This is a genomic window from Vibrio sp. Vb1574, from assembly GCF_033338675.1.
In genome coordinates this window covers 1-57,671 of the sequence record NZ_JAWOTC010000002.1, presented here as the reverse complement: position 1 = coordinate 57,671, position 57,671 = coordinate 1, and the positions used below count along the sequence as shown (strand labels likewise).

The following is a 57,671-nucleotide window of genomic DNA, read 5'->3' as shown; positions in this document are numbered from 1 at the left end:
AGCGGTAGAGGCGCTTGGGGTTATCGACCAGAATCTTGCTAAACAGTGTCGTATCTTGCGTCCAGTGCCACAAAGTATCTAACAACTGGCCATCATTTGGCATCTCAGCAGCAAAACATGGGTGAGGCCAATCCGAACCCCAGACACATTGCTCTTCATTCGCTTCTAACAAAGCTTGAGCAAATGGAGAAACGTCATCATAAGGCGGCGATTGAGGCGACAAACGATACGGAGCCGACAGTTTTGTCCACACTTTCCCTTCGGCCTTAAGCTTCAATAAGGTTTGAAAACCAGGATGAGAAATCAGCTTGTTTGTTGGCATATGTCCAAGATGATCAATCACTACGGGCACGGGTAAAGCCCTTAATCGGTGATATAAGTCATCAAACTGCGAAACATCAATTAAGCATTGAAGGTGCCAGTGTCGCTCTGCAAGGCGAGCCGCTAAACGCTCAACATCACGCCACTCAATACCACCTTTAAACAGCAGGTTCATCCGCACCCCACAAAATCCGGCTTCTTGTAGCTCATCCAGCGTTTGCTCGGACACATCCGCATCCACGACCGCGACGCCTTTGTAGTCGTAACCTTGCTGGCGTAAATACCGTAATGTATCAAGATGCAACTGGTTGTCATTGCCATACACACTCGGCTGAACCAGCACGCCATAACGGATGCCTAATTGCTGGTGCAAATGCAGGTACGCGCCGACGCTGGCATCGGGTGGCGTGTAGGTTCGCGTTTCACAGTACGGATAACGTGAAGAAAAAACGTGGGCATGACAATCAACCGCGCCTTCAGGAATCGCGATTGTTGGTTTATTTACAAATGGGTCCGCCGCTTCACAAAATGGAATTATGCTCATCGAAAATCATCCTGTCAGAAAGGTAGAGGTGCCATCAACGAAAGCACCTCTTGAAGACTTAACTGAAGTTCTCACTCAACCAGTTCGCGATCACGCCAGAGAACTGAATAAACTTAGGATCGTCGTCCAACATCCACTCGGTGTGACCACCTTCAGGCAGTAAGAATAGAGATTTCGGCCCAGGGTATTTCGCGTACAGCGACTTTGCTTCGGTCACTGGGTGAAGATCGTTTTCTGCACCGTGCGCAATCAAGATTGGCGCATCTGCAAATCGCTCGTCCAGTAGGGCTTCCGGTTTGAAATTGATGAGAGAATCCGCAAAATCCAGATCAGATGTCACGCCGTAGCCCGGTGCTTTGACCAGTTCAGTGAATACATATTCGCGGCTTACTGGGTCAAGCGGGTAGATTTCAAATGGATCAATCCCCTGCTTTTCTCCACCAAGAGCAAGACGTGTACGCTCTTCTAACATAAATTGACGGAACGCTTTCCAACCGTGCTCGCCACGTTGAGCAACCTGAACACGTACCGCATCATAAAAGCCGTTCATGGAGATAAGGCCATCAATCGCATCTTGACAAACTCGGTAAGCATCAAGAATTAATCCACCGGCCATGCCCCAGCCAGCCAGTACGACTTTGCGGCCTTCCTCGTTAGCGCGCTGTTTCACAACCGCAACCGCGTTCGCGATGTCACGTACTTGTTCATCTAGGATAACTCGCTCACGAATACCCTCAGATTCACCAAAGCCACGGTAGTCAAATCCGAATACTGTAAAGCCCTTCGCAGTTAAGGCTCTCGCGTAACGCTCTGGGTGAATATTTTTTTGCCCAGTAAAGCCTGAGCAGACAATAACGATCGGTAAGTCTGGGTTGTTAACGTTCTCGTCAGTAAAGAAAGCGCCATCAAGGCGTAGACCATCACTAATTACTGGGGCTTTTTGTTCAATCATAATTATCTCGTCCAAATGAATGTGTATGCTCGACAAAGAAGTCCTTGTCTTAAGTCACATCATGTTCGAATTTTGATAGCAATAATTTAACAATTGCGACATTCTTATCCAGAAATACGACATAGATGAACTGCCCACTTGGTGACCACAGAGAATGAAAACGACACACACGTATCGCATTGGTTTTTTCCTTATTCCTGATTTTTCGATGCTCTCTTTTTCGGCGGTTATCGAACCTCTTCGAATGGCCAACCGCCTCGCTGGTTGCGATTTGTATCAGTGGGATATTTATGGATTCGAAGATAAAGAAGTGTCGGCCAGTAATGGCGTTTCATTCTCGCCAACACAGTCAGTCAACAACATTGCTCATTTAGACTTGCTGCTGGTTGTGGCAGGTATTGGCGCCCATGTTGCTGCTGCGAGTGGCTCGGTGAATCAGTGGTTAAAGCAAGCGCTTCGTCAAGGCATCGCCGTGGGCTCGACTTCGACAGGCAGCGTATTGTTAGCAAAAGCTGGCCTGTTAAAAAACAAAACGTGTACCGTGCATTGGGAGTCCGCCAACAGCCTGGCAGAGGAATTTCCAAACATTAACGTGACCAGTGAGTTGTACGAATTCGACCCACGCACACCAACTTGTTCGGGCGGCTTAGCCGGTTTGGATATGATGCTTCATTTAATTACAAACCAACATGGGAGTGACTTGGCGAATCAAGTGGCAGAGCAATGCATTCACCCTGCGATTCGACCCGCGCATGATAAACAGCGGATGTCGTTAATCCGTAAGCACAACATCCGCCACCCGCGCCTGCTCGACGCTGTAGAGATCATGGAAGCCAACATGGAAGAGCCGCTAAAGTGCTATGAAATTGGCGAACAAGTAGGATTATCGGTCAGGCAGATGGAAAGGTTATTTTTGCAATACTTGCAAGACAAACCAAGCAATTACTACCTTCAATTGCGCTTAGAACGCGCTCAACATTTGTTGTTGCAAACCATGCTGTCCATCACTCAAATCAGCACGGCTTGTGGGTTCAGTTCTACATCGTATTTTGCGCGCTGCTACAAAAAACGCTATGAAAAAACGCCGCGTGAAGAGCGACGTTTAGCTTAAGATTGAGTAAGAGAAAGGAGTTCGATCTCTTCGATCTCATCGTGATGTGTCAGACGGCTTATCGGACAACGTGCCTTGGTAAAGCAATGATAGCCAAGCAAGTACCTGCTCTTTACTGGCTTTATCAAGTTGCAAACAACCCTCTTCTATCGCTGACACGCGCGAAGCGGGCAGTTCTTTCTCTGCCAAAGTACGAAACTTACCTCGCATCTCGCCTCGACTGAGCGGATTTTCAGGATTACCTCGCGCAATACAGGGAGGCGAAGTCAGTTTGTCGCCATTTTTCAACGTCACCACGACATGCGCCCAACGTTCGGCTGGAAACTTATCATTGTATGCAGGCTCTTCAATTAACTTCATCCGTTCCGTAAGTGCCAAGCGAGCAGGATCTTTCAGTCCTTTGGTGACGGCTTCTACCGTGACCGTATTATCTATAACCGCACTCGCGACTGAAAATGGCAAACTATACTGAGCCTGCTCGGTTGTCTCAGGGCGCTTGGTATGCAGGCACACCGCCTGGTGAAAGCTGTGAACTTCGATAAGTTCAATCTCATCAGCTTTTAGTTTATTTTCTTGTTGCAGCGCTCTCACCGCTTCAACCGCGGGTTGAGCCCAACGACAAACCGGATACGGTTTAAAGTATTGCTCCAGGATATACCAGCGCTGCCCTAAATCTGCCCACAAAGCGTGAGTTTGTTGGTCCAGCAGAGTCACGGCTGGCGCGCCAGTAAAGCCCTCTTCTGCCAGCTCTGCACTGGCAAAGCCCGCCATCGCTCCCCAGCCAGAGCCGTCTTTGAGCATGGTTGGATGTTCAATACAACGCATCATTTGACTGCGCGGGCCATAGAACTCGGCAATGCCGAGCGCATGCTCTGTTTGTGCATCCGTTAAGTCTTTTCTTCTTGCAGACACCGCAGCGACGCCCAACGCATTCCAAGCACCAGAAGTATGATAGTCACAAGCGGTTTGATGCAGCGCGATTCCGGCGCGAGTTGCAATTTCGTAGCCAATGATGAGGGACGTTAATAACTCTTCTCCCGTGATCGCTGACTCATGCATACTGGCGAGCAGCCCCGGCAAAACAGCGACGCCAACATGGCCTTTCGTCAGGACTTGGCCGTCGTGCGCGTCCATACTGTCAATCAACATGCCGCCATATAGAGTCGCCCCACAACCACTGGCCGTGTGATCAGAAAACAGCATCGGCGTATCACCGGCAAACTGCTTCTGCGCGAGTTTAGCTACCATATTTTGCAGTTGCGTCGCTTTACCTGCTGCGGCGACACCCAACAGATCCAAGACGCAATATTTCGCTTGTTCAATAACGTCAGCTGGAAGCTGTTCAAAGGTTAATTCGTGAATAAATCGATGAATAGATTGCATCATCTACTGCTCCAGTTTTAGCGTTTTGCCTTCGACAATAGCGTTGTGATCAATGGTGTATTGCTGTCTCGCACGGTAGGCAGCTCGAACCTGGCTTTATCAATATCGTCCAATGACAAGGTTGCAGTTATCAAGGTTTCACCGTCTTCTGCCTGCGCCAATAGCTCACCCGTTGCAGACAAAATACAGCTTCCTCCCCAAAACCACGCTTCGCCCTCTGGCCCGTAACGATTGGCCATCAAAACTGGGGTTCCGTAGAGCACCGCATAGAATTTAACGTTAACTAACCAGTTGTCTTCATTGGAAAAGTCTTTACTGACAATACTGCTGGCCGAGTTGATCGGCGCGAGCAAGATTTCAGGCTTATCGAGTAGCGCGCAATGAACCAAAGGTGGATTCCATAAATCGGCGCAAATTAAAACCGAGCCTCGCCAATTTTCGTCAAGAGAAACGCTGGTGGTAGCCTCTCCCGAATGAAACCACTTACCCTCTTCAAGCCCACCATAGGTTGGTAAATTGACTTTACGATGCACAGCAACCACCGTACCACCGAGCAACCAAGCTATCGCGTTGTAGTACTCTCCCGGAGCGGCCTGTTCAACAAAGCCGACAATCACGGACATCTGCGGTGCAAGTTGCGCAAGCTCTTTAAGCCGAGCATCATCACGCTTCATGGCAACTTCACGCACAGAGGATTGGAGCTGGTATCCGGTCAAGGAGAGTTCAGGAAACAGCAATAGCTGCGACCCTATGGCCGCAGCTTGCTTTATGTAATCCTGATGAGTATTCAGATTGGCATTCACATCGCCTAACTGGGCGTTGATTTGGGCCACACTGACTTGCAGGATAGTCATGGTATTACCCCAAGTTATGCTCAGATAGGAACTGGCTTGCGACTTCTGAGATCGAACGTCGCTCCACATCAACTTGTTGATTCAATGTCGACATCGTATCGCCATCGATCGCCGCAGAAAGCGCGTTCATTTGCTCGGCAAGGTCTGGGTTCGCATCTAGCGTTTCTTGGCGAACCACAGGAGTGATCGCGTAATCAGGGAAGAACTGTTTGTCATCCGTTAAAACGGTAAAACCAAATGCTTTGATACGACCATCTGTTGCAAATACGAGCGCAGCATCGACTTCTTGCCCTTTTAGCGCATCATAAGTTAACCCAGTATCCATGCGTTTCACTTGGTCTCGTGAAGCTTTGAATTTGTAGGTTTTCTGTAAAGGTCGGAAGCCATCTTTTCGTGCATAGAATTCCGCATTCAAAGCAATGGTCATTGGCGGGTCTTGGCGCATTTGCTCGGCAAACTCGGACAAGGTTGAGATGCCACGTTGTTTCGCATCGTCACTGCGCATAGCGAGCGCGTAGGTGTTGTTCGCTTTTGAAGGGTTAAGCCAAACTAGGCCTTTCTTCGCATCGAGTTCCTTAACGCGTTGATACACTTGCTCTGCTGGGAGCTTGTCTTTGACTTTGTTGTAAATGATCAGTGATGTGCCCGTGTATTCCCAATAAAGATCAATCTGGCCGTTTTCTTGCGCTTTACGCAAAACCGCACTGCCCATGCCCGAACGCTTATCAACGTCGTAGCCTTTTTTGGTTAAATATTGAGACGTGATCTCCGTTAAAAGCTGTTGTTCTGTAAAGTTTTTGCCACCTACGACGATTTCCGCGGATGCGTGAAAACTTGAAAGCAGTACACCAACGGCCAGCAAGCGGCGAGTAATTTGCTTTAACATGTTTGACTCCTGTCTGTGTTCAATTTTTAGGATTGTTATTGTCTAGCTCTAATAGGGTTACAGCCTTTAGGTACAGTGACATAGGAAACGGCTCCTACCACACTGTCGATAGCGATAGCCAACATCGCTGTAGGAATAGCGCCTGCCAGCATCATGATGGGTTCATCCAGATCAATACCGGTAAAAATGAGCTCCCCTAACCCACCGCCACCAATTAAGAAGGCCAGTGGCACGGTGCCCACGTTGACAGCTAACGCCGTGCGGATACCGGCAAAAATGACGAACAGCGCATTAGGAATTTCAACCTGAAATAACATTTGTAACTCGGTCATACCAATGCCTGACGCCGCTTCTTTTAAATGAGCGGGCACTTCTTTCAGCCCGATGTAGGTGTTTCTGACAATCGGCAACAACGAGGCAATCGTCAGCCCAAATACCGCAGGCATGGTGCCAATGCCAAGAAAGCTCATTGCCAGCGCAAGAATAGCTAAAGTAGGAATCGTGGTCCCCACATTCAAAACCTGCATCGCCGATTCTGCGACTTTCTGAAAACGAGGACGGCTGAGCAATACGCCGACGGGAATAGCGATTAGGATCGCCAATCCACCAGACAGCAGCACCAGTTCAATGTGCTGAACCGTCAAATAAACAATGTCTTCTTGGTAGTAGAGGAAATCATCGATCGTACCCGCGCCTTGTAAATAAATACCCAACGCAAAGACACACGCCAATAAAACGAAATAGTAGGTTTGTTTTAGCTGATTGGTCACGATGCCTCCTTAGCCTGATGCAATGGCTGTGGCTCACTAAGAGAGGTATCGCGCTGATAAGTTGCGCCTAGATAATGAGTAATGCCGCGCTGTGTGACTTCTCCCACTAAGCGGCCATTCTCGTCAACACACGGCATCCAAACAATGTCGTGCGTGAACATCTTCGACGCGACTTTACGCAGATCATCCGTGGTTCGGGCGATTGTTTTCAGGCCAACATAATGTTCACCGCAGTACCCCTTCATATTGATTGCTGTAGCTTTTGGCACATAACCGATAGGCTGGTGTTGGCCATTTACTAATATCACGGCGTCGCGATACCCATACGCGTCAATTTTGGTTAAAGCGTCGGCAAGCGTCTCGTTAGGTTTCACGTGCGCAAAGGTGGTCTGCATGACGGACTCAGCCGTCACTAAGCGTAGACGTTTAAGTGCGCGATCATCTCCGACAAAGTTTTTCACGAAATCATCTTTCGGGTGTGCGAGCAAATCGTCAGGCGTATCGTACTGAACCAGATGACCATCGCGGAAAATCGCAATTCTATCGGCCATTTTGACCGCTTCATCAATGTCATGACTGACAAACATGATGGTCTTGTTGAGCTCTTGCTGCATTTTAAGGAACTCATCCTGGATTACTTCACGGTTGATCGGGTCAATCGCACCAAAAGGTTCATCCATCAGCATGACGGGAGGATCCGCAGCTAGCGCTCGAGCAACTCCAATTCGTTGCTGCTGTCCGCCAGACAACTCATTTGGATAACGATTAAGAAAGACACTAGGATCAAGAGCAACCATCTCCAATAGCTCTTTTGCACGCGTCATGTACCTTGCCTTATCCCACCCTAATAACTTGGGAACCACCGCGATGTTTTCGCCGATCGTCATGTTGGGAAATAAGCCAATTTGCTGAATAACATAGCCGATGTTGCGGCGCAGAGTGACTGTATCCATCCCAGAAGTATCTTCACCGCCAAGATAGATCTTGCCCGATGTCGCGGGAATAATTCGGTTGACCATTTTCAGCGTGGTGGTTTTGCCACAACCGGACGGGCCAAGTAGCACACATATTTCACCACTGGGAACTTCCATCTCAATGTGATCTGCGGCAGTCACCGGGCCATTAGGCGTTTCAAAAATTTTGGTTAGCTTGTCAATTTTGATCATTTGAATGTCCCTATTATTTGTCCTTTATCGAGCAGCGGTTAGGCCCGGTGGCGTTAATCTTTTTTGTAGTCGAATCAATCCGTAATCCGCGATGATAGCCAGAAGGCTGACGGCGATGGCACCAACGATCAGTTGTCGAGGATCACTTTGCGAGATGCCACGGCTGATAAACACGCCCAGCCCACCGGCTCCGATATACGCGGCGATCGCCATAACGCCAATATTCATTACTACTGCCGTTCTCACACCCGCCATAATCACCGGAATCGCCAATGGAATTTCCACCATTTTCAAACGTTGAAAAGGCGTCATCCCGATACCGCGAGCAGCCTCTCTGAGCGATGGTTCTACGTTGTGAATTGCGGTATAAGTGTTGCGAATAATAGGCAGCTGAGAATAAAGCAGTACGGTAATCACGGCGGGCACGTAGCCAATCCCATGACCAATGGTCGATAAGAGAGGAATCATCAAACCAAACAATGCGATTGAAGGAATGGTGATAATGATGGACGCTACGTAAAGCACCACTTTCGCAGCGCGCTCATTTTGTGTGATAAGAATGCCGATAGGTACGCCAGTTAAGATGGCAAGCCCAACAGCCAGAGCAACCAAAGAGATGTGCTCCATGGTAAGCGTACCTAGCAGCGCTAAGTTATCTATGGTGAAATTTAGTAAGTCCAAGTAGGTCTCCCCCAACTGTGATTCGCAACCAAGTTAACAGGAGATTAAATTACGCTACTTTTTATTAACAGTGTTGTAAAATAGCGACACGTAAAGATAGAAATACGAAATATTAAGAAAGGAATGAACTGGCTTTCTCATCACCAAAAACACGCTTGATTGGCGATGAGTAGCACTAGTAAACAATTTGATTATATAGGAACTTAAAAGCCTGTGCTGGCATGAAGAACTGACTACAACGAGCGATTAAATTGCTCCACGGCCTCTACAACACGGCTAGCGCCATCTTGTATTTCATTCATCACATTGCCTGCTTTTTCAGAGAGCTCTAGCGTATCTAGTGCTTCTTTTTGGCATTTAGCGATCAGCTTAACTGCGTTATCTGTTCGCTGTAGGTTTTCACTGACCATTGTGACAATTTCATCGGTGGTTGCATTGGTTCTTGTAGCAAGCTGTCTGACTTCATCAGCAACAACGGCAAAGCCTCTACCATGCTCACCCGCACGAGCCGCTTCTATCGCCGCATTTAACGCCAATAAGTTAGTTTGGTCAGCGATACCACTGATGCTATTTACCAACTCGCTAATACGCGATGAGTGCGCTTTAAGCTCGTCAATCGCCGTGTTCGCTTGCTGCATTTGCTCGGAAAGTATCTGCATCTTTTCTAACGTTGAGCCTATAACCTCTTGCCCTTGCAGGGTTTGTGTTCCAGTTTCTTGGGAGATTTCGTTCGCCAATTGCGCAGCCTGGGTCATTTTCTGTTCCTGCATCACCTGCTGGGTAATATCTGTCGCGAACTTAACGACCTTGTAGAGCTCTCCTCTGTCGTTATGGATAGGGTTATATGAAGCCTCTAACCACACATCTTCACCATAACGGTTAACTCGTTTGAATCGCTCTGATGAAAATTGCCCTTTTGCTAAACGTTGCCAAAACTCACGGTAAGCTTGAGAGCTCGACTCTTCCTGATCACAAAACATGCGATGATGCTTCCCTAGAATCTGATCAAGCGTATAACCCATTGTGTTTAGGAAATTATCGTTGGCTTTTAAAACATGACCATCTAATGTGAACTCAATCACCGCCATAGAACGACTTAATGCATTTAGCATGTCCTCTTGCTCACGAGATGATTTGATCGTTCGCGTAAGTTCAGAAGCAAAAACAAAAAAGCTTTCTACTTCTCTGTGCTCATTTAAAACAGGCTGGATAATCGTTCTTAACCAGGCTTCCTCACCATTACCTTTCTGTACTTGCAATGCCCCATTCCAGAACACTTTATCTTGGACGGCTTTCTTCATTCGATGAAAGTGATCTGTATTGCGCGAATTTGACGGTACCAATTCAGTAATTGATTTCGTTAAGATCTCATCATCATTTAAGAAAAGTTCTTGCTGTAGCTTAGTATTTGCAGAAGTAATGATGCCTTTACTATCCAATGTTAAGCGGATCATCTCTTCATCTAAACTGGTTTGGATTTGCTGCAGGATTTGCAACTCCTGCTTTAATCGTTGATTTTCTTGTTGAAGCGACTTATTAAAAAACATGACTTTCTCTCATTCGACCGACCTTCGGACTAGTCAAAGGTTTATTATTTGTATACCGAATAACCTGCAAGCGGCAAAATCGTTTGGTTGCATATTCAAACGCGATTTCTATTTCTTATCAAAGGACCCCGCTGGGAATACGGCGATTTTTTCTACAGTGTAACCTAAGCGCAGTATACTGAAATTTCTTCAGCGCCCAAGCTGTTTATATATTTATCAATATTAAAGCTCTTTATCGCCAGTTTGAGGTTTGTATTTGTGGATATACTTATATGGAGAAGCGGTGTGTTCAGATCAATAAGCCTTTTCATTAAAAAAAAGGGCCTTGACTTAATTCCAATAGTTTTTGCCGTTTGAGCGATTAGCCACTCCTTATTCGCTTGCATTTCTATTAATAGCGCACGGAGGAACCAGCAACAAGCGCATCGATTTGCCCAGTATCAATACGTTGTGGTATTCGCTCATTCAGTTTGCCGTGAAGGTGATGAATCACCACCTCATCAGTCGATTCGTCACGATCAGAAATGAGGTAATGAGGTAATAACGCATGACACCAGAGATTACATTATGTGTCCAACATTGTGCCCACTCCTAAGTTTCATAACTTCCTTCCCTCGGACGCTTCTATCTCTCACCACAGCAACTATGCTTTAAACGACATGTATTCAATTGTCTAGCTTCAACATATGAAGGTTAAGTGAACATAAACAAGCGAAGGAAACAGGGCCATGGAAGTCGATAAAAATGATAAGTTAACAAAAAAATTACAGATAGTGATTCATTGGTCTGTAAGAGTATTGTCGATAGTTATGTTGTTTGTAATCGTCATGGGTGTGATAGATGTTGCATGGACGATATATCAAAAACTTATCACGCCACCTAAACTCATTCTGACGATTTCAGATATGCTAGCCACTTTTGGTGCTTTTATGGCCGTTTTAATTGCTATTGAAATTTTCATCAATATAACTATTTACCTGAGAGAAAATGTTATTCATGTAAAAATCGTCATGGCCACCGCGCTGATGGCAATCTCCCGAAAGGTCATTATTATAGACTTTGAAACCTTGTCTCCAATGTACCTGATTGGAATTGCGGCTGTAGTTCTTAGTATGAGTCTTGGTTACTGGCTGATCCATAAACTGCCCAATAAGAGCCATACTGAATAAACATCTCAGCCTCCCGGCTTTGCAGATACTCTCAAGGCATGAAAGAGCCTTGTCTTGGCACGTTGAAGCTAATAGATTCCTCCATGCTAGGCTCTATATACTACGAGACAACAAGATTATAGAGTAGTGCCTAGGCGGGGAAATTATCGATATTATTTTCTAGCAGCTAATCTTTGAGTATTGGCACAGCTCAATGGGGCAAGTGTTGCTCCAGTTCCCCATCTGATTTATACCCTCAACATCTATGCATTTTAATTTCAACTTTTCCGTGATCCTCTTAAACAAGGTCGTCACGAATAGCCTGAAGGATTACATCCGGCTAGAAGTAACAGCCAGAAAAGTGATTGTCAGGTGGTCGGTCATCTCGCCTTAAAATTAGCTCTTAACGTATACCTTCAGCTCAGTTTGCGAAACAGCCTTAAAGGTCAAAGTAACTTTCAATCCCATTCAGAGTGTTGGTCGTGGCCACAGCGGCTAATATCAACCCCATGATCCGACTTACAGCACTAGCTCCTGTATTCCCAATAATCCTGTGTATACCGCTGGCCATTAATAGCAAGATATAAACAACCAATAGTACCAGCAGCATCATAGCCACGGTCTGGACTTGCTCCCAAATATTAAACCGCACGTTCTCTGTGAGTAAAACGGCGGCTAATATTGCGCCAGGGCTAGCAATTGATGGAATGGCTAGAGGAAAAACTGCTGTATCATGATGACTATTGAGCGTTCTGATTTCTTCTGCTGGTTTACTCTCACCAAATATCATAGTCAAAGCAAACAAGAACAATACGATACCGCCCGAGATTTGAAACGCAGACAAGGGAATACGCATTGCTGTAAGTATGATTTCACCAGCAACAACAAAAAACAGTAGGATAGCAACGGAGAATAGAGTCGCAAACAGAGCGACCTTACGCTTTGCCACTTCTTCATAGCTTTTTGTGGCTGCGATAAAAACGGGCACAGTACCTATGGGATCGATGACAGCAAAGAAAAAGATAAAAGTTGCCACAAAGTCAATCATGCTACTTTCTCCAGTACCAATTTAGCTTTAAGGATAGAAGATCAGCTTGAAGTAGCAGAGAAAATGTTTGACGCTAACATAGCGAGAGCTCATTCAGAAAAACAAAAATGGTGCGTTATTTACAATACAGAACTTACTTCTATCCTATCGATAACTATTAATATCTCAAAGGTAATGACTACCATACCTAACGGTAGTCGCCATCGCTTTAGACTTCTCAGAGAACATCAAAAAAAACAAGTGAACGAGAAGAATATCGACGTCATAAGATAGTGAGGCTTTAGTGTTTATACCAGTGCTCTTTTGACTCCATTTGAGCTTTTACTTCTGCACTATATTCAGCAGTAGGTCGTGCCAATAACCTTGGAATGCCGATAGGTTCTCCGGACTCTAAACAATAGCCATACTCCCCTGCGCGCAAGCGAGCCAACGATCGTTGAATCTTAGGTAACAGCTTTTGCTCTCTATCTATGATTCTTAATGCGATTGCAGATTGCTCCTCACTGGACGCCCTATCGCTTTCGTCACTGAATTCCATTGGCGCAATCATCTCTTCTTTCGCGCGTTCAATATGCGCTAACGTCAATTCATAAAGCTCAAATAATCGGTTTTCAAAAAACGCGAGCTGAGCTTCATTCATATAATCCGCCTCGGGCGCTGCAAGAATTTCTTCTTCTGTCATGACATGCTTTTTCTCTTCGTTCATAGAACCTCCACACCGAGATAAGAGTTCGATCTCTAAATTCCGGACATCTGAACCTGTGCAACTAAACGACAAATAAAGCCGCCAATAAGGTGCAGTACTCGACACAGTAACAAACTGCTTGATGCCAGAGTTAAGATCACCGACTATATTAATTGTTACATTATAACATTACACTATAAAGAGCATGAGCATGAACACCCAGAAACTCCCTGTTACGGTTTTATCCGGCTTTCTAGGCGCAGGAAAAACAACCGTTTTAAGTCATATTCTTAACAATAGACAAGGCAGAAAAGTCGCGGTCATCGTCAACGACATGAGCGAAGTCAACATCGATGCGGCAACTGTTCAGAATGAAGTTTCTCTCAACCACAGTGAAGAAAAGTTGGTTGAAATGAGTAACGGCTGCATCTGTTGTACCCTGCGTGAAGATCTACTTGAAGAAGTCACTAAACTCGCGCAAGAAGGCAGATTCGATTACTTAGTTATCGAGTCCACTGGCATCGCCGAGCCACTTCCCGTTGCAGAGACTTTTACGTTTGCTGATGAAAACGGGCTATCACTTTCAGACGTTGCACGTTTAGACACCATGGTTACGGTGGTTGATGCGATTAACTTTCTGCGTGATTACGATGAAGCTAAGTTCTTAACAGAGACAGCCGAATCCTTAGGTGAAGACGATGAACGCAGCGTCGCCGACTTACTCGTCGATCAAGTCGAGTTCGCTGACGTGATCCTGATAAGTAAAACCGACCTCGCTGAGAAATCAGAAATCGAAAGGCTTCTTGCGATTCTTAAAACCCTAAACACATCGGCCACTATTCTTCCTATCTCGAATGGTGAAGTAGAACTTGATGCCGTACTCGACACACAAAGTTTCAGTTTTGAAAAGGCGCAACAAGCCCCAGGTTGGTTGAAAGAAATGCGAGGCGAGCACATACCTGAAACCGAAGAATACGGCATTTCCAGCTTTGCCTATCATGCGAGACGCCCTTTCCATCCAGAGAAGTTTTACGACTTCCTCCACAATGCGAAAGATTACGGCAAACTGATTCGTTCCAAAGGTTACTTTTGGCTAGCAACCAGACCAGAGTTTGTCGGTCAATGGAGCCAAGCGGGAGGCATCGCACGTTATGGTGTTGCGGGTATGTTTTGGAAAGCAATTCCGAAAGAGGAATGGCCGACGGCTCAAGATTACTTAGATGCTATAAACGACATTTGGCAAGAACCTTATGGCGATATGCGACAAGAATTGGTGTTCATTGGTCAGGGATTAGAGCAAGAGAAATTGATTGCTCGTCTAAACGAATGCTTGTTAACAGAAGATGAGATGGAGCAAGGGCTCGACTATTGGTTATCTCTGGAAGACCCTTTCCCTGAATGGGAACAGTAAACGACTGAGATTCAAAAAAGCCTCCCACCATTCGGGAGGCTTTTTCGTTACACAGAGCCAATTTTGGTATACCGAGCCAATTCAGTAAGTCCGTTCTTGGTACAAGCCGAGATTCAAACATGCACCAAGGGAATCCTCACCAGTACATTCAAACTGTCTTCTTCTGGCTCAACTTAGCTATTTTCTTTGGCCAAGGATCTTCAAATGTTGCCCCCTGTTGCCATTGCTCCAATTCCGCATCCGTTAAAAAGCAGTTTTCCAGCGCATCAATAAACACATCGACTTCGTTTTCTTGCCCAATCACCGTTAAGCGACAACGACGATCACCAAAGCGGCTTTCAACACTGTCTATCTTATCTTGCAGGATTTGACGATGTTCCTCAGTGAAGTTTTGCGATTCGTCATTGATTACCGAAGCGCGCCAAAAGCCTGTAATTTCAAGCCCCACATTGCCGCTTGCTTGGCTCCAAAGCAGTGAAACATCGTCTCGAGTTGGAAACCAAAAGAACCCCTTACTGCGGAACACACCTTTAGTTAAATACTGGTGGCAGGTACTCCACAAACGCGCAGGATGAAAAGGTCGATCATCTTTGATCACTTTGGCGACAAGGCTTTGTTCGTCTTTATCAGAGAGATTCAACGGCTCATTCACCGTCTCACGAAGTTCTGCGATTAACTGCTCAACAAGGAAGAAATTGTAGTCTTGCTCACCTTTCAACATGCGGATATCCAAGTTTCCCCATGACGTTTTGATTATCTCGGTGTAAACATTAAGCGGATGAATCCCCTGCGCGATGTTGCGAACGGTATTGTCATCCACTTTGTCCGTCTTGGTGAGCATGACACGGTTTGAGAACATAATTTGCTCTACCAACAAGTTTTCAACGCCGCGAACACCCTGCTTTACGTTCTCTTGCCACTTCGGAATTAAGGCAGAGCCTTGTCGATAGTCATCTCGCAACCAAGTCGCATCCACCAACGTAATCACGTCTTTGAGAGCGAATGGTGCGTTGTTTTTAAAATACTCAACCAAAGGCAAAGGATGACTACTGCCCGACGTTTCAATCACAATCCATTCTGGCCATTTTTCTGCGCAGAGCTTTTTAAGGGCTTTATCGAGCTGCCTTACACCACTCGGGCTGCTGATGCTGTCTCCACTGATCGTGACAAAGTTGCCCTGCTCTTCACTCACCGCATCGGTATTTAAGATAAGCACGCCATCAACGTCTAACTCACTCATGTCATTCACAATAACGGAAAGATCAATACCAGAAGAATAGGCTTGTTGAAGAATGTTGCGTAAAAAAGTGGTTTTCCCTGACCCGAGAAACCCATGCAAAATAGTGACTGGAATTGATGGCATACCTTTGACCTACAAACTCTGAATAAACACATGTTATAACATAACAATTTGATGAGTTATAGAAGGAATCCAATTGCTGTCTTAGACCCAAAGCTTAAGAATCGGTAAAGACCACAGAGACTGATTTTTCAGAACTCGCCTTCGTTTCTCAGCGCGTTTCATCACCAGCAAAGGTCTGACTATTGATAAAAATAATAAGTGGTTACAAAACGACCATTGCTTTGTTTATAAAATTGGAGAAAGATGACAATACAGCGATTTATAGGAGGTGGTGTTATGACTTTAGTTCTTACCGTTCTTATTTTCCTAAGTTGTATTGCGATGCTCGCAATTGGTGTGATGTTTTCACGTAGGCCGATCAAAGGCGGAGATTGTTGCAAAGCGTCCGATGTTGCGGATGTGGACGCACGTAAAAGAAAAAATCGCAGTCATTATTCTTCTAGGAACACATATTGAGACTCACCTATTGCTCCAACCTCATAACACAAAATAGCATAACTGAGCCCTAACAAATTGTCGGGACTCAGTTTTTCGTTTCTACTAGATAATCAAACTCTGATACTCGCGCCAAAAATGAAGGTTTCTGGATGTTAGGAAGCGACTTCGCGATAGGTAAGTCGGCTTTCATTGCATCAACCGGACGATTACGAACTAAAACTTCAAAATGTAAATGTGGTCCGGTTGAACGACCAGTATTCCCAGAGAGGGCTATTTTTTGCCCACGCTTTATAACTTGACCTTTTTTAACCAAGATTTTATTCAAGTGTAGGTAACGAGTTTTGTACACACTGTTATGTTCAATCACTAAATAATTACCGGCATAAGGGTGCTTGCGGACCGCAATTACTTTTCCATCCCCAGTAGAATAAACTGGCGCACCGATTGGTGTCGCGAAATCCGTTCCGTTATGCGGGGTGACTCTTCCCGTCACTGGGTGTTTACGCTTAGGGTTAAACCCAGAGGTGATTCGGCGGTATGCCCTATCGACAGGATAACGGTTAAACGCTCGCTCCAAACTGTTACCAGCTCTATCATAGAACCGTCCATCCTCGGCTAGAAATGCAGCGACTTCGCCCTTCGCTAAGTTAAAAGAAATAGCCTTAATCTCACTATTGCCAGTTTTGTATTCACCTAAATATTGCTGTTTCACTAATATATCGAAACGGTCACCGGCTCTAAGAGATCGCGCAAAATCAATCTTATCTTTCATCACCTGCGTAATATTTGCGACGTGGCCTGATGCCAATCCTACTCGATGTGCCGAGACTGAAAAACTCCCTTTGATTTCTCCCGAAAATAAGGTTTCACGCCATTCCCCTGAAATTTCCTGAAATTCGTAAGAGAAGGAGCCATCGTTTTCTCTAGTGTAGATAGCCTTCTCTACAAGGCTCATATGATAAATTAGTCGACTCAATTGCCCCATGTCATCCATCACTAATTCAAGCTCTTCTCCGGGCTTAATCATATCTAGCTGGAGGTGATCAAGATCAACTGAGAGAATTTGCTGCAAAATACCGTAAGGGAGACCCAATTGAGCGAAGATACCACTGAGCGTATCTCCCACTTTAACTATGTAGTGTATTTGTTTAGGTTTAGGCAACGGAGTCAAACTGCTATCTGAGGGAACCACTATCTTTGATGATGGAGGTGGTGACGAATCACTGCTTTGATTCAGTTGAGTGCTGTGACTATCTTGATTTGGCTCATCCTCTGTAGGTAGAAGCAAAGCGACCGAAAAACAAAACACAGCAACGATTAAAGCAATAAATTTAAACTGACTCATGAGAAACTAAGTATCAATAACAACGATTGTTATGTTATAACATATCTAGGATTGTTTTTACTCAGTTTAGTAAACGTTTATTCAGTTCACTGGATTGGCTAAGAGAAGACCAGTCATTCAACCCATTCTCTTTGAGAAGGCTCAATAATGAACACATTCAATTCAGCACTTATCGTTGCAGGAACACACGGAAACGAACTTTCTGGTATTTATTTACATAAACTAATCAAAGAAAAACGTTACTCTGTCAATAGATCAACCTTTTCAGCCTGCTCGATCATCGCAAACTCCGAAGCAGCAAAACACAACGTCCGATACATCAATACAGACTTAAATCGCGAGTTCTCAGCAATGAATAGCAATCATTGTCCTGATTTGCATGAAAGCAAGATTGCACATCAATTTATCGAGAAATATGCAAACCAAGAAAAACTGTTGATTGTTGACCTGCACAATACAACAAGCAATATGGGAGCGACGTTGATTCTGCTTTCTAACGATGTGTTTTATCGGAAACTGGGCGCGTACGTCAAACAACGAATGCCATCAGCACATGTCCTTTTCGAAGAGCGAAAAGAATGGCAAGAGCAACCTTACCTTTGTACTGCTGGGCAATATGGAATAATGATTGAGGTCGGGGCGCAAGCACATGGTGCGCTAGAGTACAGTACGTTGGAGTTGATGAAACAGATGCTTACCGCAGTATTGGACTATGTTGAAAAGCACAACCTCAACCAAATAGGCTTACTGAGCGATTATGAGGCGTTTTTTTACACCGAAGAAATCAGGGTTCCACTTGATCAAGAGGGTATGCGGCAAGCACTAGTACACCCTACTATTTGTGGCAGAGATTTTGAGGCGGTCAAACCAGGAGCACCTTTATTAGCGACTTTCGCTGGTTATGATATCCATTGGAATGGCAAAGGGGAAATTTACCCGCACTTTATCAATGAGAGCGCCTACAGTACCGCAAATATAGCAATGGCCCTCGCTAAAAAAAGACGTGTTTCTTCCGTGTAACTTAAAGCAAGTAATTAGGCCACGTGTAACGTGGATACCTCACCCCATGAATAAAACTGTGCCTGAACCGCATAGGCAGAAAATACGGGTACTAACCCCACCCTAATACGGCAGCATAAGTGCCCTAAGCGCAGCTTTAAAAGAAACCCCACTAGAATTTTAAGGAGGTAAGACATTATGGTTAAAAGGAGAGTTTTCTCTTTTCTATCATGATGCCTTCTCCAAACATCGAAATAATCTATCTTCAAATTGGTCATCTAGACCGGAAGAGATCAGTTCTAGGCGGCTTTCTGAACACTCGTCTAGTTCAAACTCTGTGAGTCCATCTGATGTTAGATTGTAACCAAAAATACCGCTTCCCGTGATAAAAACCGCTTTCATTCGTTCGACCTTGAGGTCGAGCAGCAATAATCTCAGCTTTTGATGATCGAACACGTTTTCAGCGGATATACGCCAACCGATACTGTAGAAACCTTCCCCCTGATTGGTTGCTTTTAGAATGCCGCTCTCAGGCATAGGCAACTCAGGAACAAGTGACTTTTTCTCTCTTTCACGATAAAGAACAGAGGGCGTTTTTTGCACGTCAATACGAGTCGCTCCCTCACATTCATGAAAAGGGATAGCGCCATGTTCAGCGAAAATCACTTTTGTTTCCCGCAGACCGAGCTTTGCTATATAAGCCGTCAGCTTTTGCTCATCTTCATCTTGATAGAGATCGCGCTTATTACCTACCACTGTATCTGCGATAGTGATTTGCTGGTTAAACGTTTCATGCTCAGTGTACTTAGGATCCGATAGTTTACGTGCATCGACTAAAGTAATGTTTTTTTGCAAAGCGAGAATTTGACGATAATACTCGGTCGATAGCACTTGCAGTACTTCTTTAGGATGACCAAGGCCTGTAGGTTCAATCAACAATCGATCTGGCCTTGCTTCAGACAATAATTGATTTAAGGCGATTTGCATCGGAAGACCTGCTGCACAGCACATACATCCCCCGGGGACCTCTCGAATAAACACTTGGTCTTGTTGTTTTTTTTGGCCTTGTAACAAGCTGCCATCAATACCAACTTCGCCAAATTCATTGACCAATACAGCCCAACGTTCATGACTCGGTTTATGGGTCAATAAGTGCATTATTGCCGATGTTTTCCCCACCCCGAGAAAGCCAGTGATGATGTTAGTCGGCACTCGCGAAATCAGTGGCTTATTAAAGTTCATTGGCAATTCTCCGGTAGCCTTGGACTAGTTCATGGTTGGCAGAAACGACGGATTCGGAAAAAGCTGAATATTCTGGCGGCACTTTAGAGATACTCTCTAAATCAAAACCGACACCAATATTGGTCATCGGTGGTACATGGAAATAAGCGGGTAAATCGAGGCCATCGACGACACAGTTATGACGAATAACACACCTCTCACCGATGACGCTATTGAACACGACGGAGTTGAAGCCAATGAAAACATCATCACAAACCTGGCAAGGACCATGAATAATCGAACGATGAGCAATGGATGAGCGCTCACCAATGGTCACCGCAGCCCCTGCCTTAGAGTGAATTACGACACCATCTTGGATATTGGTGTCACGTTTGATGACGATAGCTTCCATGTCTCCATGGTTATTAACTTCGTCAGCTCGAATAACAGCATAGGGTCCAATAAAAACGTTATCCTCAATAATGACTTTGCCACAGATAATAGCGGTTGGATCGATAAAGGCTGTTGAGGACACCTGTGGCATATGGCCCGTTGGGTTTCTTCTTAACATAATGCTTCCAGTTTGTTTATGGCTCTTTTTTTACGGTCAGCGACTTAACGATTGAAGGATAAACGCATCGCTCCAGCTGGTTTATCGATGACTTTGTTATTGTCATAAACTAGCGCGCCATTGACCCAAGTCTTTTGAATTTGAGCTGAAAATTCATGTCCAGCAAAAGGCGACCAACCACAATGATATAAACTGTTTTCGTTGCTAACTCGTGTTGGGGTATGAGCATCAACCAACACCAAATCGGCGTAGTAACCTTCACGGATAAAACCTCGGCCTTGAATGCCATAGCGAATGGCCGGGTTGTGCGCAGTTTTTTCGACTACTTGAGTCAAACTCATATGACCTAAACGGACATGCTCGAAGAGAGTAAGTAACGCATGCTGAACTAACGGCAGTCCGGCTGGAGCCTGCTCGTAAGGCACTTGTTTTTCTTGCCAAGTGTGAGGAGCGTGGTCTGTTGCAATGATATCTATTTGCCCCGTATTTAACGCTTTTAACAACGCATCGCGGTCACTAGGAAACTTGATTGAAGGATTACATTTGATCAAGTTACCAAGAGCGCCATAATCTTTGTTGCTGAACCAAAGATGGTGAACACAAGCCTCCGCGGTGATTGATTTGTCTCGAATGTCTCTCTCGTCAAAAAGTGCTAGCTCCTTCGCCGTTGTGATGTGCAGCACATGCAGTTGGCTGTGATACTTTTTGGCAAGTTCTACCGCATAAGAAGATGAAGCGTAACAGGCCTCTTCGTCACGCAAAATGGGATGGTCTTCGATAGTGAAACCTAGCTTCTTAAGCCTTTGCTTTTGCTGGTTTTGTTTAATAACAGTCCCACTTTCACAATGAGTAACAATGAGTACTGGAGAGTCACGAAAAATTGACTCTAACGCTTGCGGATCTTCGACTAACAAATTTCCTGTTGATGCCCCCATAAATACTTTCACACCACAATGTTGTTTGGGGTTAAGTTGTTTAATCTGTTCAAGATTGTCTTCGGTTGCACCGAGGTAGAAAGAATAATTCGCAAACGAGCTTTCTTTAGCGAGAGCGAACTTGCGCTCTAACGAGTCAATAGTCGTTGTAGCCGGACTAACATTGGGCATTTCCATGTAGCTTGTAATACCGCCGGCCACCGCTGCCCGCGACTCACTTGCAATTGTGCCTTTATGTGTCAGCCCAGGTTCTCGGAAATGCACTTGATCGTCAATCATGCCTGGCAGTAAGTAAGCCCCTTTAGCATCAATTACAATATCTCCGTGTTGTACGGATATATTAGTAGCAATCTTGTCAATTCTTTGATCAACAATACGTAAATCTGTTTCGGTAATGGCTCTTTCGTTGACCACCCGAGCGTTTTTAATCAATGTTGCTGACATAATTCATTCTTTTAGATAATTTGAAAAGGTGGCCAATACTCGGTCACCTTGTGAAGCTATAAGGGGAGATCGTGTGTCTGCCTCATAGGGGGCGGTTTGCGCATTCATCGCAAACACAGGAAATCTCAAATTGTGGGCTAAGAACGGTGAAGCCTTCTTGTATGGCTTTCGCACATACGCTAGAAATAACATTGGCTTCAACCGCTATTTCACTAACCTTTCCACACTGAGAGCAAATCAAAAACTGTGGAACGCCATGCTCCTGATCGCACGCGATTTGAGAACAAACGACGTATTTACTAGATGTATTGAGCTTATGGACAAAGTGCTCTGCTTCAAGGAAATCGAGTATTCGATAAACCGACATCGCTTGAATGTTTTGAGAAAAGTTGTGATTGCAGTAGTCAACTAGTTCGTAGGCAGAAAGCGGCTTCTCCGCATATAGCAGTGAAGTCAGTATCAATTTCCGTTTAGTAGTGAGTTGTTTACCTCGCAGCAGGCAGATTTTCTCTACCTGCTTCATGACGTCATCTACCGTTTTGAGCTTTCTCATATCTCTAGATGAAATCCAATGTGAGTAGTAAGCGACGTTCATTGTCTGCAACATGTGGAGAGCGATGTATAAGTCCAGTGGCTTCATTGCCTTCCCAACCACTTCCTTTGAGCAGGGCAACATCGCCAGGCTGCATTCGTCGTATGGCACTTTCAGAGTCGTATAAGCCCGATAGGTGATCAGGTTGACCAAGACTACCGGCACCGAGTTTAGTGCGATCAATGGTATCGTTGGTTAACCATTCGGTCGCTCGGCCGGTATAAGTTATGACAAGTCTGCAAGGCACACGATCAAAGTGAAATTTCGGGCACATCGGGCTGTCTAGGCGAGTTAGCCTCAAACCTGCTTCTTTAACCTCAAACAAACAGCAGAACATATCGACGATTAAAGCAACATCTTCACTCAGCGCATCAGCACACGCATAGCCCTTTAACTTGCTTCGTACCCATTGTGCAGCATCATCTGGCGTGACACTTTGTACCAGTGCCAATCTAGGCTCCTGTGCCAGCATCAGATTAATGTCCTTCGTCAACTCTTTCGAGAGCGTTCGCTGCCATATGGCAATATTGTGCTCTGGTTTGTAGATGTCGCTAAGTATGTTCGCTGATGTCGATATCGCCAACGATGATGTTGTTTGGACACGAAGCGGGTTCTCAACTACATCAATGCTCATATATCTTCCTCCCAAGCGTTAAAAAGGTCAGGTAAAGGTTTTAATAACGTTGATTTTCTAGGGCTATGAGACCTAGTAATCGTTACGATTTCGCTCTAGTTCACGGACATATTGACACAGTCCCACCCCATGTAGAGTCAAGTCAGACAACGCTTGTGAAGAAATCAACGTTTACTCTCTCTCAATAGGAGACTACTGGTTGTGAGATCAATTCTTTAAACAACAAATTGTAGAGCCCCAAACAAAGCAATGTTATAACATAACAATTAATCTTTTCAATATTTACCTTTTTTGATTAAAAATAATTAGGGGAACATCATGAGCATGCGAGCACGGAAATTATATTCCGCGATTAGAAAAGTAACGCGTAGGTGAATCGCCATAGACCCGACGAAACATCGCGATAAAGTTGCTGGGCGTCGAATAACCCAAAGCATGTGCAACCGCTCCTACAGATTCCCCTCGAGCTATCATTTCTAATGAATGTATTAGCAGTACTTGTTGCCGCCATTCATTAAAACTCATGTTTAACTCACTTCGAATCAATCGTCTTAACGTCCGAGATGAGACTGCCCCAATATTGGCCCAATGCTCCACAGAATGTTTGCTGTTTGGGTCTATTAAAATTGCTTGAGTAACTTTTTGCAGTCTCGGATCTCTGGGCAGCGGGATGTGGAGTGACTCATGAGGGCTATTGACGATTTCATCGGATATTACGGCAAGAATACGTAAAGACTGTATGGATAGATCGTCTGTTTTGCTCCATATCGATGCTCTAACCGATAGGGCTTTCAACACATCGCTCATTTGGATAACACAAGGTCTCATTGGAAACCGCTCACAACTCTCTGGAGTAAACAGTAATGAACGACCTTTCAGAGAACCACAAAAATAAACACTGTGCATCGCACCCGGGGGGATCCAACCAGCTCGGTGAGGTGGTAGTATCCACGTTCCTTCATCGGTTTTGACCTGAATTAGCCCTTCATCTATACACAGTAACTGGCCTCGATGATGACTGTGCCAATTATGTGGCCGTTGATCCAAATGGTTGAAGTCGCTCCTTTCATGCTGCCACTCCTTAACGATCAGTGCGGCGCCATTTTTCCATTCGCTGTAATCAGAGTTTGTCACTTTATTTACTCAATTCCATTTTGGCCATTATTCATTATTTTCTGTCCTCTTAACGTTACCATAGCAAGTTAGCGTTCGAGTAACATTTTAGCAACGACCATTTTATCGAAGGCAGAACCATCATGAACGAACCTATCTTTATTATCTATTACATTACGGCAGGCTTGGGCATTGGCTTTCTCGCAGGACTCGTTGGTGTGGGTGGTGGTGGAATGGCCGTCCCTATTTTTGCGTTTCTATTTTCACTACAGGGAATAGCTGATACGGAAGTAGTGCATCTTGCGTTGGGGACATCAATGGCTTCGATGATTGTTACAACATTGGGCAGCATGCGCGCTCACTACAAAAAAGAGAATGTAGACTCGACAATGGTAGTAAAAATGTTGAGCGGAGTTCTAGTCGGAACATTTTGCGCCACATTCGTAGCATCGTATCTACAAGGAGTCTATCTGGCAGGCTTTTTCAGCGTATTCATGTTGTATGTTGCTTATAAGATGTTTCTCAACACTGAAAATGAGTACAACCCTAACCCACATGGGGCTATCGGTAATATCACTGTAGGCTCGGTCATTGGCTCTGTATCAGCACTTGTCTCTATAAGCGGTGCGGGGTTGATCATCCCCTATCTTGTCCAGCAAAATTTTGAAGTAAAACGTGCTATTGGAACCTCTGCTGCGATAGGTTTCCCTATCGCGCTGTCAGGAAGCCTCGGTTACATGTTAAACGGATGGGAAAATACAGATTGGAACAACTTAGTCTTAGGATACATATACCTTCCTGCAATGCTCAGCTTCTCCATTAGTAGCTACTTAACTACTAGCCTCGGCGTGCGTTGTGCAGAGTATTTCCCAAATAAAGTTCTTAAGAAAATCGTTGGTATTTTGTGTGTTCTTCTAAGTTTCAAAATGTTGGTACAAGTACTTAGTTAGAGCAAATAACACGGTCACTAGTAGGCCTTGCACTATGGTGAAAGGATAAGCCTGCAAAAACTTACTTCTCGCTTTGCTGGTCCAAGCACACAATGTGTAAGAAAGCTCCTCATTGTTGCACTCTTATGACTTTGTTAACCTGGCCAGAATTACATCCAAAATGTGCTGATGATTGTCCTTTCTGGAAACCTCGTCACGCTCCTGGCAAAGTGCTTCCTCCCCTTCTGATGCGAGAATTTTAATGCCACGCTCAGTACATTCTGCGAACGCACTAAACTGACTCGCACTGGGGATCTCTTGAAATGTTACATTGGGAAGAGCAACAAGTGATTCGGCTGGTGTCAGTGCGGGATATAGCCGATCAGAGAGCGCCACCACGGTGATAGCATTGTTCATCAAGGCCAGAGTTTCAGGGACAAAAGTTTTCGTTAGCTCAGGGTTGATAACGACGACCGATTTCAGTTTGTTTTCAGACTGAAATCGGGGAAATTTTTGATCCGGGATGCTGGTAATATCAACGTTATTTTCACGTAACCAATGACAGTCTACATTGGTGGCGTTGTGACACGATGTTCGATATTTCTCCGGGCTTATTTGCGCTCCGGAGAGCATCAGCATAGATGTGCCGCCCAGAAAAAAGCCGACCCCCTGCACTGCATCAGTATCTACGCCTCCGGACAGTATCCCGACCGAACTTAATTCGTTCAGCCCAAGCACCAAATCACTGGTTCTGAATGTGATTTCATCGACAGCCATTTCTGCATTGATTTCGTTCGGTGCAGGAGGCTTTGGTACCACAACGACATAACCTTGTTGCGCCAGGCTCGAGGCTATCCAACCACTGTGGGAAAACGCTGACCGTGTTCCGCCCTGCGACAAAAGCACAACGGGAAATTTTCCACTTGCTAAAGGGGCATCTAACTGCGTTTCGACTGATTTAAAAATGTTCCCCCTACCAAACGTGAAATTGTTTTTTTCGTTCGTTGTGGGATACCAATAATAGACTTCTACTGGCTTATCTCTGTCTTCACTGAATCCCGTTTTGATTGTTAGCGCAGAATGGTATTTCGGCTCATTCGTACTGGCGCTGGCACTGACACTGACACACAATGTAGCGAGTAGAAACGACATTATTATTTTGGTTTTCATTTTTCCCTCAGTCGGTCAACACATTATTCTGCACGGCATCTAGAAAAATAACGCGCAGGAGATTCTCCATATATTTTGCGAAACACAGCAATTAAGCTATTCATAGTCGAGGTAACCAAAAGAAAATGATAGACCGCTCCAGCTAGAGCCTTTCTTTTCAATAATTTTCTGCGGATATCCACCATGCAGAAGTTCGTACTTTACTCATTGTAAACGACTAATCATTGCCTCTTAAGGCAACATTAGAAAACCAACCGTATTCACAATCCATAACTCCATAACTCATAGTTACACCGATGTATATCTAAGTGAGCCGAAGCTTCATTGCCCATCCAGTGCCCTTTGCATTTTTATAGCAAGGTAGCCAAGCACCATTTTATTACGGACCATTGCTGCGCGGCTAATGCTTTTGTTTTGTATCGTAACTGATTTGCTTACTGACGTTCTTTAGTTGCACTCCTACCTTATTAAATGCCTTTTGAATAGTTGTGGAAACATGCTGGCGGCCCTCTCCTTCAAAAAAGTTAGCTCGATCTTGCTTCGTTTCGAATACACAGACTATTTCTAAACTTTGTGGAAAAGAAGAGAATTTGACGGTATGAGTCACCCAAAGAAAGCCATCGTAGCCTTTTAGCGTATCTTCACAAACTTCGGTCAACACTTCTCTAATTAGATTCTCGACCTTCTTATCTGATTTGCGCATGAATTAAACTGCCTTCCTATCTAACGCCTTTAATTAGGTCTCAGTCTACATTGTCTTAAACAGTATTTGGCAGTGGTATTTAGTCAATAGCCTGTAGATGAGGTTATTCGCACGAAGATTTACCGACCTACTCGCTTCGAACTACATCTTACGCTGTTAAAAATAAGCGCTTTGCAACTCTACAAAACGCTTCTAACTTATTAGATTATTTTAAGTGTGTTTCAAGGAATGCAGAAACCTTGTCCATTGCAATGCCGACTGCTTCTGGATGGTCATACAGTTCATAGTGAGACCAATTTTCCAAATTAACCAGCTGTCGGTCTTTTGATTGAACAGAGCGGCCATAAATTTCCTGCCCATCACGATAAGCACCAAACGCCCCGACTTTTTGCCCTACCACGGCCATAACAGGCTGAGTCAATAACGTTTCGGCAAATGCAAAGGCATCCCAGCTCAGTGTTTTCTGTGCATGTGAAAACAGCATACGAGTTGCACCACCTTCGGTTTGTCCACGTGATGTTTTGTAGTATTCAGTAGCTTCGAACACGTCTCGTTCTGTTAATCCATTTTCTTTTGCAAATTCAATATTTGGAGGAAGAAGTTCATCGATTTTCAGCTCTGAGCCGCGAGCTTCGGCTGTTCTCTGTGCAGCCATAGCTTCAAGATTGGCGATAGGGTCGTACATACTAAAGCCTTCACGGAACAAGCGGCCTAAGTTAACAGGCGTAATACCTACGACAGCTTTCAAGCGCTTTTCGGTTAGGGCTGAATTGATCATGTAACCACCACCGCCGCAGATACCGAGTCCACCAATTCTATTCTCATCGACATATGGTAAAGTTACTGCATAGTCGATAACGCGACTGATATCTTCAACACGTTGACTTGGGTCTTCTACGTAGCGAGGCAATCCTCCCGATTCTCCTTGGAAGCTCGCGTCAAATGCGATCACGACGTAACCTAACTCAGCAAGGGCTTTACCATAGACAGCGCTGGATGTTTGTTCTTTACAACTACCAAAAGGATGAACACTTATCATTGTTGGGTAGCGTTTCGATTCATTGAAGCCTTCTGGGAATAAAATTAATGCAGACATATCCCAAGACATATCAGCATTTCTAAAAGTGATTTTTTGCATATTCATAATCAATACCTTAAGAGTAAAAAGCCTTGAGAGCAGAAAGGCTCGAAGCAATTGAGCCTTTCATCGGGAATATTAAAGAGTGCGTTGGAAGAAAGATGCGAGTTGGGATACTGCGTCATCGACGTATTCGGCAACATCATAAAGCGACATATGGTTTGCACCATCAATGGCATACAAGGTTTTATCTGAACTCGCAGCACGTTCTATCAGGTCATCACTCATCCATTTGCTGCCTGCGTCACTACCAACGACAGCAAGAATTGGCTGAGTTAGGAATGCTTCCGCTTTGTGGTACGAATCGTAAGTAATGATCTGATTTAAGTTACGAGTTAGAGCAAAACCCGGCGCATTTGGATGTTCACAACGTGGTGTGTGGTAATACTCCCAAGCTTCGCGTAGTTCTGCATTTGAGGCATCTTCTTCACGCATCGGAGCTAGAGGAATAGTCGCGAATTCTGTACCATTCGTGTCGGTTGTGCGAGCATTCGAACCAAATTCTAAGTAACCAACAGCGTCAGCATCGTTAACCGAATTATCCCAACCATTACGGAACATTTGGCCAATGTTTACGGCACTAACCATACCCAGTGCTTTGATTCGACGATCATTGATCGCTGCATTTGCACTATAGCCCGCACCAGCACAAATCCCCATTGCGCCAATTTTATCGTTATCGACGTACTCTAACGTTGTCAGATAGTCGACGACTGCGCTCACGTCTTCAGTACTCGTGTAAGGGTTTTCCATTTGGCGAGGCTCACCTGTACTTTCACCTTGATACGAACGGTCAAACGCAATGGCAATTATGCCGCTTTTTGCAAGTTTACTCGCATATAGGCCTGCGGTTTGCTCTTTTACGCCACCACCTGGGTGTGAAACAACAACCGCCGCATATTGTTTACTTGCATCAAAATCTGTAGGGAAGTTGATAACCGCTGAAATCTCAATACCTTGACCATTGAGATTTTTGAAAGTGACTTTAGACATAGCGACATTCTCCATTAGAGGTTAACTGTTCATCTCAGGCTGACCTAAGCTTCGATGTAATATTAGTCAACACACTGTTTCGGATAAATATCGTTTTATCTACATGACTGTTTAGTTATACTTAACAAATGAGAATAGAACCTTCTTTAATTTCATCACTGACGTGGTTTGCACATATTGCTCGCCATCGCAGTTTCACTAAAGCAGCCTTAGAAATGGGGGTAACCCGTGCTGCCTTATCACAACACCTAAAAGCGTTAGAACAACAGCTACAAGTTCGGTTAATTAATCGAACCACCAGAAGTATGTCGCTGACGGAAGAAGGCCAACGTCTGCTTGATATTTTGCAACCTTCATTGGTGAACATTGAGCAGGTCGTTAACGAATTGAACGACTCTCATCTTGAGCCTTCGGGATTAATCCGTATCAGTGTATCAAGAACCGCTGCTCGGCTGCTTATTGAGCCCTATCTAGGTGAGTTCCTCTCTCGTTATCCTAAAATACGCCTAGAGCTAATCATGGATGATGGGTTTTCTAACATCGTCGCAGAAGGCGTTGACGCTGGCATTCGCTTAGGATTAAGCTTAGATGAACATATGGTTGCGATCCCTATTACTCCGCCGTTAACAACGGCAATAGTGAGCTCTCCTGAATACTTTAGGCAAAATGGACTACCTCAAACTCCTGAGGATTTAGAAGATCACAATTGCCTTGCTTATCGTTTTACCTCTAGCGGAACAATTGATCATTGGTCGCTAACCTCTCCAGATGTTGCAAAGCGCACCCTCGTTTTCGAGCCTAAAGGTAATGCTATTTTTAATGATGACTATAGTATGTTACAAGCTGCAATACAGGGTGTGGGTTTAGTGAAGCATATTGATTTATGGGTGGAAAAGCACATAGATGAGGGAAGATTGACCCGAGTTCTGACACCTTGGTGCAAAGAGTTTCCAGGGTTTTATTTATATATGCCTTCACGAGAGCATATGCCGAAAAAAATCCGCGTCTTGATGGATTTTTTAATCGAAAAGCGCGAAGCTCTGAAACTCAAAGAGTAATTACCAAATTGCTTTAAATAAAAAAGCGAGCACGAGGCTCGCTTTTAACTTTCTGTTTTCGTTATATATTACAATAGCTCAACCGATTGTTTAGCTATCACAAATTCCTCGTTAGTAGGAATAACAAGAGCTTTGGCACCTAACAACTCAGATGCTGCAATAACACCTGCGTTACCAAATCTTGCATCTTCGTTACCTTTCTCATCTTCAACAAAACCTAACAGTTTTAGGTTTTTCAAGATTTCACGACGAATTGGTAGTGAGTTTTCACCAATACCACCAGTGAAGATGATGCCGTCTAATGAATCCAGAGCCGCGAGGTAGGATGTAATGTATTTCGCAACGCGGTAAGTGAAGATCTCAAATGCCAACTTCGCACGTGAATTCCCCGCTTCCATTGCTTCTAGTACGCCACGAGCATCACTTGTCACACCAGATACACCTAAGAAACCTGACTTCTTGTTCATCATCTCGAACACTTCGTCTTTTTCCCAGCCTTTACGGAAAAGGAACTCGATAACACTTGGGTCGAGGTCACCACAGCGAGTGCCCATCATTAGGCCAGCTAACGGCGTCAAACCCATACTTGTATCAACACATTCGCCATTTTTAACCGCACTCACTGATGCACCGTTACCTAAGTGCACAGTGATAAAGCTGCTTTCTTCAACCGGCTTATCTAGCATTTTCGCTGCTTCACGGCTTACGTAGTAGTGGCTTGTACCGTGAGCACCGTAACGACGCACTTTATGCTCTTCGTAAAGCTCGTAAGGAAGTGCGTACATAAAGGCTTTGGCTGGCATTGTTTGGTGGAAAGCAGTGTCAAATACAGCAAATTGAGGCAGTGAAGGGAACGCCGCCATTGCCGCTCTCATGCCTTCAGCGTTCGCTTTGTTATGAAGTGGTGCAAGTTCAGCAAGGCGCTCTACTTCTTGAATAACTGTTTCATCAACTTTCACAGTTCCTTTAAAGGTTTCACCGCCTGCGACAATGCGATGGCCTACAGCGACAAATTTTGAGCTCAAACCTAGAGTTTCGAGTAGTTTTACCACTCGCTCAACAGCGTACTGATGATGGTTACCGCCAGCTGGAATTGCTTCAACGGTTTTTTCTCCCTGATATTTCCAACTGATTTCAGCTTCAGGTAGGCCAAAACACTCACCAATACCTGATACCAAAGCTTCACCGGTTTCAGAATCAATAACAGCAAATTTTAATGAAGAGCTACCAGAGTTGATCACCAGTACAAACGAATTAGACATGAAATAGTTATCCTGTTGTAGAGCAGAGGTTGTAATAGCGCTTGTGCGCTGCGTACTTCTTGTTTGCCCCTCTATTATTCAATAATTTTTTAATCTTTCAACAATCTTTTAGTAAAAGCGATTTGATTGAACAAATTTTGTTGATCTGTAGCAAGTTTTGATTTTATTTGAAGACTAAAAAATATCACTTGTTAAACATAATTTATGAATAGGTCAATTTGTACAAAGTCAGATATATAAGCTACGTTGTTTATTGGGTGAACAAAAATAACAAACCAATCAATAAATCGGGGTAATAATGTGCCCACTATTGCATTTCTATTAGTGATCTTAGGTTTGATTTTGCTCTGCTGGGGATGGCAGATGACAAAAAACATCTGCTCGAAAACTGACGTAACCGGGTGGACTTTCCTATTATTGTTAATCAGCTGTTTCATTTTTGCTTATGCCGTTTTTTTGCACGCTATCATGCAAAAACCTATTACTTCTCTCTTAGAAACGGGGGTTTCTCTTATACTTTTTGGCGGCAGTATCTTTGTCGTGCTGGTGATTAAGTGGAGCAACGATTCGATATTAAAGCTTCATACTGTTGCTGAAAGAGAGAAGCGCAATGCCGTCCATGACGCTCTTACTGGGCTCCCTTATCGTAAATACTACTTTGAGTCTATCGAAGACATGACACAACCTGAAGGCCAATGACTGATTCAAATTATGAGATAACCTCAAAAACGTCGAAAGATTGATAATACGTTTCAAGGTAAGCTGGTTAATTTCTTTTCACAGCAAGCCGCACTGAAGGCTCCCGCTCTATCGTTGAGAACACGATTGCGCTAGCACATGGATTAGGGTATTCGGTCGTAGCAGAAGGCGTTCAAGACATGGACACACTGCATTTTTTGAGAAGTCGAGGCTGTGACATCATTCAGGGTTACTTGTTCTGCCCTGCCCTTAGACGAAGTAATAAGTTGGGTAAACAAACACGATGAAAAGCAAAACCGTATTAGACGCGCATAAAAAAGCCGAGCGCTTTGCTCGGCTTTCAATTCTTTTTGTAGCAACTTAAACCGTCGCTTTAATCACTCGTGATTATGCGTCTGTACGACGGCCACGACCGTGACCACGTTCACCACGATGTGCACCACGGTGATCACCACCACGGTTGCGATCGAAACGACGTTCGCCACCTTCACGATTACCATCGCGGTTGCCGTCACGGTTACCACGGAAACCACCTTCGCGACGACCGCCTTCACGACGATCACCACCACGATTGCCGCCTTCGCGGTTGCCACGGTAACCACCGCCATCACGACGACCACCATCGCGACGACCACCGTCACGGCGACCACCACGAGACTCGCGGAAATCATCGAAATCACATACTACAGCACCAACATCTTGTTGACGGATACGTAGTTTGCTTAGCTTGTTCGCCGCGTCTGAAGTCATTGCTTTAGGTAGCTGTACGAATGTGTGACCTTGAGCTAGCTTGATCGCACCGATAGAACCTTTACCTAGACCTAGTTCGTTTGCTAGAGCGCCAACGATGTCTTTAACTTGAACGCCTTGCTCACGACCAACTTGAAGCTGGTAAGTATCCCAGTCTTGGTTGTTGAAGTTACGACCGCCGTCGCGACCACCTTCACGGCGCTCTTTACGACGTTGCTTGTCACGCTCAATTGCTTCAACCATTGGGTCTTCGCCAATGTAGAACAGAGGACGTTTGCCTTGCTGACGCTTAAGAAGCATAGCAGCAAGTGTTGCTGGGTCGATGTCTAGAGAAGTTTGTAGTTTCTCTACCAGCTCAGCAAATTTGTCTAGTGCTTTGTGCTCTTTCTCTGCTTCAAGCTCAGCGCCTAGCTTAGCTAGACGAGCTTCAGCAACTTGGTCACGTAGAGGAAGTTGGATTTCTTCCATAGATGACTTAGTTACACGCTCGATAGTGCGAAGCATACGAATTTGGTTAGTGCGAACTAGAAGGATCGCTTTACCCTTACGTCCAGCACGGCCAGTACGACCGATACGGTGGATGTATGACTCAACATCAAATGGGATGTCGTAGTTAAATACGTGCGTAATACGTGGAACGTCAAGACCACGAGCTACAACATCAGTTGCAACTAGGATGTCAATAACACCTTGTTTGATGTGATCAACAGTACGTTCACGTAGAGACTGAGGAATGTCACCGTGCAGTGCAGCTGCTTTGAAGCCACGTGCAGATAGCCAGTCAGCCAGACGCTCAGTATCTTGACGAGTACGTACGAATACGATTGACGCGTCAGTTTCTTCAGTTTCAAGAAGACGAGACATCGCTTCATCTTTCTCTACACCTTTCACTACCCAGAACTGTTGTTGAACTTTGTCTACAGTGTGGTTTTTACCAGCAACGTCAACCGTTACAGGGTCACGAAGGAAGCGTTCAACGATCTTCTTCAGCATTGGAGGCATAGTTGCAGAAAACAGAACGCGTTGTGCTGACTCTGGAGCGTGCTCCATGATCGCAGTTACGTCATCTACGAAACCCATGTTTAGCATTTCGTCTGCTTCATCAAGAACGAAAGTACTAACTTCGTCTAGGTGTAGACGTTCGCGATTGATAAGATCTTGAACACGGCCTGGAGTACCGACAACTACATGAGCGCCACTTTTAAGAGCACGCATTTGGTCGACAATAGATGCGCCACCGTAAATCTCTAGAACTTTCAAACCTTTGATATTTTTACCAAGGTTTTTCATTTCCGCTGCAACCTGAATTGCCAGCTCACGAGTCGGAGCAAGTACAATCGCTTGCGGTTTGCGTTGGTTTAGATCGAGTTTGTTGAGAAGAGGCAGAGAGAACGCTGCTGTTTTACCTGTACCTGTTTGAGCTTTACCCAGCGCGTCAGCACCTTCCAATAGGTGTGGGATTGCCGCAGCCTGAATTGGAGTTGGTGACACGAAACCCATTCCGTCTAGAGCAGAAAGGATAGAATCATTCAGAGATAAATCACTGAATTGAATAACAGAATCTTGCATTGGGATCCTACTTAATTAAACAAAAAAACAGTCCCATATGCTCTTCCAATTCGATACTGATCCATCCAGATACTGATTCCATTCAGACGGGAACACAGCACAGTACACAACCGCGATAAGCCATTAGGGACGACTAAGGGAGGCGGATTATTCCTTAAAAGCATAAAAAAATCCAGAAAAAATTGAATTACATCACAATTTATTCTCAACAATGGTATTTTTAGCATATTTTTCCACCAGCCCTACCATTCCCCGTAGATTCGCGTAACTCACAGATGAGAATTTCATCAATATTTAAGCCAATTTCTCGTGGTTAAATTGGCAAAATTCACGGCGAAATTACGCTCCACAGGTAGTAATAATAGCTCGCAATGATTATAGTGTGCCCAACTCCATAGGTAATTTAAGAAAAGATGTTTCAAGATAACCCACTACTCGCTCAGCTTAAGCAGAAAATCCAAGAAAACCTGCCCAAAAAAGAAGGCTCAATAAAAGCCACAGATAAAGGCTTTGGCTTTTTGGAAGTGGACAGTAAGACGAGCTTCTTCATCCCGCCTGCGTACATGAAAAAGTGCATGCACGGTGACAAAGTCGTCGCCATTATCCGCACCGAAAATGAACGCGAAGTTGCAGAGCCACAAGAGCTGCTGGAACAAGCCGTGACTCGCTTTATTGGTCGAGTAAAAATGTTCAAAGGCAAGCTCAACGTAGCACCTGATCACCCACAGCTTAAAAAGCTATCTCTTAAAGCGAAACTAAAGAAAGGTCTAAAACCTGACGAGTTCGCCGAAGGTGATTGGGTTGTCGCACATCTTATTCGCCACCCTCTAAAAGGCGATAATTCCTTCTTCGTAGAAATTTCTGAAAAAATCACTGACGCGAATGATAAAATTGCGCCTTGGTGGGTAACGCTTGCTCAAAACGATCTACCAAACTCTGAGCCAGCAGGCATCGATAACTGGGAACTGAAAGACGACGCGGAGCTAGAACGCGTAGACATGACTCATGTTCCATTCGTCACTATCGACGGTGAATCGACTAAAGATATGGACGATGCGCTGTACGCGAAGAAAACCGTATCTGGCGATTTCGAACTCACCATCGCTATTGCGGACCCAACCGCCTACATCACACCTGAAGATGAAATGGATAAAGTAGCACGTGAGCGTGGCTATACTATTTATCTTCCAGGCCGCAACATCCCGATGTTACCTCGTGATTTAGCGGACAACCTATGCTCTCTGATTGAAGGTGAAACCCGCCCTGCTATTTGCTGTACCGTAACGGTAAGTAAAGATGGTGTGATTGGCGACGATATTAAATTCTTCGCAGCAAACATCAAATCACATGCACGCCTAGCATACGATCACGTGTCTGATTGGTTAGAAAACGGCAGCTCTGAAGCATGGACGCCATCTGAAGAGATCGCGACTATCGTTCGTGATCTTTATGAGTTCTCTCTTGCTCGCGCTGAATGGCGTGAGAAAAACGCAGTGGTCTTCCCTGATCGTCCTGACTACCGTTTTGAGCTCAGTGAAGATAACGATGTAATCGCTATCCACGCAGACATGCGCCGCAGTGCAAACCGTCTTGTTGAAGAATCCATGATTACCGCAAACATCTGTGCAGGTCGTACATTACGCGATAAATTTGAAACAGGTGTCTTCAATACGCATGCAGGTATCAAGAACGAGAAGATTGAAGAAGTGGTTCAACTTGTCAATCCAGAAGGCCAGTTGGAGTTCACAGCGGAGTCTATTGCTACGCTAGAAGGCTTTGCTGCGTTGCGCCGCTGGTTGGCAGCTCAAGAAACGTCTTATCTAGATAACCGCATTCGTAAGTTCCAAGCATACAGTGAGGTGGGTAATCAGCCTCTGCCTCATTACGCAATGGGTTTAGACATCTATGCAACTTGGACATCACCAATTCGTAAATACGGTGATATGATCAACCACCGTATGTTGAAGGCCGTCATCCTTGGTAAAGAACCCGTACAAAAACCAGATGACCAAGTAGGCGAAGAGCTAGCTCTACATCGTAAACATCATAAAATCGCTGAGCGAAATGTCTCAGATTGGCTATATGCACGCACGCTTGCTGATGAGCCGAGCAAGAAAACTTGTTTCACAGGTGAGATTTTCGATATTAATCGTGCAGGCGCACGTGTCCGACTTCTCGAAAATGGCGCAGCAGCCTTTATTCCTGGTGCACTAATTCTTGATAATAAAGAAAGAATTGAGTGCAATGGCGACAACGGTACCATCTCTATCGATAAAGAGGTCGTATACAAACTTGGGGATACATTGGAAATTGTCCTTACGGACGTAAACCAAGAAAACCGCAGTTTAGTTGCAAAGCCAACCCAGGTATTCGCTGAACAACCAGCAGCACAAACAGAACAGACTGTAAGTGAATAATACCGAATGAAGTCAAAAGGCGCTCTATTGAGCGCCTTTTTTATTTGTTATGTAAAACGATAAGAAAGAGTATGCCGAACATTGAGATCATTCGCTTTAATCACTTCACTGCGCGCAAAAGTGAGCGTTACACTGCAACACATAATGGGTTATATATTGTTGAAGAAGGTGCCCTATTAGTTCATCAACCTAATGGCGAGCAATTTGAACTTAAAGCCGGAGATTTCACACTCTATAACTCCGCAGATCTGAGCAGTGCAGAAGCCGTCTCTAGTGACGGAGGCTTTAAAGCACTGGCTTTAGTCTTCAATCCAAATATATTCTGTGACTTTAAGAAAGCGCACCCGATGCTACGTTCCAAAACGGAAGAAAGGCGCTTCTATCCTTTTTCAACGCAATCCAGTAGCGAAGTAGCACAATTGAAGGACATGTTGGTTAAGTTAGCGAGTCGCAATGCTCCAGACTACACACAAAGCCATATCGCAATGGCATTGCTGTCGTTGATGGTTGAGGTAGAGCCAAACATCCTATCTATCATAGATGACGCAAGTAGCCTGAGCGACTCTCAAAAAGCCATTAAGTACATTGAGGGTAATATTGAAAAAGACATCACGCTAGAAGGCTTAGCGGCTCATATGAGCATGTCCATCGCAACCTTAAAACGTCGCCTCGCCGCAGATGATCTTTCGTTTTCTCAGATATTAAAGGTGAAACGGATAAACTTCGCAGCAACCCAACTGCGCAAGTCAGAAAAATCAATAACAGAAATAGCGTTTGAGTCTGGTTTTAAAAGTGCAGCGCATTTCAGTACAGCATTTAAATCCGTTTACAACATGACCCCCAAAGACTTTAGAAACCAAGTCGTTAAGCCTAAAGTATAAATCATGTCGGCATTCGCATCCGTTGGGCTCACCCTATTCCCAAAAACACGCTTGAGGATCACGCTCCAATTCGTTGAGTAAGTCCTCAAGCATTCGGCTAAATGGAAGTGGCTTATAAGGCACCCACCTTAACAGCTCGTTGTGATATGTGGGAACATAGAAATACCAAAGTTGGTTGTCCTCATCAAACATGATCTTCGCGACGGGAGAAGTATACTCGCTATGCTGGGAGTCGAGGAGAAAATGCGCCCGATGAAGCTCAACGCCATTTTCTACTAGCTCATAGAGGCACTTGCCCTGTTCGACAGGCAAGTTAGCATTACGCGCAGAGCAGAGCGATTGAACTGATTTGTATAAACGACTTGTCGCCATTTGGGACACTGACATCAACGTTCTCCCGATGGATGATAGTTAGAGCTGTCGATCCTAGTATATAACCTTTACATCATCACCGATGGTAGTTATCTACCTAACTCAAGTATAAGATAGCTATATTATCATTTGCCCAGATTATCATCTCAATCCACTTGGAAACGCTAGCTCCATCACCTCTTGACTAGAAACAATTCCCCTGTTTAGCGCTAACAGTTCACAAAAGTGTAACCTGAACGCAATATCATAAACTCTGCTTTATCCCGTATATGGAGTTTAATATGTTACGTTTTACTGTGGCGACGTTATTGGCCATAGCAGTCTCCCTCCCTACCATTGCAAAAGAAATCAACATCTCGGGTTCAACTTCGGTTGCTCGTGTGATGGATGTACTTGCTGAGGAATACAACAAAACACACCCAGACGATTACGTTGCTGTTCAGGGCATTGGTTCGAGTGCTGGTATCACCATGGTCAATAAAGGAGTAGCCGAAATAGGCATGAGCTCTCGCTATCTGACTGAAAGCGAAAAAGGTGAAGATCTCAATGTATACCCTATCGCTTATGATGGCCTCGCTGTTGTTGTAAACCGTACCAACTCTGTAGAAAACCTTTCTCAGCAACAGCTGTTTGATATTTACAAAGGTAAGATTAAGAATTGGAAAGAGGTCGGGGGCGCAGATCAGCCTATCGCGGTGGTTACTAGAGAAGCGTCTTCAGGTTCACGTTACAGCTTCGAAAGCTTGCTGGGACTGACCAAAATCGTTAATGATCGCCTTGTCTCGGATATCAGCCCAAACAACTTGGTTGTAAACAGCAACAGCATGGTAAAAACCATTGTTAACCATAACACTCGCGCCATTGGTTTTATCTCTGTAGGGTCAGTAGATCGCTCGATCAAGGCGATTCAGTTAGATGGTATTGACCCAACCTCGACAAACATTAGCAATCATAAGTACAAGTTGGCGCGACCATTCCTAGTGCTATACAAAGTAGATAAGATTAGCGATGCAGGTAAAGGTTTTATCGCTTTCCTTCGTTCAGAGCAGGGACAAAAAGCGATTGCAGATTACGGTTATACGCCAGTAAAAAACTTTAATCAGTAAAAATGAAAAAGAGAGCACCCTGATGCTCTCTTTTACTATGTCGTGTTCTATCCGGTTTCGGAATTAGAAATGCAGTTGAATTACAGAGACCACAACCGCACCAGGTCGACGAATACCTTCAATTTCCACTTTAATTTCGCGCTCAATCTCCAAACCTTTTTTGATTGGCGTTACTTTTGTTAACGTGCTGACTGCACGAACATTATTGCCTGCTTTGACAGGGTAAGGGAAACGGACTTGGTTTAAACCCAAGTTAACTACCATTTTAGCTGTTGGGAACATTGGCTTGTCTGGATCGACTGAATCCGTCAGTTTAGGCAGCAATGCTAATGTTAAAAAGCCATGAGCGATAGTTGTCTTAAATGGAGATTCAGTTGAAGCACGCTCTGGATCTGTATGAATCCATTGCATGTCTTCCGTTACCGCACCAAATTGGTTAATACGTTCTTGAGACACATGAACCCAATCACCAGTGTGAATAACTTCGCCAATTTTTTCACTTAACTCGTCATAAAGCTTTTGAGCCTCAGGTGCCATTACGATCGGTGCAGGTTGAGGTGCAACTTCTTCGTTGACGGCTGGCTGCTGGTGATCACGAACTTTTGAGAAAAGAAAGCTATTTTGAGCTTTCCCCAAAAAGTCACTCCAATAATCGCGTAACGTTGGAGACATCCAATTCATAAACTCGGATTGATGAGCAGAAATCGCATCAACTTTGTCTTTAAATAGATTTGTGACCTTCATAAACACCCTTAAGAATTCTAAGCACAACTGGCTATACCAGTTAATTTTGAATTAGTTCACAAAGTCTTGCAAATACTTTCGGGCGAACACATGTACCCTAAAAGCATGTTATGTCTTATATATCAGCAAGATAACAATAAAACACCATTTTATTGACGTGCGCCAATATAAAGTAAAAACTCTATAAATTGGTACTTTTTGTCCCTTTTTCACTCCGTTTTCAAACTGTCCAACATCACATCAGTGATCATAAAACAAGCAAACAGTACTTCTATTATAATTCAGCACTTTACAAGTCGGACTATGCTCCTTATTATACCGCCCACAACGGAGAGATGGCTGAGTGGTTGAAAGCACCGGTCTTGAAAACCGGCATACGTTAATAGCGTATCTAGGGTTCAAATCCCTATCTCTCCGCCACTTATTTAGAGAGCTCGCATTTATTGCGATCTCTCGTCGTTTTAGCTCTTACAAAAACGAGATTTAGAAATCCTCGCTCGTAAGCGAATCCAGCACTTCACTATATTCCAGTTAAAAGCCCGCTAATGTTTAGCGGGCTTTTAACTTCGATTTTCTAAAGTTTAAGCAAACTTCTTAATCATTTCAGACAGGTCATTGGTGCAATTTTGCACTTTGGTGTTCATATGATTCGTTTCAGTCATCAGTTCATACGATTCACTGTACTTTAAATTAAGCGACTGGATGTTTTCATTTATTTCATCCGTTACATAAACCTGCTCTTCTATCGCGACCGCAATTTGTTGGTTTCGTTCGACGACGTCCTGAACAAGGGACTCCAGTTGTTGAATGCTATCCAAAGCAGTACCTAGCAATGTTACCGTTCCGGTCGACATTTCATTACCTTTCTCTAACGCAGAAACCGCTGATTTGCTCCCATTTTGAATCCCTTCAATGGCCGATTTAATCTCTGTTGTCGATTCCTGAGTTCTTTTAGCTAAGGTTCTCACTTCATCTGCTACAACGGCAAACCCTCTGCCTTGTTCGCTTGCCCTCGCGGCTTCAATTGCAGCGTTCAACGCTAATAAATTAGTTTGTTCGGCAATACCATTGATGACTTCAACAACGGTTCCAATTTGCTCGGTTTGTTGGTTCAAACGTATGACCACTTTAGATATTTCGCCGAGCTCACCCACCAGCTCTAGTACCGATTGGTTAACATTATCGATAACGCTACGGCTGTCTATCATCGTATTTTGCGCTTCTAACGTAGCCTCGGCGGTCGCTTGAGCATTATTTGATATCTCAGATGAAGAGGCTTGCATCTCGTTGACCGCTGTTGCGACCGAGTCAATCTCCACTTTCTGTGCGCTTAAGTTCTCCGTCACTTGCTGGCTATTTGTCGCAGCACTGTTAGCACTTGCGCGCGTTTTTTCGCAAGAGTCTTTTACAGACACGCCAACGCGCCCCAATAGCGCATTGGCAAATTGCTTACGCATCTTCATACCCAGCTCAATCTCAGCCAGATCGTTGATTCTTCCGCAATAAATATATTCCATGAGTGGATTGTTGAAGTCTTGCCTAGCCTGTTTAGCGAGCTTCTCAACTGGTCTGGTTAATACATAAATAGAGAAAACGGAAAGTAACGCAACAACGCCAAACGCTATCACTGGTGATTGATTCATTTGTAGAATGAGTAAGCCAAGAAGGTTTGAAATTAAAAGGAAGAAGGCCGATCTCATCCACAAACGTGTACGAGGAAGATACATTTTCCACGGCTTACGATTATTTCGAAGCTTCGAATACGCTTTTTCCGCTCGCTGGATGTGTATACGCTCAGGTTTAAATCTCACTGATTGGTATTCCACAACTTCACCATTAGATTTTATAGGAGAAGCAAACGCGTCAACCCAATAATAGCCGCCGTTTTTACGTCGATTTTTGACCATTCCCATCCAGTGTTTGCCAGTTTTCAGGTGAGTCCATAAATCTTTAAAAGCCTGTTTTGGCATATCAGGATGACGCACAACATTGTGGGGTTTACCGATAAGCTCCCCTTCATCAAACCCCGCTACTTCATTAAAGTTTTCACTGGCATATTTGATGTAACTGGAGGTATCGGTAATGGAAACTAGGCTGTAACTCGAAGGGTAATCGTATTCCGTTTCACTCATAAACATGTGTCCTTACATTGATTAATTAACAAACGGCAAATATGAATTTATCAGCATAACATTTACATGCATAATGATAGATTGATTCAAAAATAAAACAAAATTATTGACAAGCTTACTTGTTACTTAATGACTCTAGTCGCATTTTTATCCTCTAATACAAGGCTTCGTTGATATGCACAAGACTGAGCACTGTTCAAAATTAATACACAAAAGCGCTTCCGTACTGAGTTCGTAAATTGTTATAAGTAATCCACTAAAACGAAAACAAGGAAGACAAACACAATGACTATTCACTTTCGTCAGCTTGCAGCTAAGAGAAACACGACACACTTGTTTATTGACGATTGGAAAATTAACACTCAGCAGTCTTGGGGGATATTCAGCGCGGATGGAGATATTGGCTCTCTGCTTGGAGACCTTATTTGTGATGAAATGTCACCAAATAGTGGGGAAATTGAGCTAAATGGGCTATCCGTTGCGCAAGTGTCGTTATCAGAGCAACAGCGATTACTGGAAAGAGAATTAGAAAAAGATGATACGGATTTTCTTGATCGTATCGACCAAGGAAGCACTGTTTATTCATTAATCCTAGAACAGAGCCAAGACACTAACTTAACTGAACAGCTAGTTAATGATCTCGACCTAAGTCATCTTAGAGATAGTGGCTTCCGTGTTCTCTCTACCGGAGAAACCAGAAGAGTAATGCTCGCCCGAGCTTTAGCCACACAACCTGACTTAGTATTACTCGATAATCCATTTACTGGCTTAGATATTGCGCACCGAGCTGCTCTCGCTCGCTATTTACACTCGCTTTCTCAAAATGTGCAACTACTCATAACCTTCTCTCGCGAATCTGACATGCCTGAGTGGATCAATAGCATCGCGCTTTTCAGTGCAGGAAAGCTTGATAGTACAATGGATAAGTCCAGTTGGGATAATCATCCAATCATTGGACAAATTAAATCTCAGTCAGAACAACAGAGTGAAGAAATGATGAGCTTGATACGTCAGCATCAGCACTCGACACCATTCAACAACCCAATATTTGAACTAAAGAATGGGGCTGTTGAATACACCGATAAGAAGATTTTTACTGGCTTGAACTGGCGCATAGACAAGGGCCAACATTGGCAGGTCAAAGGTCCAAATGGTTGTGGAAAGAGTACCTTACTTGGATTGATCTTTGGCGATCATCCGCAATGCTACAGCAATGACATTGATATTTTTGGTAAAAAGCGTGGTACTGGCGAGACAATCTGGGAAATTAAGCAGCATATCGGTATGGTGTCTTCAGCGCTACACCTCCAATATCGAGTCAATTGCAGCGCATTAGAAGTCATTTTGTCAGGATTTTACGATTCGATTGGGTTGTATAACCAGCCAACTCGCAAAGAGATGGATATTGCAAACGAGTGGCTCGATATCTTACATATGAGCCAGTACAAAAAAACCTCATTTAAGCAATTAGAGTACGGCCAGCAGCGACTATTACTGATTGCAAGAGCCATCGTGAAACAACCCACATTATTGATTTTGGACGAGCCGTATCAAGGGTTAGATTTTTTGGGTAGACGGTTAGTTAAGAACACACTTGAACTCATCGCTAGAGAGAATTTAAGCCAACTATTGTATGTGTCTCACTACCAAGAAGACCGCTTAGATAGCATCAAAAATGAGTTAGAGTTTGTGTTTGATGAAAATGCTCAGTGTTATAGAGCTAACGTCTACCAATCATAATGACTTCGCTGCGCAAGCTGCTCATAAGGTAATGGTTTGGAGTACAGGTATCCCTGATGATATCTCACTCCCATCTGCTTTAAGTGTTCAGCTTGCGCTATGGTTTCCACGCCTTCAGCGATCAATTGTACTTGTAATTCTTCCGCGAAGTGAACCATCGCTTTTAAGACAGAAGCACTAAGGCTAGGAATACCAATGGTTTCGACAAAGCACTTATCGATTTTTAAGTAATCTATGCGCATGTGCTGTAGAAATGCTAACGAGGTTTGGCCAGTTCCAAAATCATCGATCAGCACATCAATACCATGCACTCGCAGCGCTGCAATGCATTTTCTCGCCTCTGAATCAATGAGCTGACGCTCCGTTATCTCTACCCCTAATGAGACTTTGTTTCGGCTCAACTGTCTGTCGAGCAATTGAATTTTTCTGATCGCGTTTGGTCCGACTAAATAACCAGGCGGCACGTTAATACCAAGGTGGACAGGCTGATCAAAGCCTAATTTACTGAAGTCCTCTGCCGCTTTATCCAGAACGAAATCAGTAAGTAAAAAAACCAATCCACTTTGCTCTGCCGCAGGGACAAACTCATCCGGAGAAATGAACCCCTTACTTTGATGCTCCCATCGCACTAGCGCTTCAAACCCGAATAACTGGCCGGTATCAACGTTAACTTGCGGTTGGTAATACAGGGTCAACTCTCCTCTTTTTATCGCTCTTTTAAGATCCAGTATCAAATTGCGATGAGGATCAATAAACTTATTCAACGCATACAAGCAAAGGTAGATCACGAAAATAATTGGAATTGAGTACAAAAAATAGGAAAGTGTTCTCTGTTTGACGAAAAGATCGCTGGCTTCGCTCAAAGCTTCATACTCAAACATTTGCGACGATTTGATACCGATAGGATTACTTCCCGCTCTTAATGCTCCTTCAGGTGAAACTTGCTCATGGATAAACAGCGCAGAACGTTTTAGGCGTAAATCGTTGTTAAACCCTATTGTCGCATTAAAGTAGTCATGATCGATAATCGTTACGGCTTGATAACCGCGCTCTCCTTCCGTTACCACTAGCAAAAACTGATCGTACAAGCTATCAACACTACCAAGCGCTAGCGTTTGTCCCTTGGGAAAGGTGATGTGCTCAGCTAACGGTTTAGAGATACTTCCCAATTTCGAAGAACAAGTAATGACTCCCTCTTTCACAATGAGCATTTCTTCAATATCTCGTTCAAACATTAAGCTTTGCTGGAGCTCTTCACATCGTTCAGGGTGTAGCAGCGCCGTGCGGTTTTCTGTCTCTATTTGGAATAAAATTTCATCTGCAATTTGCACATTTTTTTCTAATAAATGATTGAGGTTGTTTTGCACGCTTTCACGAGCTAAATACAAAACCTCTCCAATAACCAAAGGAATAGGCAGAAGAAAAATGATGGCTTTTTTAAAAATCGCCTTATTCAGCATATAAAAGTAACCTTTTATAAAACCGATTTACTGAGATGGTACCTCGATTCCGATACCCGCTAGCAACTCACGTTTTTAACATTATTTGTTTGGATTAACTCAGTATGCGAAACGCTGAGTAATACCGCAAACTAAACAATGTCTTAATCACTCCTGTTCCAATTTAGTATCAAGCGCCTCAAACCTGAGACTTTAATTCGACACCATGTTATGTCTATCGGTACTTGCGAAAGTCTTTACCTGTCTGTTTCTCATCATGTAAGAATTACCCATTAAAATTATTTTTCTTTTCTCAGTGATTAAGAATTATATTTGTCGTAACTCCTACAACACGTTACAACACTCTCATGACGACAAACAAAGCTAATGCTAACCAGGTAAACGAAAAATCACTGCAGTTGTTAATGCAAGTTGCAGTTAGTCCGTTCCCAGTTTCTGCGAAAACGCTAAGCGAGCAATTGAACGTTCCTTTAAGCAGCCTTTACCGACACTTAAAACTGCTTAAAGAGTGGAACTTGATCGAAGAAAGCGTTCACGACAAGACATTTGTCGTTGGTCCGGCGGCATTATTACTCATGCACAGCTATGAGACCGCGCAACATGGGCTCGACATGGTCGAAACCATACTGGCTAGGTTGGTACAACAAACCGGGGAAATGGCCGCTTATATGGTACCAGCGGGTTATCGTGCGCTTTGTGTCAGACAGAAAGAAAGTATGCAGGCGCTGCGTTGCAGCTTCGTCCAGGGTCAAAGTCAACCTCTGCTGCGCGGTGCCTCATCTAAAGTGATGCTCGCTTTTATGCCTCAAAGTCGATGCGAGAAAATCTTGAGATACTTTAATCAAGATCACCGACGCGACGAGTGGGAAAAAGAGCTCACAACCATCCGTAAACACGGATATGCCGTCAGTACTTCTGAGATTGACCCTGGTGTTTCAGGTATTAGCGCACCGGTAATGAAAGGAAGCAAACTGATTGGCGCAGTCTCGGTGATGGCTCCGGCCCACCGAGTCGAAAAGGATAAGCAGCGCATTATTTTACATGTACTGCAAGCGGCAAGGGCACTACCACCAGAAAGGTAATTCATCATGTTAAGCTTTTTCAAACGCTATAAACTCCATCACACAGTGAAACAGCCGCAACATTACCCTTTTTCTTTTATGACAGTGTGTGAGTATTTGCCACCCATGTCTAAGGGCGCGTTTGAATTAGCTGATCAAAGTTTGGAAAATGCTAGTGATTGGCTTTACCAACAACATGATCATGAAACCGCTGAAAACTTTGGTCACTTCAACCACGACAAGCTGGAAAATGGCGAGTTTCAGGAAGCATTAAGCCTTTCGCTTTCTCGCCACTCAATTCCTGTTTTAGTCACTAACTGTACCGAGGCAATCTTGTCCATGTTACCTGTGGTCGTGTCCTATCGAGACGAAGTGGGTGTGGTAAATATTGGACATGACATGAACTTGAAACCAACACTTGAACCACGTTTAGGCTCGGCATTTCATTTTGCTCTTTCTCGCTATCAAAACGTGCGATTATTTTTTGCTGGTGTTAGCGAACAAGATACAAAGCAAGAAACGTGGGAATACGCGGAGGATCAAGGTTGTGACTGGGTAACCGATAAAGAGTTTTCTTTTCGTCATCGCAATAATGTTAAGCAACAGATCGGCAATTACCTAGACCACTGCGACCAAATAATCATTAGTATCGACCTTGGATCTCTAAAAACCAAAAACAGCCTTGATGGCGCGTCAGAAATTGATATCCAAATGGTTCTACGCACGATTAGGCAATGTTTGGTTGCAGGTAAAGTGAGAGCAATTCAGCTCGTTGGCGATCGAGATTGTCTGGTGTATTCGAGACAAACGAAAGCCATACTAGAAGAGTTATATCAGATGGCTCCACTCATCGTTCACGCTGCCTAGCGTTATAAACGTTCAGAATCAGGATCGCGTCCTTCCTGATTCTGAACCAACATGCTTACTTATTATCCTTAACTAACAAATAGTTACACATATAAATCGACACACATCACACTTGCCTCTTGAACTAACCTGACACTTACGTTGTAATAAGGCCGCTAAACTTTGGTATGACATACGAAATAAAAAATAACCAAAGTTCAATAACTAAGCGGCTTCAGAACAAAAAAGTACCGCAGCTATTCCAATTTCAGTGAGCATTTGCTCACGCTCGCTTGATGCCATCTTGTTCCACTCATTAGGACATTTGATGATGCGTCTTTGCAGTATTTTCACTGCGGTTCTTTTTTTACCGCTAACCTCACACGCCACCACTTATGACGTAAAAGATCTATCTGAGTTAGGTCAACTTTGCTCACACAAGAGTTTTAGTATCGAAAGCGATGGCACGACTTATCGCTGTACAGGGAAACTAGTCCTACCCGCTGGTGATAAAATTGTCTCCTCATTACCGGAAAAAGAGATAACATTAAAAGCAGATTATGGAATTGTGTTAGAGGGGAATAATACAATTGGTGAACCCAATAAACGTATCTCTCTACACGCCCTCGCTACCGGATTAACGGTTAACAATGAGAAAGCATCAAACCTCGACGATTACCAAAACAAGCACACTGTTATCTATGGTGATCTTCTATCGGCTTATCCAACAAAGCTGCATAACGTACTCATCGATGGGGATATAGAGCTAACAGGTGAGGCCCTTCATATTAATGGTGAGTACAACACCATTATTGGTGACATTTTGACTCACAGCACGACCAATATATTTAATACAAACATCTGTGGTAAGGTCGAATCACAAGGCGAAACACTACACCTAAAAACAAACCATCCTTTACAAGACCATTTTGTCGTCGGTGATGTTTCTGCGCACAAATCTCTGATTATAAAAGATATGTCGATCTATGGTACGGCTGAATCTGTAGGATCGTCAGCTACATTAAGTGGCTCATTCTATAGTTCCACCGCAGCAATTAAATACTTCCAAACATTGAACTTCAACAACGCTCCAAATCAGCCTAGTCAAGTTTGTGGTGAAATCCAACAAACGCCAGGAAGTGCACAAACGAAAGCACAAGACAACAAATACACGCAATACTGTGGATTGGGCGAGGCTGATTGTCACTACTCTTCCCAAGTCTGTCCAATCACCCCTCAAGATGTTCCGAATTGCAGCATGCAGCCTCCATCGGAGAACGACTTAAACCTCAGCGTCACACCATCGGACGACATGGCACTGATGTGCGGCGACGATCTTCCGCAATTTACAGCAACAACAACCAATAATGGAGAAGTTGTAAGCGCAGAAGTCAGTGCTGTCCTATCACACCCTGACTTGTTCACTTTAGAGGTGGTTAAAGGTCAGCAGACATTAGGAGCCAACCAATTTATATCTGACGAGAATGGTGAACTTGTTGTTCGAGTGGTTCCGAATAATATTGATACGATCTCGTTAGATACCAACTACACACTAACTTTCACTATGGCGAAAGACACGAGCAAGCATCAAACTGTTCGCTTTATGTTTACGCCATTTATGTTTGAGGCCTACTCAAAGACGAAAAGCGCAACTTTAAATGAAATACGCGTTATTGCAGGTAAACCAGAAAACGTGCATACGCGATTGCTTGCTTGTGCCTCCACCGGCGAACCTGTAGTGGCAAGCAACTACAATGGTACGCCTAAGATTTTTCATCCATTGGTTCAACCATTAGGAGGAAGTGAAGGAAACTTTAGCTATTCAGCGGAATTTAAAGACGGCTTGTCTGAACATGGTCTTATCACGAACGAGTCCGGCATATTTGAAGTGACATTGTCCGATCATTTTGAATGTGAGGGATTTGAAGAATGTCCAGAAGAAGGCAAAGTGGAAGTGAAAGGGACATTTAATGTGCACTCGCGACCATGGACACTCGCTATTTGTGACAACCAACGTGCTTTGCCTTCTGGCACCTCTGAACAAGGAGAAGGGTTTCTTGCTGCCGGAGAACTTTTCTCTCTAACGGTGAAACCAATCATTTGGCAACCTGACGGCTCTGTAAGTGGGTCTGTTGAATCAGCACGCTATTGTGATGCTTCTATCACCCGTAATTTTACGCTTGATGACGCTCCAGCAGCATCGGTTGTCTTGTCGAGTGAGCAACATACGCCATCAGAGACAGCGAACCAAACCTCAAAATTGCTAAAAAGTAGTGACTCACTGGCTCAGGCGCATAATTCAGCCAAGAATGATCAATTCGTCTTTAATGGATTATATTGGGAAGAAGTCGGGAGCTTGAGAGTAAAAGCAAACCTAGAAAGTAAATATCTAGGTATAACTGTGAACGAAGGCTATCGTTACATTGGTCGTTTTTACCCAAAATATTTTCAAGTGCAAGACCAAGAATGGCACTACCCACATGGCCAAACTTTTGCTTACATGAATCAACCTTTTGAGAAAGTCACTTACGATGTTGTCGCACTCAATGCGAATAAGGAAAACGTGAAGAATTACGTCCACTTTTCGTCTAACCTTCAACAACATTTCGATTTAGGCGAGCTAAGCTCATACTCCGATCGGTTTTTGCCGCCTAAGCCTAAGAAGGTAGACTGGAAACTACTGGGTAGCGCGAGTGTTGGAACGTTTGTTATAGAGAAGCCCTCGACCAATGCGACTTGTAACAATAGCCCATGCTGGAAAAAGAACACGACAGATAAGCAATATCCTGATGGCCCATTTAATAAAGGGACTAACAGTGACAGCAGCAAAATAGGTATAGTCACGACTAAAGCCGTTGATGAGGTAAACTTCTTCGACGATAGCGAAGTACTCACAAAACAACCAGACATTCGATTCGGTCGTTTGAACTTTCAAGATGTAGGTGGCAACCAAGGCATGGTGATCAAAGTGCCACTTGCTGTAGAAACTTGGCAAAACGGTCGATTTATGACTAACTTCGATGACAGCTCAACAACGGCGAATGGTGAATATTACTTCAGCACGCCAATTTGGTCGAATGCGCCTGCAAACAACGCCATGCTTTCTGGAGTTGGGACAATGCATGTTGGCAGGATGACCGATATCGTTGCAAGCCAAATTGACTCAGCACGCGAGCAAATACAATTCCACCTGGATTTAGACGGCTCAGGTAATCGCATCCCTTGGCTGAAATACGATTGGGATAACACGACAAGTGAAGAGGAAAATCCACCTGTTACAGTTACGTTTGGTATTCACCGAGGAAACGATCGCATTATTTATCGTGGTGAGCCAAATATGCTTGGCCTAAATTAACGCGAAACGACAAAACAAAAAAAGCCCCTCAATTGAGGGGCTCTTTTCACACAGACTGTGTAATTTACTTTGCGCCACGACGCGCTTTCAGGCGCTTCACCATAGCAAGACGACGCTCTGCCGACCCTTGGTCTGTTGCCGACTGGTTCGGATTATTACGACGACCTTGACGATTCTTGAATGCTGGTTTTGAGTGCAGCTTTTCAATGTAAGATTCACGCTGTTTTGGTTCATAGCCAGCAAGCTCAATACGGCGAATTCGCTGCTGGATTAGATTTTCAACCTGAACAACCGTGAGTTCTTCATCTCGATTTACAAATGAAACGGCATGACCTTGTTTACCTGCACGGCCTGTACGACCAATTCGGTGAACGTAATCTTCCGCTAGGAAAGGCATGTCATAGTTCACAACGTGAGGTAAATCTTCAATATCTAGACCTCGAGCAGCGACATCGGTAGCCACCATGACACGTGCTTTACCGGACTTAAACTCTTCTAGCGCACGACGACGAGCGCTTTGAGCACGGTCACCATGACAAACCACCGCTTTGATACCATCAAGTTTCAGCTCTTTTACAACGTCGTTTGCGGTCTCTTTGTAGTTCACAAATACCAACACTTGTTTCCAGTTCTTACGACCAATCAGCTCCGAAAGCAGTTCCGTTTTTCGCTCTTGATCAACTGGATATAACACGTGAGCAACTGTCTGTGCTGTCGTATTCGCTCGCTCAACTTCAATACGCTTAGGCTTACGCAGGATATCTTTTGCTAACAGATTTAGTTGGCTCGAAGTCGTTGCCGAAAACATCATGATTTGTGGGTCTGTATCCACATCCAGCATGATCTTACGAACTGCATGAATAAAGCCCATATCCAAGATACGGTCTGCTTCATCAAACACTAAAAACTCTAAGTGTGCGACCGAGACATTACCTTGTTCAATGTGCTCTTCCAATCGACCAGGTGTAGCCACTAGGATATCTACACCGTTTTCTAATGCCGTTACTTGAGAAGACATTTTACGGCCACCGAAAATCGCAGCCACCGACAGGTTCGTGTACTTCGTGTAAGCTTTGATGTTGTCAGCAATTTGTTCAGCAAGCTCACGAGTTGGAGCCAAGATAAGTGCGCGAGCAGTCTTACGAGAAGCGCTACGGTTACTGTCTAGCAGCTGCTGAATCATAGGCAGAGAAAACGCAGCCGTTTTACCAGTACCTGTTTGTGCTGTAGCGAAAATATCATGGCCTTTGCGAGCCATTGGAATCGCCTTCTGTTGAATTGGCGTTAACTTTTCATAACCGCATTCTGCCAGTGCTTTAACCACTTCTGGCGCAAAACCTTGAGATGAAAATGACATTGAGCGTATTCCTTAAACAAACCACTAAAAATAGCTTTAAAAATTTAGCCGTGCACTATACCCGAATTTGAGTGATTTATCTCACTTTTCTCATTGAAATCCTACAAAAGAAAAAACGGTGAGCACAGATATATTAGTGGTTCACCGTTTTCGTTTAACCTTTGCGCGATTTAATGTTTGATGCCAGATAACTGAAGGAGAATTCGCTCAAGCTCATCCCATGGCAACAGCTGAGAATCTATCACTTCTAATCGTGATTCAAAGCCTTCTAAGCTGATTTCATTCACCGACACGACTCTGTTGGCAACATTAAACGCGTAACAACCTTGATCCGTATTGACCACTGCTTTAACACGTTCAGCCGTTAAGTCCGAAAGCATTGAGAAGAGTTTATCAAAATCAAACGTGTACTCTGCCCCAAACAACCACCCGCAACTAAAATACCCTTGCCCTTTGTTCTCTTTACGCACAAAGGCTTCACCTGGCGGCAACTGGAATTGAGGCTCTTGGTGAGCATGGTCATGATGATGTGACTCGATATGGGAAGAAGCGCTGCCGTAAACCCGTTCGATATCCAAGACTTCTATCGGTAACTCACCATCATGAATAAGCTTACTGAATACTTTTGAGGGAGATTGGTCCGTCACCCAGTCATTAAACACATCAATGTCGTGACTGGTACAAAGGTCAACCTTACTGCCTATAACCACATCTGCGCTGTCTAACTGGTCCACGAAATTTTGGTTAGAAAGATACTTTTCATCACTTAAGTTACGCGGATCAACCAGAGCGATCGTCGCTTTTAGATCAACGTAAGGTTCATACTGTTCTGAGGTAAGCGTCGCGATAACCTGTTTTGGATGACCAAGGCCTGTCGGCTCAATCAATAAACGGTCCGGTTTTTGGCGCAGTAACGCGGTAATACCGACCGACATTGGCACGCCCGCCGTACAACACATACAGCCACCCGGCACTTCTTTAATCAGCGCACCTTGGTCGGTCATCAATGCACCATCGATGCCAATCTCACCAAATTCATTGACCAAAACCGCCCAGTTTTCGTTTTCCGGTTTGTTCTTCAGTAGATTTAAAATCGTGGTCGTTTTACCGACACCCAAAAATCCGGTCAGTATGTTGGTTGGTACTCGATTTGACATGCTTATCTCCGACACGTTAGTGCATTAATGCTCCAGCAAAGTATACGGAGAATGTGACTCGCTTCAACGCTTTTTATCGCGCTCATCAAGCTCATTGCGTGATGCGTGGGTATACATTTTTTGAGAATGATCAGAGTGACTTATCAACTCTGAACGCTTCATATCAGAAAGATACATACTGGTGTAAATGACGCAGGCAAAAAACGCGATAATAGCGACTACAATGGGAAGAACTCCGAGTGTATTTTCGAATTTAAGCGCAGCGATAGCCAATGCGAAAACAACGACAGAGATAAGTGCGATAGACTTACTTTTGTTGCTTTTCATGATAACTCGCCTTTCGTAAGGGTAGCCCCTAATACCTCCTGTATTAGGGGAGTGCCAGTTTGAACAACATCCAACCTGACTATTCAATGCTACTCCTTTCGCTACTTGTGAAATTTGACAAAGCTAACATTTATTACAACATCAAACGATGAACTTATTACTAGCTTTCAGACACTTAGTGGACTGTAAAGCACTTACTAGCAAATCGACCCGCCGCTGACCAATATGTCGTTTTCATTGGCAATACAAACTTGCGCCACCAGCCTTAGCCCTTCGACTATCATCTCCAGAGACATGGAAGGCTGACTGCCATCTACTGCTTGTTCTGGCAATAATGGGATATGAACAAACCCATGACGAATAGGTTTGTCTTTTAGATAATGTTGGATCCCATAAAAAAGGTGGTTACATACAAATGTTCCGGCACTGTTGGAAATCTGGCTAGGTATCCCCTGCTTTTGCAGCGTTTGAACAATACGCTTTATCGGCAGTGTCGAGAAGTAAGCATCAGGACCATCAGCCACCACGGGTTCATCAATCGGCTGATGCCCAGCGTTATCTGGAATACGAAAATCATCGACATTAATTGCGACACGTTCTGGGGTTATCGCGCTACGCCCGGCCGCTTGCCCTACAGTAATTACACAGTCTGGCTGGTGCGCTTCTATTGCTTCAATAACGACTTTCACCGAGTCATATCGAACTACGGGGACTGGGCAAGTAACTATCACACCGCCTTTTATGGCCGCAGCCTCTAATTGCTTGACCGCTTCTAAGGCGGGGTTAATGGCGTCACCACCAAAAGGTTCAAAACCGGTAATCAGGACTTTCTTCATAACAGCCTTTAGGAAAAGAGTTTTACAAATTATTGCACTCCCCTTCACCCCATCCAATAGCAAAAGTATTGATGAGATAAACCAGACAACATTATGTGACTCATGTCTAACCAGAGAGTGTTTTCTGCCCCATTGAATCTAGGCAAGTTCCGGACTATCGAGACTAACTTATTGATGATTAGTGGCAGGGCAAAGTTCTCTCATTACATGACGCACGTAGAAGCTTGGTTTCCACGCTTAACTTAGGTAGAGTACGCGACCGCAATGCAATTCGAAGAGATTGAATACAATGAATATTGATAACCATGTAATCGAAACGATTGAAGAGTTGGAGGCATTTCTGCATTTAGTAGAAAGCGGCGCTCTAGGCCTTGAAGGTGTCACTGGCGTTGCGCTAGCCACCTCTAATACCGATGGCCGTCCATTTGTTGCCGTATTAGGAGAAAAGCACCAATTGCTCCTTGGCCGCTGGGTTTCGCAGCACGTATATGACAATGGTAAAGACATCGTTCGTAACGGCCCAACCAGAAAACACTAAGCGCTAGACGCCACCTATAACATCACGCCGTCTTATACACCAAGCGTATGCTTTGAAAGCAATGCGCTTGGTGTACTCAAAAAATAAAAAAGAAAAGGCTAGCCTTTATTAATTTTGTCGGTATACTGCACATCAGCTCTTACGGAAAGAGCTATTAATGTAATTAAAGATCAAAGTTTCTCTCAGTTCCACATCGAATTCCTCGTTTACGTTCCTGCGACAAAATAGTTATCTCTAAAATCATATAGTAGCACTTGATATTAGCTAAAAATTCAATATTTAAAACAATCAAATATAGAGGTATCTATGTCTAATAAATTAACTGGTTCAGTAAAATGGTTCAACGAAACTAAAGGTTTTGGTTTTATTTCTCAAGACAATGGCGGTGATGACGTATTCGTTCACTTCCGTTCTATTGTTTCTGAAGGCTTCAAAACTCTTACTGAAGGCCAAAAAGTATCGTTCGTTGTTGAACAAGGTAACAAAGGTTTACAAGCAGCTGAAGTAACTGCACTGTAATTCTTTGTGTGGCATCAATGTTGTTGGTGCCACAATCCCCTTCCACTTGTTACTGCCCTTACTATTCTCTATCTAAGTTTATATACCCAAATCACTTACCTCTCCCACACCATCATTAATCACTTTCAATAAAGTCACTTTGGTATACATCTTTAGGTAATCACACAACCTACCTTGTAATTCCAGTTTGGAACTAAATTAATCTCATTCATATCTGAATCACTTCGCTTCATGCTTTGCTCATAAAAATAAAGTTTATAAAATAAAAGCGATTGGCGAATATAAGAGAAAAAATGAAATTAAATATATCTGCTCAATAAATAAATTCTAATAATTACGAGCACATTATCCCTAGCTGAGAGATTGAGTTTGCACTGAAATGCCATTACATGAAGCCATTTATCGGACAACACTTCATAGGGACAGCGTCTGGATTCACACACTTCGGAGCATTTGTTGAGTTAGAGGAAAACCGAATCGAAGGTCTCATTCCTTTACCAACTTTCCAAAATGGTGAGTTCGAATTTGATGCAGTCAAACAAAAAATTTCCATCCAGAGCGCCACGTTTACTTTAGGGACCAAAGTGCACGTGTTGGTTAAAGACACCGATTCGAAACAAAGAAAGACATGTTCAACTTAAAAGATGCGGAACACGCGGTAGGTTAGCCTGTTTTAGGTTACTTTCTAATCCATTAATCAAAAATAAAAAATAAACTTTTAATACCGCAATTAACTTGTGACATTTCGCTGACATCGACTCATTCTAAAACCCTAATATCTGACAAAGGAAACGAATCTAATTTTTGTTTCCAGACACCATCGCAGAGTGTATTTCCAGCATTCTGTTTGCCTCGAGAGGTTCTTATGACAGCCTAGGATCTCTCGAGGCTTTTTTGCACCTATTCAAACCACCTGATTCTACATCACAACTATTATCCCCTACACAAGCTGTACTTTTTAACTAGTGCACTAGATCGCGAACTCTGATTTAAGCAACTGATCACACAACCACTTCTAAATTTTGGGTATAAAAGTATCAATACTTTCGTTAACTAGGATGTAAATAATGAAAAACTCGTTTGATCTCACTATGCCCAACGAAGAAGGATACTTTGGTGAATACGGTGGTAGCTTTGTTCCACCTGAGCTTGAACAAATCATGCATGACATCAACGCAGCTTATGAGGAATGCAGCAAAGATCCTGAATTTAAAGCGGAACTCGCTCGCTTGTATAAGCACTTTGTTGGACGACCTAGCCCAATCTTCCATGCGGAAAACTTGTCTAAAAAATACGGAGCAGACATCTACCTAAAGCGCGAAGACTTAAACCATACAGGCGCACATAAAATTAACCACTGCTTAGGGGAAGCCATTCTCGCTAAAAAGATGGGTAAGAAGAAACTGATTGCTGAAACTGGCGCAGGGCAACACGGTGTTGCGCTTGCTACAGCCGCGGCATTGGTTGGCTTGAAATGCGATATTTACATGGGTGAAGTTGATATCGCCAAAGAACATCCGAATGTCGTCCGCATGAGAATCCTTGGTGCTAATGTCATTCCTGCCACTCATGGGCGCAAAACCCTCAAAGAAGCGGTAGATTCTGCATTCGAAGCTTATCTGAAAGATCCTGATACACAACTTTATGCGATAGGCTCTGTCGTTGGCCCTCACCCATTCCCTAAAATGGTGAGAGATTTCCAATCAATTATCGGTAACGAAGCACGAGTTCAATTCAAAGAAATGACCGGCAAGTTACCCAATAATCTCGTCGCATGCGTTGGAGGTGGTTCTAACGCGATGGGGCTATTTACTGCTTTCTTAGAGGATGAACAAGTCGCCATTCACGGCGTTGAACCTGCGGGCCGCTCTTTGCAAAAGGTTGGCGAGCATGCTGCAACACTCACACTCGGTGAGCCAGGTATCATGCACGGATTTAAGTCTTACATGCTTAAAGATGCACAAGGTGAACCTCAGGAAGTGTACTCTGTAGCAAGTGGCTTGGATTACCCATCGGTTGGACCTCAGCATAGTTACTTAAAAGACATTGGCCGTGTCAATTACGGCTCAATCAGTGATGACGAAGCGATTGATGCCTTCTTTGAGCTGTCTCGTGAAGAGGGAATAATTCCTGCTATTGAATCCTCACACGCTGTCGCTTACGCAATTAAACTCGCGCAGCAAGGAGAAACCGGCTCGATTTTGATCAACTTATCAGGCCGTGGTGACAAAGACATTGATTTTGTCGTTGAACACTACGGCGCAAAATACGGCATTGAATCACTCATATAGCCTAACCCTACATGCAAAAAGCGTAAGCGTTCACCGAGGTATCTTGACTTACCAGATCTGAAGAAACATATGCAGTTTATAGATCAAAAACGTTTGGGT

Annotated in this window: 50 protein-coding genes, 1 tRNA gene and 2 pseudogenes (1 of these 53 running past the window's edge); 20 read left to right on the top strand and 33 right to left on the bottom strand. The window is 44.0% G+C overall.

Features of this window, described 5'->3' with window-relative positions:
- Window positions 1-865, bottom strand: partial view of an amidohydrolase family protein gene (locus tag R7O12_RS01975; protein WP_213961480.1) — the 5' portion only. 5 nt of this gene lie to the left of the window's left edge; only the first 865 of its 870 coding nucleotides appear in the window; the start codon lies at window positions 863-865; its stop codon lies off the left edge, out of view.
- 58 nt (window positions 866-923) lie between these two features.
- Window positions 924-1,817, bottom strand: coding sequence for an alpha/beta hydrolase (locus R7O12_RS01970; RefSeq protein WP_167418992.1), 894 nt, complete (start codon window positions 1,815-1,817; stop codon window positions 924-926).
- Window positions 1,818-1,971: 154 nt separating this feature from the next.
- Between R7O12_RS01970 and R7O12_RS01965 the strand changes: the two genes are divergently transcribed.
- Window positions 1,972-2,928, top strand: coding sequence for a GlxA family transcriptional regulator (locus tag R7O12_RS01965; RefSeq protein ID WP_318104365.1), 957 nt, complete (start codon window positions 1,972-1,974; stop codon window positions 2,926-2,928).
- A gap of 36 nt (window positions 2,929-2,964) precedes the next feature.
- On the opposite strand, the gene R7O12_RS01960 is transcribed toward R7O12_RS01965, so the two are convergent.
- The 7 genes from R7O12_RS01960 to R7O12_RS01930 all read right to left on the bottom strand — a co-directional run bounded on the left by R7O12_RS01960 (window position 2,965) and on the right by R7O12_RS01930 (window position 10,215).
- Entirely contained in the window at window positions 2,965-4,314 is a 1,350-nt protein-coding gene (locus tag R7O12_RS01960; protein WP_017634272.1) for an MmgE/PrpD family protein, read from the bottom strand.
- Between the two features lie 14 nt (window positions 4,315-4,328).
- Window positions 4,329-5,165, bottom strand: coding sequence for a nitrilase-related carbon-nitrogen hydrolase (locus R7O12_RS01955; protein ID WP_262659519.1), 837 nt, complete (start codon window positions 5,163-5,165; stop codon window positions 4,329-4,331).
- 4 nt (window positions 5,166-5,169) lie between these two features.
- A complete protein-coding gene (locus R7O12_RS01950) occupies window positions 5,170-6,051 on the bottom strand; it encodes a glycine betaine ABC transporter substrate-binding protein (RefSeq protein WP_005375745.1) in 882 nt (293 codons plus the stop codon).
- Window positions 6,052-6,086: 35 nt separating this feature from the next.
- Entirely contained in the window at window positions 6,087-6,821 is a 735-nt protein-coding gene (locus R7O12_RS01945) for an ABC transporter permease (RefSeq protein ID WP_182035719.1), read from the bottom strand.
- Window positions 6,818-7,987, bottom strand: coding sequence for an ABC transporter ATP-binding protein (locus R7O12_RS01940; protein WP_005389193.1), 1,170 nt, complete (start codon window positions 7,985-7,987; stop codon window positions 6,818-6,820). Before R7O12_RS01940 ends, R7O12_RS01945 begins: the two co-directional genes overlap by 4 nt.
- 24 nt (window positions 7,988-8,011) lie before the next feature.
- On the bottom strand, window positions 8,012-8,614 hold the full coding sequence (locus tag R7O12_RS01935) for an ABC transporter permease (protein WP_017635730.1): 603 nt from the start codon (window positions 8,612-8,614) through the stop codon (window positions 8,012-8,014).
- A 287-nt stretch (window positions 8,615-8,901) separates the two neighbouring features.
- The gene (locus tag R7O12_RS01930; protein WP_042521095.1) at window positions 8,902-10,215 is read right to left on the bottom strand and encodes a methyl-accepting chemotaxis protein; all 1,314 of its coding nucleotides are present in this window, start codon (window positions 10,213-10,215) and stop codon (window positions 8,902-8,904) included.
- Window positions 10,216-10,943: 728 nt separating this feature from the next.
- On the opposite strand from R7O12_RS01930, the gene R7O12_RS01925 reads away from it, so the two are divergent.
- Window positions 10,944-11,384: a phosphate-starvation-inducible PsiE family protein gene (locus R7O12_RS01925; RefSeq protein ID WP_005375731.1), complete on the top strand. Its 441-nt coding sequence runs from the start codon at window positions 10,944-10,946 to the stop codon at window positions 11,382-11,384.
- A gap of 418 nt (window positions 11,385-11,802) precedes the next feature.
- Here R7O12_RS01925 and R7O12_RS01920 read toward each other — a convergent pair whose 3' ends face one another.
- On the bottom strand, window positions 11,803-12,411 hold the full coding sequence (locus tag R7O12_RS01920; RefSeq protein WP_132936374.1) for a MarC family protein: 609 nt from the start codon (window positions 12,409-12,411) through the stop codon (window positions 11,803-11,805).
- A gap of 280 nt (window positions 12,412-12,691) precedes the next feature.
- Window positions 12,692-13,117 (bottom strand): TraR/DksA C4-type zinc finger protein, encoded by a 426-nt coding sequence (locus R7O12_RS01915; RefSeq protein WP_064354628.1) that lies wholly within the window; start codon window positions 13,115-13,117, stop codon window positions 12,692-12,694.
- 190 nt (window positions 13,118-13,307) lie between these two features.
- On the opposite strand from R7O12_RS01915, the gene zigA reads away from it, so the two are divergent.
- Window positions 13,308-14,507, top strand: a complete 1,200-nt coding sequence (gene zigA, locus R7O12_RS01910; protein WP_017821067.1) for a zinc metallochaperone GTPase ZigA — start codon at window positions 13,308-13,310, stop codon at window positions 14,505-14,507.
- A 148-nt stretch (window positions 14,508-14,655) separates the two neighbouring features.
- On the opposite strand, the gene R7O12_RS01905 is transcribed toward zigA, so the two are convergent.
- Together R7O12_RS01905 and R7O12_RS01900 are read right to left on the bottom strand one after the other, a co-directional pair.
- Window positions 14,656-15,870: a CobW family GTP-binding protein gene (locus R7O12_RS01905; protein WP_132936373.1), complete on the bottom strand. Its 1,215-nt coding sequence runs from the start codon at window positions 15,868-15,870 to the stop codon at window positions 14,656-14,658.
- A 523-nt stretch (window positions 15,871-16,393) separates the two neighbouring features.
- On the bottom strand, window positions 16,394-17,653 hold the full coding sequence (locus tag R7O12_RS01900) for a peptidoglycan DD-metalloendopeptidase family protein (protein WP_005375721.1): 1,260 nt from the start codon (window positions 17,651-17,653) through the stop codon (window positions 16,394-16,396).
- A gap of 147 nt (window positions 17,654-17,800) precedes the next feature.
- Here R7O12_RS01900 and R7O12_RS01895 point away from each other — a divergent pair, with 147 nt between their 5' ends.
- Window positions 17,801-18,673 carry an aspartoacylase gene (locus R7O12_RS01895; protein WP_132936372.1) on the top strand — a complete coding sequence of 291 codons (873 nt, stop codon included), beginning with the start codon at window positions 17,801-17,803 and terminating at the stop codon, window positions 18,671-18,673.
- A 207-nt stretch (window positions 18,674-18,880) separates the two neighbouring features.
- On the opposite strand, the gene R7O12_RS01890 is transcribed toward R7O12_RS01895, so the two are convergent.
- The 6 genes from R7O12_RS01890 to R7O12_RS01865 form a co-directional block, all read right to left on the bottom strand.
- A complete protein-coding gene (locus R7O12_RS01890) occupies window positions 18,881-19,894 on the bottom strand; it encodes a CobW family GTP-binding protein (RefSeq protein WP_021707804.1) in 1,014 nt (337 codons plus the stop codon).
- Entirely contained in the window at window positions 19,884-20,444 is a 561-nt protein-coding gene (locus R7O12_RS01885; RefSeq protein ID WP_017821071.1) for a carbonate dehydratase, read from the bottom strand. Before R7O12_RS01885 ends, R7O12_RS01890 begins: the two co-directional genes overlap by 11 nt.
- Before the next feature lie 44 nt (window positions 20,445-20,488).
- Window positions 20,489-21,823, bottom strand: a complete 1,335-nt coding sequence (locus R7O12_RS01880; protein WP_269333956.1) for a dihydroorotase — start codon at window positions 21,821-21,823, stop codon at window positions 20,489-20,491.
- An 82-nt stretch (window positions 21,824-21,905) separates the two neighbouring features.
- Window positions 21,906-22,376: a Fur family transcriptional regulator gene (locus R7O12_RS01875; RefSeq protein ID WP_017821073.1), complete on the bottom strand. Its 471-nt coding sequence runs from the start codon at window positions 22,374-22,376 to the stop codon at window positions 21,906-21,908.
- A gap of 4 nt (window positions 22,377-22,380) precedes the next feature.
- Complete coding sequence (locus R7O12_RS01870) at window positions 22,381-23,049, bottom strand: DUF1826 domain-containing protein (RefSeq protein ID WP_005375711.1); 669 nt, start codon at window positions 23,047-23,049, stop codon at window positions 22,381-22,383.
- 339 nt (window positions 23,050-23,388) lie between these two features.
- Complete coding sequence (locus R7O12_RS01865; RefSeq protein WP_005375710.1) at window positions 23,389-24,183, bottom strand: AraC family transcriptional regulator; 795 nt, start codon at window positions 24,181-24,183, stop codon at window positions 23,389-23,391.
- A 122-nt stretch (window positions 24,184-24,305) separates the two neighbouring features.
- Between R7O12_RS01865 and R7O12_RS01860 the strand changes: the two genes are divergently transcribed.
- Window positions 24,306-25,112, top strand: a complete 807-nt coding sequence (locus tag R7O12_RS01860; RefSeq protein WP_062730947.1) for a sulfite exporter TauE/SafE family protein — start codon at window positions 24,306-24,308, stop codon at window positions 25,110-25,112.
- Between the two features lie 123 nt (window positions 25,113-25,235).
- Here the strand turns inward: R7O12_RS01860 and R7O12_RS01855 are convergent, their stop codons facing one another.
- The 4 genes from R7O12_RS01855 to R7O12_RS01840 form a co-directional block, all read right to left on the bottom strand.
- The gene (locus R7O12_RS01855; RefSeq protein ID WP_318125576.1) at window positions 25,236-26,261 is read right to left on the bottom strand and encodes a hypothetical protein; all 1,026 of its coding nucleotides are present in this window, start codon (window positions 26,259-26,261) and stop codon (window positions 25,236-25,238) included.
- Between the two features lie 400 nt (window positions 26,262-26,661).
- Entirely contained in the window at window positions 26,662-26,964 is a 303-nt protein-coding gene (locus tag R7O12_RS01850; RefSeq protein WP_005375707.1) for a hypothetical protein, read from the bottom strand.
- A gap of 205 nt (window positions 26,965-27,169) precedes the next feature.
- A complete protein-coding gene (locus tag R7O12_RS01845; RefSeq protein ID WP_017635745.1) occupies window positions 27,170-28,108 on the bottom strand; it encodes an alpha/beta hydrolase in 939 nt (312 codons plus the stop codon).
- A 72-nt stretch (window positions 28,109-28,180) separates the two neighbouring features.
- Complete coding sequence (locus R7O12_RS01840; RefSeq protein WP_054574368.1) at window positions 28,181-29,095, bottom strand: alpha/beta hydrolase; 915 nt, start codon at window positions 29,093-29,095, stop codon at window positions 28,181-28,183.
- Window positions 29,096-29,223: 128 nt separating this feature from the next.
- On the opposite strand from R7O12_RS01840, the gene R7O12_RS01835 reads away from it, so the two are divergent.
- Window positions 29,224-30,153, top strand: coding sequence for a LysR family transcriptional regulator (locus R7O12_RS01835; RefSeq protein ID WP_062730945.1), 930 nt, complete (start codon window positions 29,224-29,226; stop codon window positions 30,151-30,153).
- 68 nt (window positions 30,154-30,221) lie between these two features.
- On the opposite strand, the gene R7O12_RS01830 is transcribed toward R7O12_RS01835, so the two are convergent.
- The gene (locus tag R7O12_RS01830; protein ID WP_053350660.1) at window positions 30,222-31,415 is read right to left on the bottom strand and encodes an acetate/propionate family kinase; all 1,194 of its coding nucleotides are present in this window, start codon (window positions 31,413-31,415) and stop codon (window positions 30,222-30,224) included.
- 468 nt (window positions 31,416-31,883) lie between these two features.
- On the opposite strand from R7O12_RS01830, the gene R7O12_RS27280 reads away from it, so the two are divergent.
- Window positions 31,884-32,114 carry a hypothetical protein gene (locus R7O12_RS27280; RefSeq protein ID WP_224721257.1) on the top strand — a complete coding sequence of 77 codons (231 nt, stop codon included), beginning with the start codon at window positions 31,884-31,886 and terminating at the stop codon, window positions 32,112-32,114.
- Window positions 32,115-32,185: 71 nt separating this feature from the next.
- A pseudogene (locus R7O12_RS27275) lies at window positions 32,186-32,429 on the top strand (EAL domain-containing protein); the annotation flags it as partial.
- A 72-nt stretch (window positions 32,430-32,501) separates the two neighbouring features.
- Here R7O12_RS27275 and R7O12_RS01820 read toward each other — a convergent pair.
- Window positions 32,502-34,433, bottom strand: a complete 1,932-nt coding sequence (locus tag R7O12_RS01820; RefSeq protein ID WP_005375680.1) for a DEAD/DEAH box helicase — start codon at window positions 34,431-34,433, stop codon at window positions 32,502-32,504.
- 413 nt (window positions 34,434-34,846) lie between these two features.
- Here R7O12_RS01820 and rnb point away from each other — a divergent pair, with 413 nt between their 5' ends.
- Both rnb and R7O12_RS01810 read left to right on the top strand, forming a co-directional pair.
- On the top strand, window positions 34,847-36,850 hold the full coding sequence (gene rnb, locus R7O12_RS01815) for an exoribonuclease II (protein ID WP_054579642.1): 2,004 nt from the start codon (window positions 34,847-34,849) through the stop codon (window positions 36,848-36,850).
- Window positions 36,851-36,921: 71 nt separating this feature from the next.
- Window positions 36,922-37,731, top strand: coding sequence for a helix-turn-helix transcriptional regulator (locus R7O12_RS01810; protein WP_053307810.1), 810 nt, complete (start codon window positions 36,922-36,924; stop codon window positions 37,729-37,731).
- A gap of 33 nt (window positions 37,732-37,764) precedes the next feature.
- Here the strand turns inward: R7O12_RS01810 and R7O12_RS01805 are convergent, their stop codons facing one another.
- Window positions 37,765-38,118, bottom strand: a complete 354-nt coding sequence (locus tag R7O12_RS01805; RefSeq protein ID WP_017635751.1) for a DUF3024 domain-containing protein — start codon at window positions 38,116-38,118, stop codon at window positions 37,765-37,767.
- A gap of 266 nt (window positions 38,119-38,384) precedes the next feature.
- Between R7O12_RS01805 and R7O12_RS01800 the strand changes: the two genes are divergently transcribed.
- Window positions 38,385-39,209 (top strand): phosphate ABC transporter substrate-binding protein, encoded by an 825-nt coding sequence (locus R7O12_RS01800; RefSeq protein ID WP_017635752.1) that lies wholly within the window; start codon window positions 38,385-38,387, stop codon window positions 39,207-39,209.
- Between the two features lie 63 nt (window positions 39,210-39,272).
- Here R7O12_RS01800 and R7O12_RS01795 read toward each other — a convergent pair whose 3' ends face one another.
- Window positions 39,273-39,953 (bottom strand): MaoC family dehydratase, encoded by a 681-nt coding sequence (locus tag R7O12_RS01795; protein WP_005375670.1) that lies wholly within the window; start codon window positions 39,951-39,953, stop codon window positions 39,273-39,275.
- 329 nt (window positions 39,954-40,282) lie between these two features.
- On the opposite strand from R7O12_RS01795, the gene R7O12_RS01790 reads away from it, so the two are divergent.
- Window positions 40,283-40,373, top strand: a tRNA-Ser gene (locus R7O12_RS01790).
- Between the two features lie 161 nt (window positions 40,374-40,534).
- Here R7O12_RS01790 and R7O12_RS01785 read toward each other — a convergent pair.
- Window positions 40,535-42,085, bottom strand: coding sequence for a PAS domain-containing methyl-accepting chemotaxis protein (locus tag R7O12_RS01785; RefSeq protein ID WP_318125575.1), 1,551 nt, complete (start codon window positions 42,083-42,085; stop codon window positions 40,535-40,537).
- Between the two features lie 285 nt (window positions 42,086-42,370).
- Between R7O12_RS01785 and modF the strand changes: the two genes are divergently transcribed.
- Window positions 42,371-43,825: a molybdate ABC transporter ATP-binding protein ModF gene (gene modF, locus R7O12_RS01780; protein ID WP_025768975.1), complete on the top strand. Its 1,455-nt coding sequence runs from the start codon at window positions 42,371-42,373 to the stop codon at window positions 43,823-43,825.
- Here modF and R7O12_RS01775 read toward each other — a convergent pair.
- A complete protein-coding gene (locus R7O12_RS01775; protein ID WP_025768976.1) occupies window positions 43,813-45,285 on the bottom strand; it encodes an EAL domain-containing protein in 1,473 nt (490 codons plus the stop codon). The two genes, modF and R7O12_RS01775, sit on opposite strands and share 13 nt — an antisense overlap.
- 347 nt (window positions 45,286-45,632) lie before the next feature.
- Between R7O12_RS01775 and R7O12_RS01770 the strand changes: the two genes are divergently transcribed.
- From R7O12_RS01770 to R7O12_RS01760, 3 genes are all read left to right on the top strand, one after another.
- The gene (locus R7O12_RS01770) at window positions 45,633-46,367 is read left to right on the top strand and encodes an IclR family transcriptional regulator (protein ID WP_005386192.1); all 735 of its coding nucleotides are present in this window, start codon (window positions 45,633-45,635) and stop codon (window positions 46,365-46,367) included.
- Between the two features lie 6 nt (window positions 46,368-46,373).
- Complete coding sequence (locus R7O12_RS01765) at window positions 46,374-47,213, top strand: arginase family protein (protein ID WP_025768977.1); 840 nt, start codon at window positions 46,374-46,376, stop codon at window positions 47,211-47,213.
- A gap of 307 nt (window positions 47,214-47,520) precedes the next feature.
- Window positions 47,521-50,547 (top strand): DUF6701 domain-containing protein, encoded by a 3,027-nt coding sequence (locus R7O12_RS01760; protein ID WP_318125574.1) that lies wholly within the window; start codon window positions 47,521-47,523, stop codon window positions 50,545-50,547.
- 64 nt (window positions 50,548-50,611) lie between these two features.
- On the opposite strand, the gene R7O12_RS01755 is transcribed toward R7O12_RS01760, so the two are convergent.
- From R7O12_RS01755 to pcp, 4 genes are all read right to left on the bottom strand, one after another.
- The gene (locus R7O12_RS01755; RefSeq protein WP_025768979.1) at window positions 50,612-51,904 is read right to left on the bottom strand and encodes a DEAD/DEAH box helicase; all 1,293 of its coding nucleotides are present in this window, start codon (window positions 51,902-51,904) and stop codon (window positions 50,612-50,614) included.
- Window positions 51,905-52,074: 170 nt separating this feature from the next.
- Window positions 52,075-53,061 carry a CobW family GTP-binding protein gene (locus tag R7O12_RS01750; RefSeq protein WP_025768980.1) on the bottom strand — a complete coding sequence of 329 codons (987 nt, stop codon included), beginning with the start codon at window positions 53,059-53,061 and terminating at the stop codon, window positions 52,075-52,077.
- 63 nt (window positions 53,062-53,124) lie between these two features.
- Complete coding sequence (locus R7O12_RS01745) at window positions 53,125-53,388, bottom strand: hypothetical protein (RefSeq protein ID WP_017635759.1); 264 nt, start codon at window positions 53,386-53,388, stop codon at window positions 53,125-53,127.
- A 197-nt stretch (window positions 53,389-53,585) separates the two neighbouring features.
- Window positions 53,586-54,224 (bottom strand): pyroglutamyl-peptidase I, encoded by a 639-nt coding sequence (pcp, locus tag R7O12_RS01740; protein ID WP_025768981.1) that lies wholly within the window; start codon window positions 54,222-54,224, stop codon window positions 53,586-53,588.
- 289 nt (window positions 54,225-54,513) lie between these two features.
- Here pcp and R7O12_RS01735 point away from each other — a divergent pair, with 289 nt between their 5' ends.
- The 4 genes and pseudogenes from R7O12_RS01735 to trpB all read left to right on the top strand — a co-directional run bounded on the left by R7O12_RS01735 (window position 54,514) and on the right by trpB (window position 57,572).
- Window positions 54,514-54,762 (top strand): hypothetical protein, encoded by a 249-nt coding sequence (locus R7O12_RS01735; protein ID WP_005375646.1) that lies wholly within the window; start codon window positions 54,514-54,516, stop codon window positions 54,760-54,762.
- Between the two features lie 306 nt (window positions 54,763-55,068).
- A complete protein-coding gene (locus R7O12_RS01730) occupies window positions 55,069-55,281 on the top strand; it encodes a cold-shock protein (RefSeq protein ID WP_005375644.1) in 213 nt (70 codons plus the stop codon).
- Window positions 55,282-55,640: 359 nt separating this feature from the next.
- Window positions 55,641-55,922, top strand: a pseudogene (locus tag R7O12_RS01725) (S1 RNA-binding domain-containing protein); the annotation flags it as partial.
- Between the two features lie 426 nt (window positions 55,923-56,348).
- Complete coding sequence (trpB, locus tag R7O12_RS01720) at window positions 56,349-57,572, top strand: tryptophan synthase subunit beta (RefSeq protein WP_005375643.1); 1,224 nt, start codon at window positions 56,349-56,351, stop codon at window positions 57,570-57,572.
- Window positions 57,573-57,671: the final 99 nt, after the last annotated feature.

What these genes read in the sequence shown, in the direction of transcription:
- R7O12_RS01745 (WP_017635759.1), bottom strand. Translation starts at nt 53,388, where the DNA reads ATGAAAAGCAACAAAAGTAAGTCTATCGCACTTATCTCTGTCGTTGTT.
- R7O12_RS01845 (WP_017635745.1), bottom strand. Translation starts at nt 28,108, where the DNA reads ATGAATATGCAAAAAATCACTTTTAGAAATGCTGATATGTCTTGGGAT.
- R7O12_RS01735 (WP_005375646.1), top strand. Translation starts at nt 54,514, where the DNA reads ATGAATATTGATAACCATGTAATCGAAACGATTGAAGAGTTGGAGGCA.
- R7O12_RS01880 (WP_269333956.1), bottom strand. Translation starts at nt 21,823, where the DNA reads ATGTCAGCAACATTGATTAAAAACGCTCGGGTGGTCAACGAAAGAGCC.
- R7O12_RS01785 (WP_318125575.1), bottom strand. Translation starts at nt 42,085, where the DNA reads ATGAGTGAAACGGAATACGATTACCCTTCGAGTTACAGCCTAGTTTCC.
- R7O12_RS01900 (WP_005375721.1), bottom strand. Translation starts at nt 17,653, where the DNA reads ATGAGTCAGTTTAAATTTATTGCTTTAATCGTTGCTGTGTTTTGTTTT.
- R7O12_RS01940 (WP_005389193.1), bottom strand. Translation starts at nt 7,987, where the DNA reads ATGATCAAAATTGACAAGCTAACCAAAATTTTTGAAACGCCTAATGGC.
- R7O12_RS01930 (WP_042521095.1), bottom strand. Translation starts at nt 10,215, where the DNA reads ATGTTTTTTAATAAGTCGCTTCAACAAGAAAATCAACGATTAAAGCAG.
- R7O12_RS01820 (WP_005375680.1), bottom strand. Translation starts at nt 34,433, where the DNA reads ATGCAAGATTCTGTTATTCAATTCAGTGATTTATCTCTGAATGATTCT.
- R7O12_RS01895 (WP_132936372.1), top strand. Translation starts at nt 17,801, where the DNA reads ATGAACACATTCAATTCAGCACTTATCGTTGCAGGAACACACGGAAAC.
- modF (WP_025768975.1), top strand. Translation starts at nt 42,371, where the DNA reads ATGACTATTCACTTTCGTCAGCTTGCAGCTAAGAGAAACACGACACAC.
- R7O12_RS01830 (WP_053350660.1), bottom strand. Translation starts at nt 31,415, where the DNA reads ATGTCTAATTCGTTTGTACTGGTGATCAACTCTGGTAGCTCTTCATTA.
- R7O12_RS01955 (WP_262659519.1), bottom strand. Translation starts at nt 5,165, where the DNA reads ATGACTATCCTGCAAGTCAGTGTGGCCCAAATCAACGCCCAGTTAGGC.
- R7O12_RS01855 (WP_318125576.1), bottom strand. Translation starts at nt 26,261, where the DNA reads ATGAAAACCAAAATAATAATGTCGTTTCTACTCGCTACATTGTGTGTC.
- R7O12_RS01915 (WP_064354628.1), bottom strand. Translation starts at nt 13,117, where the DNA reads ATGAACGAAGAGAAAAAGCATGTCATGACAGAAGAAGAAATTCTTGCA.
- R7O12_RS01935 (WP_017635730.1), bottom strand. Translation starts at nt 8,614, where the DNA reads ATGGAGCACATCTCTTTGGTTGCTCTGGCTGTTGGGCTTGCCATCTTA.
- rnb (WP_054579642.1), top strand. Translation starts at nt 34,847, where the DNA reads ATGTTTCAAGATAACCCACTACTCGCTCAGCTTAAGCAGAAAATCCAA.
- R7O12_RS27280 (WP_224721257.1), top strand. Translation starts at nt 31,884, where the DNA reads ATGCAAAAACCTATTACTTCTCTCTTAGAAACGGGGGTTTCTCTTATA.
- R7O12_RS01730 (WP_005375644.1), top strand. Translation starts at nt 55,069, where the DNA reads ATGTCTAATAAATTAACTGGTTCAGTAAAATGGTTCAACGAAACTAAA.
- R7O12_RS01925 (WP_005375731.1), top strand. Translation starts at nt 10,944, where the DNA reads ATGGAAGTCGATAAAAATGATAAGTTAACAAAAAAATTACAGATAGTG.
- R7O12_RS01950 (WP_005375745.1), bottom strand. Translation starts at nt 6,051, where the DNA reads ATGTTAAAGCAAATTACTCGCCGCTTGCTGGCCGTTGGTGTACTGCTT.
- R7O12_RS01775 (WP_025768976.1), bottom strand. Translation starts at nt 45,285, where the DNA reads ATGCTGAATAAGGCGATTTTTAAAAAAGCCATCATTTTTCTTCTGCCT.
- R7O12_RS01875 (WP_017821073.1), bottom strand. Translation starts at nt 22,376, where the DNA reads ATGAGAAAGCTCAAAACGGTAGATGACGTCATGAAGCAGGTAGAGAAA.
- R7O12_RS01960 (WP_017634272.1), bottom strand. Translation starts at nt 4,314, where the DNA reads ATGATGCAATCTATTCATCGATTTATTCACGAATTAACCTTTGAACAG.
- R7O12_RS01890 (WP_021707804.1), bottom strand. Translation starts at nt 19,894, where the DNA reads ATGAACTTTAATAAGCCACTGATTTCGCGAGTGCCGACTAACATCATC.
- R7O12_RS01835 (WP_062730945.1), top strand. Translation starts at nt 29,224, where the DNA reads ATGAGAATAGAACCTTCTTTAATTTCATCACTGACGTGGTTTGCACAT.
- R7O12_RS01840 (WP_054574368.1), bottom strand. Translation starts at nt 29,095, where the DNA reads ATGTCTAAAGTCACTTTCAAAAATCTCAATGGTCAAGGTATTGAGATT.
- R7O12_RS01870 (WP_005375711.1), bottom strand. Translation starts at nt 23,049, where the DNA reads ATGAGCATTGATGTAGTTGAGAACCCGCTTCGTGTCCAAACAACATCA.
- R7O12_RS01905 (WP_132936373.1), bottom strand. Translation starts at nt 15,870, where the DNA reads ATGCCATCAATTCCAGTCACTATTTTGCATGGGTTTCTCGGGTCAGGG.
- R7O12_RS01965 (WP_318104365.1), top strand. Translation starts at nt 1,972, where the DNA reads ATGAAAACGACACACACGTATCGCATTGGTTTTTTCCTTATTCCTGAT.
- R7O12_RS01920 (WP_132936374.1), bottom strand. Translation starts at nt 12,411, where the DNA reads ATGATTGACTTTGTGGCAACTTTTATCTTTTTCTTTGCTGTCATCGAT.
- R7O12_RS01885 (WP_017821071.1), bottom strand. Translation starts at nt 20,444, where the DNA reads ATGTTAAGAAGAAACCCAACGGGCCATATGCCACAGGTGTCCTCAACA.
- trpB (WP_005375643.1), top strand. Translation starts at nt 56,349, where the DNA reads ATGAAAAACTCGTTTGATCTCACTATGCCCAACGAAGAAGGATACTTT.
- R7O12_RS01795 (WP_005375670.1), bottom strand. Translation starts at nt 39,953, where the DNA reads ATGAAGGTCACAAATCTATTTAAAGACAAAGTTGATGCGATTTCTGCT.
- R7O12_RS01970 (WP_167418992.1), bottom strand. Translation starts at nt 1,817, where the DNA reads ATGATTGAACAAAAAGCCCCAGTAATTAGTGATGGTCTACGCCTTGAT.
- R7O12_RS01755 (WP_025768979.1), bottom strand. Translation starts at nt 51,904, where the DNA reads ATGTCATTTTCATCTCAAGGTTTTGCGCCAGAAGTGGTTAAAGCACTG.
- R7O12_RS01800 (WP_017635752.1), top strand. Translation starts at nt 38,385, where the DNA reads ATGTTACGTTTTACTGTGGCGACGTTATTGGCCATAGCAGTCTCCCTC.
- R7O12_RS01765 (WP_025768977.1), top strand. Translation starts at nt 46,374, where the DNA reads ATGTTAAGCTTTTTCAAACGCTATAAACTCCATCACACAGTGAAACAG.
- R7O12_RS01760 (WP_318125574.1), top strand. Translation starts at nt 47,521, where the DNA reads ATGATGCGTCTTTGCAGTATTTTCACTGCGGTTCTTTTTTTACCGCTA.
- R7O12_RS01770 (WP_005386192.1), top strand. Translation starts at nt 45,633, where the DNA reads ATGACGACAAACAAAGCTAATGCTAACCAGGTAAACGAAAAATCACTG.
- pcp (WP_025768981.1), bottom strand. Translation starts at nt 54,224, where the DNA reads ATGAAGAAAGTCCTGATTACCGGTTTTGAACCTTTTGGTGGTGACGCC.
- R7O12_RS01850 (WP_005375707.1), bottom strand. Translation starts at nt 26,964, where the DNA reads ATGCGCAAATCAGATAAGAAGGTCGAGAATCTAATTAGAGAAGTGTTG.
- zigA (WP_017821067.1), top strand. Translation starts at nt 13,308, where the DNA reads ATGAACACCCAGAAACTCCCTGTTACGGTTTTATCCGGCTTTCTAGGC.
- R7O12_RS01860 (WP_062730947.1), top strand. Translation starts at nt 24,306, where the DNA reads ATGAACGAACCTATCTTTATTATCTATTACATTACGGCAGGCTTGGGC.
- R7O12_RS01805 (WP_017635751.1), bottom strand. Translation starts at nt 38,118, where the DNA reads ATGTCAGTGTCCCAAATGGCGACAAGTCGTTTATACAAATCAGTTCAA.
- R7O12_RS01810 (WP_053307810.1), top strand. Translation starts at nt 36,922, where the DNA reads ATGCCGAACATTGAGATCATTCGCTTTAATCACTTCACTGCGCGCAAA.
- R7O12_RS01750 (WP_025768980.1), bottom strand. Translation starts at nt 53,061, where the DNA reads ATGTCAAATCGAGTACCAACCAACATACTGACCGGATTTTTGGGTGTC.